This window comes from Pseudomonas sp. GL_093 (assembly GCF_057837605.1).
This window is the reverse complement of record NZ_CM174448.1, coordinates 1554892-1610495: the sequence shown is the minus strand read 5'-3', so window position 1 is coordinate 1610495 and position 55604 is coordinate 1554892. Positions and strand designations below refer to the sequence as shown.

Genomic DNA, 55604 nt, shown 5'->3' with positions numbered 1-55604 from the left:
CGGTTACCCGGTGATGCTCAAAAGCACCGCCGGCGGTGGCGGCATCGGCATGCGCGTGTGCCGCAGCGCTGCCGAATTGAGCGAGTCCTTTGAGGCCGTCAAACGCCTCGGCCAGAACAACTTCAGCGACGCCGGCGTGTTCATCGAGAAATACATCCAGCGCGCCCGTCATCTGGAAGTCCAGGTGTTCGGCGACGGCCGGGGCGAAGTGATTGCCCTCGGCGTGCGCGACTGCTCGGTGCAACGGCGCAACCAGAAAGTCCTCGAAGAAACCCCGGCGCCGAACCTCCCCGAGGGCATGGCCGAGGAGCTCTGTGCGGCGGCGATCAAACTGGCGAAAGCGGTGAATTACCGCAGCGCCGGCACCGTTGAATTCGTCTTCGACAGCGAGGCTCAGCGTTTCTACTTTCTCGAAGTGAACACCCGTTTGCAGGTGGAGCACGGCGTCACCGAGCAAGTCTGGGGCGTGGATCTGGTGCGCTGGATGGTGGAACTGGCAGCAGGTGATTTGCCGCCGTTGAGCGAGTTGAGCCGAGACTTGAAAGCCTGCGGCCATGCGATTCAGGCACGGCTTTACGCCGAAGATCCGGGCCGGGATTTTCAGCCAAGCCCAGGCTTGCTGACCGCCGTGAACTTCCCTGCCGCCGATGGCAAACACCTGCGTATCGACACCTGGGTCGAGGCCGGTTGCGAGATTCCACCGTACTTCGATCCCATGATTGCCAAGGTCATCAGCTGGGCGTCGACCCGCGAAGAAGCCGCTGCCGATCTGCATCAAGCGTTGGGCGACAGCTTGCTGTACGGGGTGGAAACCAACCGCGATTATTTGCGGCAGATTTTGCTCGATTTGCCCTTCGCCAGCGGCCAGCCGTGGACGCGCTGCCTGGAAGGTTTGGTGTATCAGGCCAACACGTTTGAAGTGCTCAGCGCCGGCACTCAGACCAGCGTTCAGGACTATCCCGGCCGCCTCGGTTACTGGGCCGTGGGCGTGCCGCCGTCGGGGCCGATGGACAGTCGCGCGTTGCGTTTGGGCAATCGTCTGCTGGGCAACGATGAAGGTGCCGCGGCGCTGGAAATCACCATGAGCGGACCGCTGCTGCGCTTCAATTGCGACGCGGTGGTGGCGGTGACCGGGGCAGTGATTCCACTGACCCTTAATGGTGAAGTGGTGCCGATGAACACCGCTTTGCTGGTAACGGCGGGCGCTACTTTGAGCCTTGGAACGATTGCCGGTGCGGGCGCCCGCAGCTATCTGTGCCTGCGCGGTGGTCTGCAAGTTCCGGATTATCTGGGCAGCAAAAGCACCTTCACTCTCGGCCAGTTTGGTGGGCATGGTGGGCGTGCATTGCGGGCTGGCGACGTGTTGCATCTCCCTGCTTTGAACGACCGCCGCGCCGGTCAACAACTGGCTGAAGAACAGCTCACCGAGTTGCCCGTTCTGCGGCAGATCCGGGTGATCTACGGCCCTCATGGCGCACCGGAATACTTCACCGAAAACTACATCGGCACCTTCTTCGCCACCCAGTGGGAAGTACATTTCAACTCCAGCCGAACCGGTGTGCGGTTGATCGGGCCGAAGCCTGAATGGGTGCGTGCGGATGGTGGTGAGGCGGGTCTGCATCCGTCGAATATTCATGACAATCCGTACGCCATTGGGGCGGTGGATTTTACCGGTGACATGCCGGTAATCCTCGGTCCCGACGGCCCTAGCCTCGGCGGATTTGTTTGCCCGGTGACGGTGATCGAGGCGGATCTTTGGCAGCTTGGGCAACTCAAGGCTGGGGATAAAGTTCAGTTCCTCCCAGTCGACCTGAAGACCGCCCGCAACCTCGCCCTGAAATGGAATACCCCCTGTGGGAGCGAGCCTGCTCGCGATGGGGGCAGTACAGCCAACGTTGATGTGACTGACACACCGCTATCGCGAGCAAGCTCGCTCCCACAGGGACTTGTGTCGCCTGTTGTGTTGGATTTGGGTCAGGGGGATACGCGGTTGGTGGCGAGATTGTCGGGGGACACTCACCTGCTGCTGGAAATCGGCGCCCCCGAACTTGATCTGGTCCTGCGCTTCCGCGCCCACGCCTTGATGCAGGCACTGGAAAGCCAAAACCTGCACGGCGTCATCGACCTGACACCTGGCATCCGCTCGCTGCAAGTGCACTACCAACCTGAACAACTGCCGCTGGCCGATCTGCTCGGCATCGTTGCCGGCGAATGGGACGCCGTGTGCGCCGCCAAGGACCTGCAAGTGCCCTCGCGCATCGTCCATCTGCCGCTGTCATGGGACGACCCGGCCTGCCAGTTGGCGATCGAAAAATACATGACCACCGTGCGCAAGGACGCCCCGTGGTGCCCAAGCAATCTGGAGTTCATCCGCCGCATCAACGACCTGCCAAACCTCGACGAAGTGCAGCGCACGGTGTTCGACGCCAGCTACCTGGTGATGGGCCTGGGCGACGTCTACCTCGGTGCGCCCGTCGCCACGCCACTCGATCCGCGTCATCGTTTGGTGACTACCAAATACAACCCGGCCCGCACCTGGACCGCGGAAAACTCGGTGGGCATCGGTGGTGCTTACATGTGCGTGTACGGCATGGAAGGCCCTGGCGGTTATCAGTTCGTCGGCCGCACGTTGCAGATGTGGAATCGCTATCGCGAGGTCGCCGCATTCGATGGCAAACCGTGGTTGCTGCGCTTCTTTGACCAGATCCGGTTCTACCCGGTCAGTGCCGATGAACTACTGCGCATTCGACGGGATTTCCCCCTCGGGCGCTTCGATCTGAACATCGAGCACAGTCAGCTGAATCTGGCGGAATACCAAGCCTTCCTGAGGAAGGAAGCCGAGAGCATTGCCGCGTTTCGCGATCAGCAAAAAGGTGCGTTCAACGCCGAGCGCGAGCGCTGGATCGCCAGCGGCCAGGCGCATTTCGACAGCGAAGAACTTGTCCCGGAATTGACCGAGGACGCACCGCTGGCCAGCGGTCAACAGAGCGTCGACAGCCACATCGCCGGCAACCTTTGGCAGGTTCAGGTTGAAACCGGCAGCCGGGTTGCCGCGGGTGATGTGCTGGTGATTCTGGAGTCGATGAAGATGGAAATCCCATTGCTCGCGCCCATGGCCGGGGTGGTCCGCGAGATTCGCGTGCAACCGGGTTCGGCGGTGCGCGCTGGACAGCGTGTCGTGGTGCTGGAACTTGAGTGAACACATTTTGAAAAGGATTAACGCCATGAACATCAATCTGCAACTCGACGCCCTGCGCAACGCTTATCGCATCGGCAACATCACGCCCCGTGAACTGCTGCTGAGCCTGCGCGATAAAGCCGCGGCGCTGAACCCGGACTATCACCTGTTCATCCACGTGCTCAGTGTTGAAGAACTGGAACCGTACCTCGCCGCACTCGACGGTCGCGATATCGAAAGCCTGCCTCTGTACGGCGTGCCGTTTGCAATCAAGGACAACATCGACCTGGCGGGCATTCCGACGACCGCGGCGTGCCCTGCATTTGCCTATGTGCCGGAGCGTTCGGCGACCATCGTCGAGCAGTTGCTGGCGCTGGGGGCGATTCCGTTGGGCAAGACCAATCTTGATCAATTCGCCACCGGGCTTAACGGCAGTCGCTCGCCGTATGGTGCGTGCCCGAACAGCGTGTTGCCGGAGTATCCATCGGGCGGTTCCAGCGCCGGGTCTTCACTGGCGGTGGCGCTGGGCGTGGCGAGTTTTTCCTTGGGCACGGACACGGCGGGCTCCGGGCGTGTGCCGGCGGCGCTGAATAATCTGGTCGGGTTGAAAGCCACCAAAGGGCTGATCTCCACGGCGGGTGTGGTTCCGGCCTGTCGCACCCTCGATTGCGTGACCACGTTCACCGCAACCGCTCGGGAAGCCAGTCAGTTGCTCGCGCTCACTGCGCACCTTGATCCCCGCGATGAATACAGCCGCCGCAATCCGTTGTGGAATGACGGCTCGGCGTTTGGTGCCCCTCGCCCCTTCCGCTTTGGCGTGCCGCGCGCTCAGGATCTGCAGTTCTTCGGCTGCCCTGAAGGCCCGCTGTTGTTTGGTGATGCCATCGATCAGCTCAAGGCTTTGGGTGGTGAAGCCGTGGAGCTGGATTTGTCGCCGTTCCTTGAAGCGGCGCGTTTGCTCTATGAAGGCCCGTGGGTGGCTGAGCGCTACAGCGTCGCCGGCGAATTGATGGAGCAAAATCCTGAAGCTGTACTGCCAGTGATTCGCGCTGTGCTGGCCAAGGCGCCAGCGGTCAACGGCGTGCAAACCTTCCGCGCCCAGTACCGCCTGCAAGCGCTGAAAGCCCTGTGCGACCAGGCGCTGGACGGCCTCGATTGCGTGCTGACACCCACCCTCGGCCGCCCCGTCACGCGGGCGGAACTGGACGCCGAACCGGTGCTGCGCAATTCGGAACTGGGCTACTACACCAACTTCATGAACCTGCTCGATTACGCCGCCGTCGCCGTGCCCAGCGGTTTCATGGGCAATGGTTTGCCTTGGGGTGTGACGTTGTTCGGACGGGCATTCACTGATCAGTATTTGTTGGGTGTGGCGGATGCGTTGCAGCGCCAGCAAGGTTTGCTCGCGCCTGCGCCGACGGCTACCGCGCGTAATGACCGGGCGCGGCTGGTGGTGTGTGGTGCGCATCTGGATGGGTTGGCGCTGAACTGGCAGCTCAAGCAGCGTGGGGCTCGACGGGTCGAGACGACGTTCAGCTCGCCGGATTATCAACTGTATGCCTTGGCCGGTGGCCCGCCGTTTCGCCCCGGGATGGTTCGCGTGAAGGACGGAGGTGTGGCTATTGCGGTGGAAGTTTGGGAACTGCCGAGCCGTGAGTTGGGTTCGTTTTTGACCGGGATACCGGCACCGCTGGGATTGGGCAAGGTGCAGTTAGCGGATGGGCGTTGGGAGAGTGGGTTTATTTGTGAGGCGTATGGGTTGGAGGGGGCAGCCGATATCAGCCATCTGGGCGGATGGCGTGCGTATCTGGAGACTCGTGTCTGATCTGGAATCCGCCCCTCACCCTAACCCTCTCCCTGAGGGAGAGGGGACTGACCGAGGTATTCTTTCGAGTTACATCGACCTGAGATATTGAGTCGAACGCAAGTTTTGAAAAGCGTGAAGTTCGGCTCCCTTTCCCCCTCTCCCCCGTGGGGAGAGGGCTGGGGTGAGGGGTGGCCCTACCTGACACCATTCCCCCCACAAATGCAGCAGTTATTTCCCCACAGTGCCATTAGAATGCCTGCCATCGGGTCACTGCCAACGGAATCGTCATGCCGCTTCGCTCGCCGCTGTATTCGCAACGTTCGTTGGTCCTCACGCTGATCGCGTTGCTGGGAGCAGGCTTTCTCGCCACATCCTTCCTCAGTTACTACGCCTCGCGAGCGTCGATACGCGACAGCATCGTCAACACCGAACTGCCGCTGACGTCGGACACGGTCTACTCGGAAATCCAGAAAGACCTCGTCAGACCGATCCTGATTTCCTCGATGATGTCCCGCGACACCTTCATGCGTGACTGGGTGGTAAACGGCGAGCAAGACCCCGAAAAAATGACCCGTTACCTCAACGAGGTCATGACCCACTACGGCGCCTACACCGCATTTTTCGTCTCGAACGCCAGCCTCACCTACTACCACGCCAAGGGCGTACTCAAACAGGTCAAAGTCACTGAACCCCGCGATGCGTGGTATTTCCGCGTACGAGACATGGCCGATCCCTACGAGATCAATGTCGACCCGGACCTTGCCAACAAGGACAACCTGACCTTCTTCATCAACTACAAGGTCTACGACTACAACAACCGTTTCATCGGCGCCGCGGGCGTCGGTCTGACAGTCGATGCGGTGATCAAGCTGATCGACAAGTATCAGCAGCGTTACCAGCGCAGCGTGTACTTCGTCGACAACTTCGGACGCCTGGTGCTCACCGGGGCCGAGGGTGGCCCGCAAGGCGCGAAGATCGGGCAGAGTCTCGGCGAACTCGACAGTATGAAAAGCCTCGTCAGCCAACTGCCCAAACCTCACAGCGGTAGCTACGAATATTCCGTCCAAGGTCAGGGACATTTCCTCAACGTACGGTTCATCCCGGAGCTGAACTGGTACCTGTTCGTCGACAAGCGTGAAGACGGCGCCCTCAGTGAAATCCGCCAGTCGCTGTACCTCAACCTGCTGATCTGCCTGATCGTCACGCTGATTGTGCTGGCCCTGCTCAACCGGGTGATCAAGCGCTACCAGGGCAAAATCCAGGCCCAGGCGATCCTCGACAGCCTGACCGAGTTGCCGAACCGCCGCGGTTTCGATCTGTTGGCGGCGCAAGCCATGCACGAAGCCCAGCGCGAGCCCAAACCGCTGACCGCGTTGCTGCTGGATCTGGACCATTTCAAAGTCTTGAACGACACCTACGGTCACCTTGCCGGCGATCAGGTACTGATCGGCTTTGCACGGGATCTGGAGAGTTGCCTGCGGCACTCAGACATCGTCTGCCGTTGGGGCGGGGAGGAATTTATCGTGTTGCTCAAGGACACTGATGGTGAGACCGGTCTGATGGTCGCCGAGAAAATTCGTCAGCATGTCGAGCAACAGCGTTATGCCTACAACGATAAGGCTTTGCAGCTGACCGTGAGCATCGGCCTGACCACCCTGCAGACCGATGACACCTTGCACACGCTGCTCTCGAGAGCGGATCATGCGATGTACCGGGCCAAGCAAGCCGGCCGTAACCGCACCTGCGTGGAAATGCCTCACTCCAGTTATGAATAACCCTACATGAATAAGCCAGATTTCTGCCCGGCCTGCGGCGCCTCCAACGACTGCACTCTGGCCGACCCGCGAACCGCTGATCGGGCCTGCTGGTGCTACGGCGTCAGCATCGACCCGGCGGTACTCGAAGCGCTGCCGCCCGAACTGCGCGACAAATCCTGTTTGTGCCCACGCTGCGCGCAAGTCGAGGCGCAGCTGTAAGCAACCGCACAACCAATCACGTAAGATACGCGCCCTTTTCCTACCGATCCCTCGTCATGCGCATTGACCGTTTCCTCAGCAACCTGCCGCGCTTCAACCGTAAGCAGGTGCGTCTGTTGCTGGTGGAAAAGCGCGTCAGGATCGACGGAAAAGTCGTCAGCGACTCTCACGCCGACGTACTGGAATTCAGCCGTGTGGAAGTCGACGATGAGCTGCTGCAAGTCGGCAAGCCTGCACGCTACTTCATGCTGCACAAACCGTCTGGCTGCGTCAGTGCCACCCGCGATCCGCAACACCCGACCGTGCTCGACCTGATCCATGAGCCGGACAAGGAGGACCTGCACATCGCCGGGCGCCTGGATTTCAACACCACTGGCCTGATGCTGATCACCAATGATGGCAGCTGGTCGCGACGCCTGACCCAGCCGCAAACCAAACTGCCCAAGGTCTACTACGTCGAGACAGAGCAAGAGATTGGCCCGGAATACGCATTGAAATTCACCGAAGGCCTGTACTTCGCCTTCGAAGACCTCACCACCCAACCCGCCGAGCTGGCCGTACTCGGACCAACATCCGCACGACTGAGCATCGTCGAGGGCCGTTATCATCAGGTGAAGCGGATGTTCGGCCATTTCGACAACAAGGTGCTGCACCTGCACCGCGAAAGCATGGGCCCGCTGGTGCTCGACAGTGCCCTGAAACCGGGCGAGTACCGCGCACTACGCACCGAAGAGATTCAATTGATCTAAGCAGGCGACCGCTCAGCAGAAGTTGTCGAACAATTTGCCAAAGATACTTGCGCGATGACGTGACCCCTGCTTGAATCAGGACGTCGGCCGAAATGTGACCGATGAGTCACAACATACTTCTAAGAAACTTTTTGCCGGTAGAGAACCCTCAGGTTCCGCCTTCCCCCGGCAGACTGCCCGCCAATAACAATACCCGTCGACCGGACTGCAATGGATCGACATGGGCCTCTCAAATTCCAGGCGTATGCCTACCTGTCACAAAGCTCGTGCAATCTGATTTGCACGCATACCCGCTTGCCAGGAGTCTTATGACATGAGGCCAGAAATCGCTGTGCTGGATATACAGGGTCAGTATCGGGTTTACACGGAGTTCTATCGCGCAGACGCCGCAGAGAAGACCATTATTTTGGTCAACGGCTCGATGGCCACGACTGCGTCGTTTGCACAAACCGTGAAAAACCTTCACCCGCAGTTCAATGTGGTCTGCTACGACCAGCCCTACGCGGGCAAGTCGAAAGCCCACAACCTGCACGAGAAATTGCTGACCAAGGAAATCGAAGGGCAGATCCTCCTGGAGCTGATCGACCACTTCGCCGCCGAACACGTGCTGTCGTTTTCCTGGGGTGGCGCCGCGACCCTGGTCGCCCTGGCCCACCAGCCACGACGCATCGAAAAAGCCGTGATCAGCTCGTTCTCTCCGGAGATCAACGCGCACATGCTCGACTACCTCGAGCGCGGCATTGATTACCTCGGCAGCCGGGACGGTGACCGGGTCGGCAACCTGGTGAACAGCACCATCGGCAAACACTTGCCGACACTGTTCAAGCGCTTCAATTATCGGCACGTCAGTTCCCTGGCCGAGCATGAATACGGGCAGATGCACTTCCACATCAGCGATCTGCTGCGCAGTGATCGCCAGTGCTTTTTCAAAGCCGCGGAGAAAATCAACGTGCCGGTGCTGTTCATGAACGGCGAATGGGACGAGTACACCGCTGCCGACGGCGCTCAACTGTTCGCCAACCACGTGCAACACGCTACGTTCACCACCCTGCAGGCCACCGGCCACTTTCTCGACATGGAACACAAAGCTGCCTGCCGAGATAGCCGCAATGCATTGCTGGGCTTTTTGAAACCTTCGCAACACGAAAATCGACCGCGTTATCACTACGTCCAGGACCAACATGCATTGGCCATCTGAAACAGTGTCATCGCGAGCAAGCTTCGCCCTACAGTGTTGAATGCATTCCTGTAGGAGCAAGGCTTGCCCGCGATAGACCGTCATGCGGTCTCTGCTTTGTTTCAGTTGCGCTAAAGCCGTCCCACGCAAAGAAAAACTTCATTTCCACGCCCACATCTGGTACAAAGTCAGCCGCTCTGAGCGGGTGTCGTATAATGGCATTACTCCAGCTTCCCAAGCTGATAACGAGGGTTCGATTCCCTTCACCCGCTCCAATCGAATTTTGGTCTCACGTCAGGAGGTTTTGACGGGAGACGCAGGAACACAAAAAACCGGTCCGTTGTGGCCGGTTTTTTTGTGCCCGGAATTTGGGGTGCCGGGGAACCTGCCGGGAGCATCAGACCGCATACTTCCCGTCCCCATGCCTGAATGATATGCAGTGCTATACTTTTTTATGGCTTGAATGAAGCGCCCAACGTGCCCACGGGTACTGATACCGACTGTAAATCTCGACTGGCAGCTGCAAGACAAAGGAGGTCTACGGCAAGCACGAGATGGGAGGTGTGGCATGAATAGACACTATTACATCAGCAACAATCTCGACGATCTTGAAGCCGTTGAAAATGAGCTGGAAGCCAGCGGTATCAATTCCGAACAAATTCATGTGTTCAGTGAACACGTTGCCGATGTTGAACAACATCACCTTCACGAAGTTAACTCGTTAATGGAACAGGATGTTGTCCACTCTGGCGAAATTGGTGCAGTGATCGGTGTGCCACTCGCGGCGCTGGTTCTTGGCGGCGCCTATTGGCTGGGCTGGACCGAATCCGCCGCAGGCTGGATGCCCTTTATCTTTCTTGCCATTGTTGTATGTGGCTTCTGCATCTGGGAAGGCGGTTTTTTTGGTATCCAAGTGCCTAACACTCACTTCCGCAGTTTTAAACAGGTGGTAGCAGAGGGAAAACACATTTTCTTCGTCGATGTCGAGCCGAATCAGGAGTCGGTATTGGACGGGGTTATCGAACATCATCCAATGCTGGAGATCGCCGGCACGGGAGCGGCCGCCCCCCACTGGACAGTCGCATGGCAGCACAAATGGCATCAGTTCAAGCGAGTGATATCGGGTTAGCGCCTGGAGACTGAGGCCATCCAGACGCTGCTTATTGGCCGAAGGAAATGACGCGGCTGAGGAAAACATAGTCCGCCTCGGTGGCCATCAGTCCGACGAGTACCAGCAAACACAACGGTGGCACCAATATGGCGTAGACCATGGCCAACCGCTCCCAGGCCATGTGCATGAAGATGGAGACAATTAGACCTGCCTTCAACAACATGAAAGTAATAATCAGGGCCCAACGAAGGTAACCATGGAAGTGAAAGTAGTCGACCAGATACGACATCGTGCTGAGGACGAATAACAGCCCCCAAATTTTAAGGTACAAGCTGATTGGATGTTGCTGACCTTGAGCATGTGCCATCACCCGTGCTCCTCTACCATAAATAGAAGAAAGCAAAAATAAACACCCACACCAAATCCACGAAGTGCCAGTACAGCCCGGCTATCTCGACGTTCTGATAGTTTCCGGAGCGCTCATAATCTCCCCGAAATACTTTCATCGCCACAATGCTGAGGTAGATGGCGCCGATTGACACATGCAGTCCGTGGAACCCGGTAATCATGAAAAAGCTGGCGCCAAACTGCGCCGCCCCCATAGGGTTCCCCCAGGGACGCACCCCTTCTGCAATGAGCTTGCTCCATTCAAATGCCTGCATGCCGACGAAGGTCACACCCAAGGCAGCGGTGGCCAGCATCAGGGCAGTGGTTTTCGCGCGATCACGGCGATAGGCGAAATTGACGGCCATGGCCATGGTGCCGCTGCTACTGATCAGCACAAAGGTCATGATGGCGATCAGAATAAGCGGGATTTCTCTACCGCCAATCGTCAATGCGAACACTTCACTGGGGTTCGGCCAGGCGGTGGTGATGGTCATGCGTACCGACATGTAGCCGGTTAAAAAACAGGTGAATATAAAAGTATCGCTGAGCAGGAATATCCACATCATCGCCTTGCCCCAAGGGACCTGCTTGAAGGCCTCCTTATCCGAGGACCAGTCGCTGGCGATGCCCTGCCATCCCTCTGGCGGCGGCAAGCTGGGTGGATTGGATGAACTGGACTCGCCTGGGGCAAGTGGGTGCGTTGCCATGGCTTTTCACCTCAGGCCGCAAAATCTGGCGATCGCTTCATAGGTTTGCGGCGTGCTGGTCAGCAAAGCGAATAGCACGAACCAAAGACCCAGTAAGTAATGCCAATAGATGGCACACAGCTCTACGCTGGCGCTGAGTTGCGGCAACGGCACGCGCTGCAGGAATTTAGCAACGATTATGCCCCAGGCTATCAGCCCGCCCAGCAGGTGGAGCGCATGCAGGCCGGTCAACAGGTAGAAGAAGCTGTTGGCCGGATTGCTGGCGAGAAAGTAGCCCCAGGCGACAAACTGCTGCCAGACCCAGAGCTGTCCCGCCAGAAAAGCAATGGCAAATACACCCCCCAACGCGAAACCAATCACAGTTGCACCCAGTCGCGCCTTTCGGGCGGCCATACGCGACCACTGCAGTGCGACGCAACTGAGTACCAGAAAAGCCGAATTCAGCCATAACTGCGAGAGATCGGCTAACGGCGCCAAAGGCTCTGTCAGGGGTAACCAGTCGGTCATTTGTGAACGGGCGATAAAGGCGAGCAAGAAGAGAAAGAACAACGAACTCACCACGGCCAGAAACAAGCGCAGGCCTGTTCTTGCGATTTGGTTTCGATCGGCACCCTCGCCGGCCTGAATACCCTCCGGGTCGCGATTCCAGCTGCCGCCGGGGTCAGCTCCGTCGGCGTTTCTCAATAGCAACCTGCTCATGTTTTAACGTCCGCTATCTTGGTTCCGGCACTCAGTTGCCGCATCTGCTCCAACTCCTCGGCGGAGACTGTTTGCGGAACGAAATCCTGTTCTATCCCCGGCACACTGTAGTCATAGGCCCAGCGATGCACGACCGGCAGCTTCGCGCCCCAGTTACCGTGTATCGGCGGGGTGTTCGGCGTTTGCCATTCCAGACTGGCCGCGCCCCAGGGATTACTGCCTGCGGGCTTGCCCTTGAAGACACTCCAGGCCAGGTTGAACAGGAACAGCAGCTGGGAAACGCCAACGGTCAATGCGACCACCGTAATGAAGGCATTCAATTCTTGCGCCGACTGCGGGATGAACGCGTAGTTTTCATAGGCGTAGTAACGGCGTGGCATGCCCTGGAAACCGAGGTAGTGCATGGGGAAGAAGATGGCGTAGGTGCCCAGAAAGGTAATCCAGAAATGCAGCTTGCCCAGGGTGTCGTTCAACATGCGCCCGGTGACTTTCGGGAACCAATGATAAATACCGCCGAACACCACCAGCACCGGCGCGACACCCATGACCATATGAAAATGGGCTACGACGAAATAGGTGTCCGAGAGCGGAATATCCACGATCACATTGCCCAGAAACAAGCCGGTCAGACCGCCGACCAGGAAAGTGACGATAAAGGCCAGGGCAAACAGCATCGGCACGGTCAGATGAATGTCGCCGCGCCACAGGGTCAGCACCCAGTTGTAGACTTTCAGTGCGGTCGGCACCGCGATGATCAAGGTGGTGACGGCGAAGAAAAAGCCAAAGTACGGGTTCATTCCACTGACATACATATGGTGCGCCCAGACCACAAAGCTGAGTACACCAATCGCAATAATGGCCCACACCATCATTCGGTAGCCGAAGATATTTTTACGCGCATGCGTGCTGATCAAGTCGGAGACCAGACCAAACGCCGGGAGAGCAACGATGTAGACCTCCGGGTGGCCGAAGAACCAGAACAAGTGCTGGAATAAGATCGGGCTGCCACCCTGGTGATCGAGCTGCTGCCCCAGCGAGACCATCGCCGGCATAAAGAAACTGGTACCCAACAGCTTGTCAAACAGCATCATGACCGCACTGACGAACAACGCCGGGAAGGCCAGCAAGGCCATAATCGAGGCCATGAAGATTCCCCATACGGAGAGCGGCATGCGAAACAATGTCATGCCGTGCGTGCGCGCCTGCAACACCGTGGTGACGTAGTTCAACCCGCCCATGGTGGCGGCGACAATAAAAATCGCCAGCGAGACGAGCATCAGGACGATGCCCCACTGGACCCCCGGTGTCCCCTGAGAAATGGACTGTGGCGGATAGAGCGTCCAGCCCGCACCGGTGGGGCCGCCCGGTACAAAGAAACTGGAGAGCAACACCACTACCGCTAGCAGGTAGAACCAGTAACTCAGCATGTTGACGTAGGGGAAGACCATGTCGCGGGCGCCCACCATCAGCGGGATCAGATAATTACCGAAGCCCCCCAGAAACAAGGCCGTCAGCAAGTAAATGACCATGATCATGCCGTGCATGGTCATCGCCTGATAGTAAGTACTGGCGTCCATGAACGCCAAAGTGCCGGGGAAGCCAATCTGTATGCGCATCAAGCCGGACAGCACCACGGCGATAACGCCCACGAACAAAGCCGTCAAGGAATACTGAATGGCGATGACCTTGTGGTCCTGACTCCAGACATATTTGGTCAGGAAGCTTTTGGGTTCGTGCAGTGCTTCTGTTTCGGCTTGCTCCGCATAGGCCATCACGTCATCCTCCTGTCGAAGTTTCGGTGCATTCCTGGCTGCTTTACGGCTACTTCCCTGGCTGTGCCTTGCTTGCATCAGCGTCGGCATTTGCTTTGGATTTGATAAAAGCGATCAGTGCGTTCAGGTCCTTGTCGCTCGGAGTAAAGGCCGGCATGACGGCTGCGTAGCCTTTGACGATTTTGGCTCCGGGATTAAGAACCGACTCTTTTATATAGCCCTCATCGGCCTTTATCGTCGAACCGTCGGCAAGGGTTACGGTCTCGCCATACAGGCCCTGCCAGCTGGGGCCGACGCCCTTGCTGCCATCGACACTGTGGCAGGCCAGACAGCCGAGCGACTGAGCCAGCTGCTGCCCCTGCGTCGCCAAGTCATCACTTGGGCCCGACGCTTCGCTGGCAGAAGGTTCATTGTCTTGCTGCGCGGCACCCAGTGATTTGATCAGGGCGACGAGTGCGCCCAGTTCATCGTCATTGAGAGTATAGGTCACCATGACCGGCGGGTAGCCCTGTACCAATCGGGCCTTCGGATCGAGGATCGACTCTTTCAGGTAGGCCTCATCGACCAGCACACTGGTGCCATCGGCAAGCTGTTCAGTGCGACCGTACAACCCCTTCCATCCCGGGCCGAGACTGGCGCTGCCATCCTGGCTATGGCAGGCACTGCAGCCGAGGTTTTCGGCCAGCAGGCGGCCTTTTTTCAGCACGCTGTCCCGACTGGGCTTGGCGGCTGTCGTTAATGTCTGCGCAAAAGTCGGTTGGCTGTTCAGCCATTGATCGAAGGCGTCCTGTTCCTCCACGATCATATGGCCGCGCATGTTGTAATGGCCTACGCCACAATATTCAGCGCAAAGGACTTCATACTTCCCGGTTTTAGTCGGTGTAAACCAAAAGTACGACACCATCCCTGGCACCATGTCCATCTTGCTGCGCATTTGTGGTACATAGAAATCGTGCAGCACATCTTTAGAGCGCAGTAAAACTTTTACCGGCTTATCGAGCGGAAGGCGAACTTCATTGTTTATTACAAGTACATCGTCTTGCCCAACAGGATCCTTGGGGTCAAGGCCAAAGGGATTGGTGGAATCAACAAACTTAATATCCGACTTGCCCAGTTTCCCGTCATGGCCGGGAAAACGAAAGGCCCACTGCCACTGCTGGGCGACCACTTCAAGTTCATAAGCATTATTCGGCACCCGGACAAAGTCACTGTAAACAACCAGACCTGGCGCCAACATCGCGGCAATACCTACCGAGGTCACGATAATCAACCAGGTTTCCAACTTTTTATTTTCTGGCTGGTAGGCCGCCCTGGCACCTTCCTTGTGACGGAAACGCATCACGGCCACCGCCATGAATACGGTGATGGCGATGAAAAATATTCCGCTGATGATCAGGGTGATGAACAGGGTGGTGTCTATCGACCCCCAGTTGGACGCTGGCGGTGCTGCATGCCAAGGCGCTAATAGATGGAACAGCACTGATGCAATAACGATTAGTACAAGAATAATTGCCATTGCCATTTTGCTTTCATCCTATTCCTGTTACTCATCGGTATGCCTAAGCATCGCCACAGAACAACATCGTCAAATCAATACTAATCTGACGCCAAAACAGGCTAGACAAATACCCTCTATCTTCGTGGCAAAGTCCGCAGGAAGTATAGTTCATGGCCGGAACAAGCGCCTTTCCTGAAAGGCCTTGCCACCTGGATATTCCAACTTCAACATCAACTTTGTTACTTGAAACCTATTCGCTATATATAACTGTAACAATTAAGCAACACATCCCGCCTGAACCACACGTCGAGCAAGCGAGGCCCGGTTGCCAGCTATAATTAAAGTCTGTTTACGCGGTCAGACAAGTGACGGCCAAGAGCGATAGCGTCCAGCCGTCCACAACGGAGATTTCGTCATGAGTGCCTTGACGATCGAAGGCTGGTGCAAAGTCAACGGACAACAAAAGTCGACCCCGATGGGTGAAATCCATTTTTACGTCGATGGCCCCCTCCATAAGGGGCTGGAGGACGCTGAAGAACGCCTGCAGAAGACCCATGAGCGTGAAGCCATGGTCGATGTCGACATGGACACACTGGAGTTGAAATTGCCAGAGGGATACGACCCTTTGTCCGACTGCCAGATGCGCGTCTATATACACAACGAGCGTGGTCAGTTCCATCTGGTCGGGCATCGAGCGAGTGATGGAAGCTTGGTCTATAGCAACGCGGTGTTGATAGATCAGTTGATTGATTAGCTACGACAGGATGCTCGGCCATCAGAACGCGAAAGGGACAGACGAAAAGAGCGGGATCTGTCCCTTTTTCATTAATGCATCAACGCGTCGCAACGATAAACAACCGTGGGAACGGCAGCAGCACTGAACCATCGGCCAACGTCGGATAAGCCAGCTCGATCGCCGCCTGATACTGCTTGAGATACTGCGCCCGCTCCGCCTCATCCAGCGGATCAAGAAACGGTCGCAATCCGCTGCCCTTGAACCACTCGACCACACCAGACGCGCCACCCGCAAGCGGGTGATGGTAGGTGGTGCGCCAGATATCGACACGGGAACAGTGGGCTCTCAGCATCGAGTAATAACCACTGGCATCTGCCATCTCCGTCCGCTGCCCGGCGGCGCCCGACAGTTTGCCAACCCATGGGCCATCGGCTGCAACTTCGCGCATCAAGCGATGCGAAGGTTCGTTGAGATTGTCCGGCATCTGGATCGCCAGGCTACCACCGGGCGCCAGTTTGCTCACCAGTGCAGGCAGCAACTTCGCGTGATCGGGTACCCACTGCAACACCGCGTTGGCGAAAATCACATCAAACGGGCCGTTTTCGTTCCAGGTATCAATATCAGCCATATCGAATTGCACCTGCGGCAAGCGCTTGCGGGCGGCGTCGATCATATCGGTCGAACTGTCCAAGCCACGCACCGTGGCATTGGCGAAGCGCTCAACCAGCAACTCGGTCGAATTACCGGGGCCGCAACCGATATCGATTGCCGAGCGCGCGTCCACAGCAGGGATCGCGGCCAGCAGGTCACGGGCGGGACGTGTACGTTCATCTTCAAAGGCGACGTATTGTTTGGCGGACCAACTCATTGCGTTCTCCTGTCGGTGCGTTGTCATGGGCAGGGCAGATAACGGTTCGCTACGATACGCCAACCGATGTGCTCTGCCCTATCCGACCTATGGCGCAGGATGTCAGTTGACCCAACCCCCTCGTTGCCAATACCAGCCATTATTACGCTGCTCCCAGTGGGGATGCACATAACGATAGCCCGGTCGTTCCGGCACCCAGTGGCCATGAACAGCGACATAACGCCCACCTTCCCAACGCCAGTATCCTCGGGACCAGACGTACCCCGGACGCGCCACAGGCTCTACTTCGATTACGCGTTCCGGTGGTGGCTGCGGTGCAATGACTTCAACGTACTCATGCTGCACCGGACGCCGCTCATGAACGACCCGCTCCTGCACACAGCCGGACGCTGCGAACATCACCGCCAATAACGCCATATAACGTAACCACATGCTGCCTCCTCAGGCTTGACCGCCGCATTGAGTGAATCAGCAAAAATCCCCCCTTTTCCAGCCACGCTCCTGCCTGGCTAATTGATCTTGTAGCAGGTCGTATCTGTCTATTACCTGAACTTGTATGACTTGGCACCGACATAACAACGAGAGTTTGAATGCGCGTTCTTTATCGCCAAATCTTCTGAAATCATAACTAAATCGACCGTTCGTCGAACTGACAGGAAAGCAATTTTGACAGCCTTGAAATGGCACCTATAGTCCTATCGCGGCCCGTCGGAAGGAACCCGAACCCGTTAGTTTGCACGCAAGGAGCAAGGCCAGCTCATGCCCGTGACAGGTGGGTTCCGCCCGTAGTGTGTTCGCAACGGCCGTAAGGCAAGCAAGCGTTGTTGTGCCTGGAAGATGCCAGGCATTCACTATGAACAAGGAGCTTTACTATGTCTCGAGTCACGGATGTTCTTGTTTCAATCGACACTGAAACCATTCTGAAAAACTACCCGAACATCAGCAAAAACCCTGCCTCGCCGACGTTAATCGACGTCAATCATGTGTACATGGTGACCAATCAGAACAACGTGGTCAGCGGCCAGGCCGGTGGCGAACTCAACTTGAAAGCCCAGGTAGGCGACTTGATTCGCTGGCGTGAAACCAGTCTGTCGCAGAGCTTCGAGACTGCAGTGATTTTCTACAAGTTCATTGGCAATGTCGGCAACGAGTTGATCTCCACACCCACGCCTCGCAAGGCTACAGCGTGCGTTGCCGTTCCCAACACCAGCAACCCGTCGGTTCCAAGCTGCCAGAAAGTCGATAACCATTACTGGTCTTCGGAAACACTTTCGTGCGGCAGCGTGACCTACCACTTCCATTTCCTGATCGTTGATCGCGACTGCAAGATCGTAGGTTGCTGCTCGTGGGATCCGTTCATTACCATCCGTAACTGACGATGACCAGGCCCCTTGGCAACGAGGGGCCTACCGAGTTCGTTGCCGCTTCGGCCGGGACGGGATGTCTTGCTTGAACTGATGCGGCTGCCGTCTTGAATCAACATCATGAAAGGAATCCATGATGACTTCCGAACCGATTGCCTCCCCCTCGACGAGTATCGCGCCAGCCAATAATGTGCTGCTGATCGTCGATGCCGAATCGCTGCTTTTACGTTATCCGCAACCCAGTCTTGAGCCGCAAAACCCGACCGGGATTGAGGAAGGTTTCATCTTTGCCATCAGCGGCAACAAAACAACACAAAGTACTACAAATGACAGCTTTATGACGTTTATCGCCAGTAACGGCGAGAACTTCCATATCCGTGGCAGGACCGTCAGCTTGCTCGCTGAACACAGCGTGGTGTTCTACGAGATGTCTGTCGGTGATGCCGGGGTACTTTCACCACCTGAACTGGTGATCCACACAAACCTGACAGTCCCCGCACCCAATCCCGAAAACCCGACCCAACCGGGCAGCCACACGGCCGATGATCATTACTGGCACTGCACGCAATTGGCGGCTGGTGTGGCGGCGTGCGAACTGAAATTCATGCTGATCAATAAAAGCTGCGAGGCATTGGGGTACTTCAGTTGGTCGGTGGACGTGAAGTTGGCGGAGTGAATTGACTCCTAAAAAACCGGCCTCAAGGGCTAATGCCAATCAGTTAAGCCAAAACGCGATCCGTAGCAGCTGGCGAAGCCTGCTGCTACGGATTGTGTCGCTCCTTAACTGATTGGCATTAGCCTCAAGGGCGGTTTTTTTATTGAATTGAATGAGAGGGCATATCTGTTCGCGCGTTGTTGATCAAATGCCCACAAAAAACCGGCCGCAATGGCCGGTTTTTTTTCGCGCCGAGCAAGCTCGGCTAGTCGTAATATCCAACAGTCTTCTTCAAGTGATCCGAGTATTCGTAGATATCGTCTATCGAGTTGATTGCGTGCCGGGTTTCATTTTTCTCTTCATCAAAAATCCCGATGTACTTCTGTGAACGATTGAAGTGCAGACGACAGATAGGTTTGCGGTTGTTGTCGTCGAGCAGAATGCCGAAGTAGCTTTGGGTGTCGCGTTGAACAATTCGTTTGGCATCGACAACAGACCGAACCACGGCGCGGACAATGTGATAACCCTCCAGTTCTTCCAAGGTGGTCAGAACCTTGTCCTCAGACTCGTCCCGCAAATCCGGCTGCTCGGTACCACTGGAAGAAACCGACAAAGAGGCCAACGCTGGTTGAATAGCACCGCTCATGGCCGACTTAAGCCTGTCGTTGATTTGGTCGTTGAGAAACTGCACCACGGCCTTTCTCGTTAGCTCATGGAACTGCTCACGGACCTTCTGAGTAATCACCCCGTCGTATACACGCGATGCGAACACCTTCACAAAGTCGTCATCAGGCTTGCTGACCTGCGAAGCAATGACCTTTTTGATTTGGCTGACGTACTTCAGCTCACCTGCGGCGCTGATGATCGAATCCACATCGAAGGCTGACTTGGTGAGCTTGACCAATTCGGGAACGGAATACTCGTCGATATCCAGAAGGTCGAGTTCAAGAAACGGCTTCTCATCCATCTTGTTTGGCGCGTCCAGGTCGGTGAAAAACTTGTAGACCTGACCGTTGGTAAGGATAGAAATTCGGGCGCTGGTGACGTGAAAATAACGAAACAACTGGGAGGCATGATTGATGTGCAGCGGCTCGCCTATTTTTTTGCACTCGATGAGGATTTGAACCTCTCCCCCCTTCATGATTGCGTAATCAATTTTTTCTCCCTTTTTCGTTCCAATATCACAAACGAATTCGGGAGTTACTTCCGTCGGATCGAAGACATCGTAGCCCAGCACCGTGCTGATAAACGGCATGACAAACGCGTTCTTGGTCGCTTCTTCCGTCTTAATGGCAGCGCCTTGCAAACGAACTTTGGCGGCTAAGCTTGCTAACTTTTCGAAGAATTCCATGAGTGGCCTCTTATCTGGTTCGATCCGTGTGTTTGCATGCTGGCAAATTGATTGCCTTTGATACTAGACACAAACCGGCACAAAGAAAGAATCCAACCAAGAATTGGGAACAACAGAGATTTCCTCCATCCATATCTGAGTCAATTCGACCTATAAGATCGCCAGGTCGCAGCCTTCCGTCAGCTACTCCGACCTACCGAGGTACGAGTTACCGGCTTTTCATTGAACCCAGAATTTAATCAGAATTTTCATCATGCCCGTGCTGTCTGAAAATCAGGCGCATCCCTATAAGGAACACGGCAATGAAATTCGCAAAAGTCGCTCAGAAACTTGCCCTGTGGGCCGGCAGCCCCAAAACGTTCATGGGGGCGATCATTCTGATTTTTCTGTGGGGGCTGAGTGGGCCGATTTTTCACTTCAACGACACCTGGCAACTGATCATCAATACGTCGACCACCATCATCACGTTCCTGATGGTGTTCCTGATCCAGAACACCCAGAACCGCGACACGGACATTTTGCATTTGAAGGTCGATGAGTTGCTGCGGGTGACGAAGGAGGCGCAGAACGCGATGCTGGGGCTCGAGGCGCTGGACCTCAAGCAGTTGGAAGCGCTGAGAAAGCAGTATCGGCAACTTGGCGAGGGCGAAACGATTTCCCTGGACGGCACCGTCGTCCAGGAAAAAGGTAAGCAGGATTTGAATGAATGCTGATCGGGACGTCGCGGGTGGCCCGAGGTCACCCGCGTACTTCGTGGGTTAGCGACTGGCTTGCAGCGCCTTGGCCATTTGCAGATGGCTCTGCAATTTTGGCAGGGTTTCTTCGGCGAAGGCTTTGATTTCAGGCACGTCGGTGGTCTGCGCTACCTGTTGAAGCTGTTCGATGGCTTCCTGGGTGGTTTTCACCTGACTGGCCGCGTAGGCCTGGTCGAAGCTCGCGCCGTCCTGCACTTGCGGCATCAAGGCTTTGGCTTTATCGACTACCTCTTCGCGCGGAGCCACCGGCAAATCCAGTTGCTTGGCGATTTTCGCCAGATGCTGGTTGGCGGTGGTGCGGTCGTTGATGACGACGATGGTGTAGTCCTTGACCTCTTTGGATTCGGTTTTCTGGTGCGCCAGGCGGCTGGCTTCGATGTCGGCCATGCCTTTGGCCGATGCATCGTTGATGAATTCGGCGGGGGACTGGGCAAAGGCACTGCTGGCGCACAGACCCAGCAACGTGGCAAAACTGGCATTGCGTAATCGGGTGGCCATCCGGCTCATGGTCGCGCCCTCCTCGTAAAAAATTCAAACGGGAGCTTACGCTCCCGCCTCTCAATCAAAACTACCTTCACCGCTACTTCGATTTCTGACCACCTTTACGGCCCATATCGGGTTTCGCAGGGTCTTTATCGACAGTCGTGGTGGTAGTTTTCCCACCTTTGCGACCGGCTTCAGACGCCTTCGTTCGATCGTTGGCGAAGTTTCCCGAGTTCGAGTTTCTTGAATTAGGCATGATTCTCTACCTCTTGGTGATGATCGCGGCGAGCAGGAGCCCGCATAGAATCAGAATTTCGATCACCGCAAAGGTTTAGAAAAGTTGAAATCGCCGCGACGAACGGTGGCAGATTTTTCAGGCCCCGAGGCGCTGATGATTTTGGCGCTTGGCGGCGTACATGGCCTCATCGGCATGCCGGAACAACTGCTTTTCTTCGGTTCCGTGGTCGGGGTATCGCGCAACGCCGATGCTCGTCTGGATGATCAGGCTGTGACCGTCCAGACGCAGGGGTTGAGCCAGGACCTGTCGGATTTTTCCCGCCACGCTGTCGGCGTCTTCCGAGGCGTGGATGCTGTGCAACAACACCACAAACTCATCGCCGCCGATGCGCGCCACCGTGTCGGTTTCGCGCACACAGCCCTTGAGCCGGTTGGCGACAGCTTGCAGCAGCATGTCGCCGACCGCATGGCCGTGGGTGTCGTTGACTTCCTTGAAACGGTCGAGGTCGACATACAGCAATGCCATATGCCCGGAATCCGCCCGCGCCAGCGTCAGTGAGTCTTTAAGCCGTTCACGCAGCAACTCTCGGTTGGGCAGTTGAGTCAGTTGGTCGTACTGGGCCATGCGCTGCAGCCTGGCATGCAATTGCTTGCGCTCAATCGCTGTGGCGACCTGGGCGCAAACGTATTGCAGCAGCTCCTTGTCCTGTTCGGTGTAGCGCTCACCACCGGGCACGCTTTTGACGATCAACGCACCGATGGTGCCGTTTTGTGAACTCAACGGCACGCCCAGCCAGCAAGGCGAATGCTGTCCCGCGACCAGCGCCTCAAACCCTTCCGGCAAATTGTCCTGATCCGGTGTCAGCAGAATCGGCTGGCCGCTGCGAATCACCTCGGCGCAGAGGCGCCCGGTGATCGTTCCGGGCTGCTCGGGTTGCGGCTCCAGATCGTCCACGTGATAAGGGAAATTCAGCTGCGCACAGTGTTCGTCATACAGCGCCACGGAGAAATTCAGCGCCGGCAGCCATTCTCCGATAATCAAATGGATGCGTTTGAACAGCGCCAGTAAATCTTCCGCCGCGTGGGCCGCTTCGGAGATCGCATACAACGCCGCTTGCCGGGATTCGGCCTGCTTGCGCTCAGTGATGTCGCGCGCCACGGCGATGCGCAGTTGGTCGACCTCCGACCAGCGCGCCGACCAGAGGATGTGCGCCACGCGGCCATCTTTGCGCAGGTAGCGGTTTTCGAAATTGAGCTTGGGGTCGCCGCCCATGATCTCCCGCGCGGCATCGAGGGTGCGCTGACGATCAGCGGGGTGCACCAGGTCGATCATCGGCTGGCCGATCAGCTCTTCGGGGGTATAACCGAAGATACGCTCGCAGGCCGCGCTGACAAATACGAAGCGACCTTGTTTGTCGACCGCACAGACGGCGTCCAGCAAGAGATCGATGAAACTCGCCAACGGCGCGGAATTTCTGGTTGCCATAGTGCGGTGAGCGTGTCCGGACAATGCAGCAATAAAGAACCCTCCCTGCCCCATCAATACAACTGACGCCTCCTTGCGATCAGCCTCACGCCTTGTTCGTCACCAGCCCCGGCAATGCATGCGCCAGGGCGTTGATGGCAAACCCGATAAACATCACCCCACACAACCGGGTGATCAACAGCTCATGGCGCTGGTACAAGCTGCGCACCTGCCGCGCCCCGACAATGCCAATGAGGATAGCGTAGGCCATGAGGCCGCCAACGAAGCTCAGGACAATCAGCCACGGCAGCATCGACCAGTGCAGCAATTCGGCACGGCTGGACAGCAGCGCCGTAAAAGTCGCTACCGCCACCGGGTAAGCCTTCGGATTGGTCAGGCCAAATAGAATGCCGTGCCAGAACGGCTGCCGCGCCGGGCCCTGTGGCGCTTCGACACTGCTGCGACGGGCACGAACCGCGCGCAGACCGAGCCAGAACAGATACAGCCCGCTGAGCACGCCCAGCACATCGAACGCAGTACTGCCGATTTCCCGCGCACCGACAATCGCGATCAGCGCGGTGCTGCACCAGACCACATCCCCCAGCAAATGCCCGCAGAGAAACCCCGCCCCGGCCCGCCGACCACGCGCCGCACCGATGCCGAACACCGCCAACACACCCGGCCCCGGCGTGATGCCGTAAATAAAGCCCGAGGCGAGAACAGCCATTAGCAGCGATGGGGTCATTGGAAGTCCTATTGAACCGGGGTGAATGCACGCAAGTCTATCTCAGGTTCCCGGAACCCGACTTACAGATCGTCGAAGAACTTCAACCGCGCAAAGGGCTGCTGTCGACCGATTAACCGCTAAGTGCTTCTGGTACGACGTATTGCTTACCGTCATAACGGAGAGTGACTTGGGTTGCCTTCAATTTTTGGATTCGCCATCGCACAGTTCGCCCCAACAACTCCAGATCGACATTCCCACCGTCATTACCTGCATCTACGAAGTCCGGGGTAACCGTCGACGTGGCAACAATCGTCAGGTCGTCATAAGCCGGCCAAACCTTGCATAGCGTGAATGAACGCTGACCGAATGGCGCCTCATCTTCGCAACCCGCTTGAGCCGAAGTCGTCACTCAACGGCGGTGACGCACATTCGGCGAACACCTGGGGCGTCATTATCAGGCTGCACGCAGCCAAACTCCCCATCAACCCAGACTTCAATGTCATGCCCTGCTCCTTGTTTACTTCAAAAAACCAGACGATTTCAGCCGCGCACTATCCTCGGCTCGGTAGGTCTGTTCAATCATTTGTTACCGCAGACGAACGGGGGTGGCCTCCCCCCCCGCATGACGCGGTAGTATGTTGTATTACAAACCACTACATCGAGACCGTCATGTCCGTCATGTCTTTGCGCTTGCCAGACGAACTAGCCGATACGCTCGCCAACCTTGCCAAGGCCACGGGTCGCAGTAAGTCATTTCTCGCAGTGGATGCTCTGCGTGAATATCTCGCGAGGGAAGCCTGGCAAATTGAAGAAATTCAGAAAGCGCTGAAAGAAGCCGATGCCGGTGACTTCGCAACGCCGGAAGAAGTGAATGCAATCGCCGACAAGTGGACAGCCAATGCGCGTTGAGTGGCTGCGTACTGCATTAAAGAATCTCGATGACGAAGCCGCGTACATCGCGATGGAAAACCCAAAGGCGGCGGCAGATTTCGTTCAAGCAATTCTCGCCAGCGTTGATCACCTTGCTCGATTTCCCTCGACAGGCCGAGAAGGTCGCTTGCCCGGGACTCGTGAATGGGTTTTGCCCGACCGGCCGTATCTGATTCCCTATCGAGTTCGCCAAGGTCGCTTGCAAGTGCTTAGGATCTTCCATACTCGGCGACTTCCCCCCACCAATTGGTAGATTTCAGCGTGCGCCACCCTGAAGATCAATCCCGCCTGATCCCCTCCCCAATCCGCCCATTCAACCAGTTCAACGCCTGATCCCCGCCCCGCCGCTTGTGCCAAACCAACACAAACGTAAACGACGGAATGTGAAACGGCGGCGGGACCACGATCAACGACTGCTCATCGATATTGAGCAACCCTCGGGAAGCGACGGTGAGGATCAGGTCGGTGCCACTGATGAATTCCGGAGCGACGCTCCAGTGCGGCAGGCTGATCGCCACGCGACGGCGCTCACGCAGGGCTGTCAGGGCTCGTTCTATTTCCGGGGTGCCGCTGCCGCGCATTTCCAGCAGGACGTGGGGTCGGGCGAGGTAGGTTGGCAGGTCAAGTACGCCATCGGCGGGCAGGCTGTTGCGGTCGACCAGACAGGCGTAGTGCTCTTCAAACAGCGGCGTGCTGCGCAACTCGTTCGGCAACTCTGGAAAGACGCCTGCCGCCACGTCGATGTCGCCGTTGAGCACCCCCTCGAGCATGCCTTCGCGGCTGGCATGGCTGATTTGCAGATCGATGCCCGGAGCTTCCCGGCGCAAGGTCCGGATCAACCCCGGCAGAACGATTGCAGCGCCATAGTCGGACATCGCCAGTCGGAACGTGCGCTTGGCGGTGGCCGGATCGAAGGTATTCGGCGCCAGCAGCGATTGCACCTGAGCCAGGGTTTCGGTCAAAGGCGCCATCAACTCCAGGGCTCGCGGGGTTGGCACGAGGTTGGCGCCCGCCCGGACCAGCAAAGGATCGCCGAGCAGATCACGCAACCGCGCCAAGGCATGACTGACGGCCGGCTGACTCAGGTGCAGGCGCTCGGCGGCACGGGTCACGTGTTGCTCGCTGAGCAAGGCGTCGAGGATCACCAGCAAATTGAGGTCGACGCGCCGAAGATCATTCATCTGATGCATGTTCTGAATAGCTATTTGGAATTTAAATCTGCGCGACGAATACTCTAGAGTCCAGCAAAACCTGTTGGAGATTCATCATGAGTACGTTGCATTGGGCCGGGCTGTTGCTGCTGGCCGTGATAGCCGGAGCGGTGGTGCCTTTTCAAAGCGCGATCAACGCCAACCTCGGGCGTGGTTTGGGCCATCCGTTGTGGGCGACCCTCGCGTCGTTGTTGGTGAGTATTGTGGTGTTGTTGCCGGTTATGTTGGCGCTGCGTTTGCCGTTGCCATCGCTGGCGTTCATCAGCAAGGCGCCGCTGTGGATGTGGACCGGTGGCGCGTTTGGGGTGTGCTTTATTTCGTTGGCGCTGATGCTGCTGCCCAAGCTTGGGGCTTCGGGGTTTATTGCTTTGGCGCTGGCGGGACAGGTGGTTGCTTCGCTGGTGCTGGATCACTTTGGGTGGTTTGGGTTGGTGGAGCGGCAGATGACGTTGCCGCGGGTGTTTGGGGCGATTTTGTTGATGGCTGGAGTGGTATTGATTCAGTTCGGTGGCACATTGGAAAAAGCGATAACAGCAACGTCTTGATCGTTCCCACGCTCTGCGTGGGAATGTAGCCCGTGACGCTCCGCGTCACTGGACGCGGAGCGTCCCTTGAGGCATTCCCACGCAGAGCGTGGGAACGATCATCATCTTGTGATCGCAGCCTTCGCCAGCGCCTGCAGTGATGCGTGGTCGATGCAGGAACCGGCGTAGCCTGCGAAACTTTTAAAACTTGTCGAGCGTACGCAGCTTCTGCGGCAATCCCCACATCAGCAGCGCAACAGCGATCAGCGCAGCCACGCCGATGACATACAGTGCCGGCGTGGTGCTGCCCGTCAGGTCTTTGATCCGCCCCACCATCACCGGGCTGACAATGCCGCCGAACTGGCCGAGGGTGTTGATCACTGCGATCCCGCCCGCGGCCCCTGCGCCAGCACCGGCCAGCAGTTTGGGCGGCAGGGTCCAGAAGCTCGGGATGGACGCGATGATCCCGGCACCGAGCAAGCCCAGCGCGACAATCAGGAAGGTCGTGTGGTTAGCGAAAATCCCTGCACAGAAGAACCCCACCGCGCCCACCGCGACCAGACCTGCGACAAACTTGCGCCGTTCACCGGTCGAGTCGGACAACCGCCCGATCACCACCATGCTGATCGCACCGCAGATGTAAGGGATGGCGGTCAGCAAACCGATCATCACCGGGCTCTCGGTGCCCGCGCTGCGGATCAGTTGCGGGGCCCAGAAGTTCAAGCCGTAGGACGCCACCTGAATCAGGAAGTAGATCAGCCCAAGGGTCAGGAAACCCGGAATCCGCAGTGCGGCGAGCAACGAGCCGCCGCTCTTGTGCGGTTCATGGTGAGCGATACGGCTGGCCAGCAGCGTCTTCTCTGACGACGTCAGCCAATGGGCGTCTTCGATGCGGTCCTTGAGCAACGTCAGCACCAGCAAGCCGAGGCCAATGCAAGGCACGCCGCCCAGCAGAAATAGCCAGTGCCAGCCGCGCATATCCATAAAGCCGTCGAGGTGTTGCAACACCAGCCCGGAGAACGGTGCGCCGACCAGACCGGCAAACGCCGACGACAGAAACAGCATCGAAGTGATGCGCCCGCGATAGTGCTGCGGGAACCACAGCGTCAGGTAATACAGGACTCCCGGCGCAAAACCGGCCTCCATCGCGCCAATCACAAAGCGCAGCGCGTAGAACTGCCATTCGCTATTGACGAAGACCATGGCCGCAGTGGCGAGGCCCCAGGACATCATGATCCGGGCGATCCAGCGCCGGGCGCCGACCTTGTACAGCATCATGTTGCTCGGCACTTCGAAGATCACGTAACCGACCACGAACAACCCGGCACCGAGGCCATAAGCGGTGTCGCTCAGGCTCAGGTCGGTCTGCAACTGGAACTTGGCGAAGCTGATGTTGATGCGGTCGAAAAACGCGAACAGGTAGCAGACCATGATCAACGGCATCAGGCGCCAGGCGACTTTGCTGACCAGGGCTTTTTCTTCGTCGTGGCTAACGGACGGGCTCGCGCCCGCCTCCAGTACATTAAGGCTCATGATGGTTCTCCAGGCGGACTGCCCGTGGGTGTCCGATTGTTTTTGTTGTCTGGTTGAGAGGCTCTGTTTACAAGCTTTTAGTTGGGTCAGGACGGCGTCGGATGCAGATCGCAATTGCGTCCGGCCTTGGCCAGCTGACCGGGCACTTCGTGGCCCAGCAGCGCGGGTAACCCTCGCGACAATTGCAGCAACAGCGGCAGATCGATGCCGGTATGAATGCCGATCTCATCGCACAGGTTGACCAAATCTTCGGTGCAAATATTGCCCGAGGCACCCGGCGCGAAGGGGCAACCGCCGAGCCCGCCCAGTGCCGCGTCGAAGCGTCGGGCACCGGCCTCGTAGGCGGCCAGCACGTTGCACAGACCGAGGCCGCGAGTGTTGTGGAAATGCAGGGTCAAATCAGCTGGCGAAACCCGCTGCAAGACCCGCCGCACCAGACGATCAACCTGCCGCGGATTGGCCATGCCGGTGGTGTCAGCCAGGGTAATGCCCTGGATCCCGAGCTCCTGATAAGCCTCGACGATTTGCAGCACGCGATCCTCATCGATCTTGCCTTCAAACGGGCAGCCGAAGGTGGTGGCGATGCTGGCGTTGAGTCGCACCGTCGTCCCGCGAACGTATTGCACGATCTCGCCGAACGCGGCCAATGAGGCTTCGCAACGCATGCGCATGTTGGCCAGGTTGTGGGTCTGGCTGGCAGACATCACCAGATTCAGCTCGTCAGCCCTCGTCGCCAGCGCCCGTTGCGCGCCTTTCAGGTTGGGGATCAACGCGACATAAATCACCCCCGGTTGCCGGGTGATGCCCTTGAACACCAGCTCACCATCGCGCAGCGCCGGTATCGCCTTGGGCGAAACGAACGAGCCGGCTTCGATGCGGCTGAAACCAGCCAGCGATAGCTGATCAATCAAGGCAATCTTGTCGACGGTTTCGACCCAGGTTGGCTCGATCTGCAAGCCGTCGCGGGGGGAGACTTCCTGAACAATCAGGGTCTCGGAAAAATCAGTGATCATTGCACCACCCCTGCAGCTTTCAGCCGTTCGATGTCCGAACCGGTAAGGCCCAGTCCCGCGAGGATGCCGTCGGTGTGCTGGCCCAGCGTTGGTCCGGACCAGTTAACGCCACCGGGCGTCTCGGACATTTTCGGCACAATGCCAGGCATCTTCACCGTGGCGCCGCCGGGCAGGTCGGCGTTGAGCAGCATGTCCCGCGCCTGATAGTGCGGATCGGCGACGATGTCGGCGACTGAATAGATGCGCCCGGCAGGGACTTCGGCCGCTTCCAGTGCCGACAACACGTCGTCGATCGGCAGGCTGCTGGTCCAGTGAGTGATCGCCGCATCGAGCACGTTGCTCTTGGCGGCACGCCCGTCGTTATGGGCAAACTCCGGCGCATCGGCCAGATCACGGCGACCGATGACGTCCATCAAGCGCTTGTAGATCGGGTCGCTGTTACCGGCGATCACCACGTAGGCGCCATCGGCCGTCAGGTAAGTATTGGACGGCGCAATGCCCGGCAAGGCCCCGCCGCTGCGCTCACGAACATGGCCGAGCATGTCGTATTCCGGCACCAGGCTTTCCATGACGTTGAACACACTTTCAGCCAGCGACACATCAACCACTTGTCCACCGCCCTGCCCGGTCTTGACCCGCAGCAGCGACATCAAGGCACCGATCACCGCGTGCAGCGAAGCCAGGGAATCGCCGAGGCTGACGCCCACCCGGGCCGGGGGTGAACCGGGGGTGCCGGTGGTGTAGCGGATCCCGCCCATGGCCTCGCCGATCGCACCGAACCCTGGGCGGTCGCGGTATGGGCCGGTCTGGCCATAACCGGATATACGCACCAGCGTCAGGTTAGGGTTGAGGGCGTGCAACACGTCCCAGCCCAGACCGAGTTTCTCCAGGGCGCCGGGACGCAGGTTTTCGATCAGCACGTCGGCGCTGGTCGCCAGTTGCTTGACCAGTTCAATGCCTTCGGGGGATTTCAGATTCAGCGCCAGGGACTTCTTGTTTCGCGATTGCAGGTACCACCACAGCGACGTGCCTTCGTGCAGCTTGCGCCATTTGCGCAGCGGGTCGCCCTGACCCATGGCTTCGATCTTGATCACGTCGGCGCCGAACTCGGCGAGCATACGCGCGGCGAACGGCGCGGCGATCAGCGTGCCGATCTCGATCACTTTGATTGCACTTAAGGGGGCAGTCATCGCGGGGTACCTCATGTTGTTCTTGGAATATGAGCCAAGGCTAGAGGACCACGGGGGTTGGAATCCAACCTTCAGTTGGCAACGAGCGTTCGCGAAACGCGAACGCCCGGCAAGATTTATCGCGACCTCAGGTCAGCCTTCGCGAGCAGGCTCGCTCCCACAAGGGACTTATGAACGCCACAGATCAACTGTGGGAGCGAGCCTGCTCGCGAAGAGGCCGGCCATCCAATAGAGAACTGTCAGACCTGGCCGCGCAACTGCTCGAACAACATCCGGCTCACCGGCGACAGCGCCGCTTCATCGCGCACCACCAGAACCAACGCGCGATCCGACCAGTCATCCGTCAACGGCACCGCGTGCAAGCCCAACGCCCGGCCAAACAGTTCATAGGCCTTTTGCGGCAGGATGCCGATGCCCATGTTGGCCTGGACCATCCGGCACATGGCATCGAAACCCGGTACATGAATCCGTAGACGCAACACTTTACCGGCCTGGCGCGCGGCCGCGTGGGTGCGCATATTGATCGAACTGGCGGAATGCAGACCGACGTAATCGCTGTCCAGCGTATCGGCGAAGGCCAGGCTGGAACGACTCGCCAGCGGATGATCGGGCAGCATCAACACCATCAGTTTGTCCTGTCGATAAAGCACGCTGTGCAGCCCCTTGACGTCGCTGTCACTGGAGCAGATCCCAAGGTCGGCCACGCCATCCAGCACACCCTGAATCACCCCGCTGCTGGGGCGTTCTTCGAGGTCGGTCTTGACCTGAGGATGACGCTCGGAAAAGTCCCGCAGGTCTTCGGGCAGAAACTGAATGATCGCCGACAGGTTGGCGAGCATCCGCACATAGCCGCGAATACCGTGGCTGTGCTCGCCCAGTTCGAGTCCCATTTTCTCGACGTTGAACAGCATTTGCCGGGCATGGTGCAACAAGGTTTCACCGGCCGGCGTCAGGGTCATGCCCTTGGCCTGGCGTACGAACAAACTGATGCCCAGCGCTTCTTCCAACTCCATCAGCCGCTTGCTGGCCGCCGACACGGCGATGGCTTCACGCGCGGCGGCACGGGTCAGCGTGCCCTCCTCATGAACGGCGACAAACAGTTGGAGAGTGATCAGGTCGAGGCGGCGGATCAGGCTTTTTTGCAGCATGGAGGGCTCGATGACTTCTGTTCGACTGAGTCGGCAGGATAGCCCGGTTTCTACACGACTCGGCAAAGCAAATTGCCCACAACATCACGAGGCATCGCCCTACACATAAATCTCTTGTAACACTCAGCCGTACCGGAAACAGCCGATTCAAAGCCTCCGCTGCGCTCTGTAAAGTCTGGAAACACACACGAACTGCAACAACCCCATGGATCGTTTCACTCAAGGAAAGTCATTTTCATATGGACCAGACAGCACAGGCAGCAAACCGCTACACCAACTACCGCAAAGTCATCGCGTTGGCCGATCACGATTGGGAGAGCGCTGAAGCCGGGAAAATTTCGGGGCTTAACGTCGAAATCAAAAGTGCCAACCGGATGCTCGATCAGCACGGGCGCGCGTTTCATCATTTCTGCACGACGTCGTACCTGGGCCTGGATCACCATCCCGACATTCTCGACGGTGCCATGAATACCCTGTGGGAAACCGGCACCCTGCGCGTCGCCAACTCAAAGAACCGCTGCAAGCTGGCCATTCTGGAACAGTACGAAACCGAACTGTCCGAGTTATTCGGCGCCAGTTGCCTGAGCACCTTGTCGTGCAGTGCCGCGAGTGCCGGAATCCTGCCGTTGCTGGCCAGCGGCGTGTTCACGGAAAACCGCCCTCCCGTAATGGTCTTCGACCGGTTGGCGCACTACTCGATGAATCACCTCAAAGCCGCCTGCGCCGATGAAACCACGGTCGTGACCTGTCCTCATAACGACATGGATTTTCTCGAGAAGCAGTGCCAGCAACACCGCACCGTCGCGTATGTCGCCGACGGTGCCTACAGCATGGGCGGGGTCGCAGACCTGGACAGTCTTTTGTATCTCAAGGACCGCTATGGGTTGTTTCTCTATCTGGACGATTCCCACGCGCTGTCCGCCGTCGGAACATTCGGCGCTGGCCTCGTGCGCCCCAGGTTGCACACCCTGGGGGATGACTGCCTGATCGTCGCCTCGCTGGCCAAGTCGTTTGGCGCCAGCGGTGGTCTGGTGATGCTGGGCAATGAACGGCAGAAGAGGCTCATTGCCCGTTACGGCGGCCCCAACAATTGGTCGCAAAGCCTGAACAGTGCCGCCATTGGCGCGGGCAGAGCGTCCATCCAGCTTCATCGCACGCCAGAATTTGCCGCGTTACAGGAAAAACTTCAGGGTAATATCCAGCTCTTCGACAGCCTCATCCGCACCGATCAACACAACAGCAACATGGCCATTCGATTGGTCAACTGCGGCGAAGCAGCGCTGGCCAACAGCATCGCCATGGAACTGGCCAATCACGGTTTCTTCACCTCGGCCGTGTTTTTCCCGGTGGTCGCACAAGGCAAGGCGGCCATCAGAATCACCCTGCGCGCCGACATGGAACCGACGCTGATCCGACACTTTTGTGAACTCATTACCGAGCTTTTACGCACTCAAGGCCGGGACATCGGCTGTTGAACTGAAATCAGGGAAGATTCAATGAAGAGCAGCACCACCCTCCTCGTCACCTGCTGCACGGTTTTCCTCGCCCAGTTGGGCATGAGCATTTACCTGCCGGCGCTGCCGGACATGGCCCGGGATCTGTCCGCCGACGCCTCGCAGGTTTCCTGGGGGCTGGCGGTGTATCTGATCGGCATGGCGTTGCCGATGTTGTTCTGGGGCAGCCTGGGCCAGCGCATCGGCCGCAAACCGGTGCTGCTCGCCGCGCTGGGCATCTACGGGTTGGGCAATCTGGCCCTGCCCCTGAGCCAGACGCTTGAATCGTTCCTGGCGTTTCGACTGGTTCAGGGCATTGGCGCCAGCGGCATTTCGGTCATGGCCCGGGTGCTGATCCGCGACAGTTTCCGCGGTGATCTTCTGGCCAAGGCGTTGTCCTGGATTTCGATTTCCTTTGTGGTGGCGCTGGGGATCGGCCAATACCTGGGGTCGATCATCCAGATAGCGCTGGGCTGGCCAGCGATTTTCTATCTGTTGGGGGGTGTGAGTCTGATGATGGGGTTGGTCGTGGCCCGGGTTACGTTCCCGGTGCTGGTCGAGGAGAATGCCCCGTCATCCGCCTGGCCGAGTTACTGGCGCATTTTGCGTCATCGAGCCTTTCTGTTGCCGGCCCTCACCGGCGGCCTTGGGTACGGGGTGATTGTGGCGTTCAACACCGCAGCGCCGCTGATTCTGCAAGGACCGTTCAACTGGTCGGCCGTGGAATACGGGTTGTTGGGCTGGCCGATCAGCGCGGCCTATTTTCTGGGGGCTTTGGCGGTCAATGGCTTTGTACTTCGCACCGGTCAACGCGGGTTGATGACGGCGGGCGTAGGGCTGGTGCTGACCGGCAGCGCGGTGATGTTGCTGGGGAGTACTTCAGTGGCGCTGCTGTTCTGGTTGCCCTATTGCGTTGCGGTGTTCGGCCAGTCTTTGACTTATCCGGTCAGCCTGTCCCTGGCCAATGACGGTTCGCCGGTCGGCGGTGCGTATGCGATGGCGTTGAGCGGTTTCATTCATCAACTGATGGCTGCCGTTATTGGCGGGATCGCCAGTTTGATCGCGAGCCCGCAAGCATGGCCGCTTTCTCTGTTGTGTACCTTGCTGGCGTTGGGCGCGATGCTTTGCGTCATGCTCGCGCCCGGTCGCAAAACGGCCTAGAAGGCGCTGCGGAAAATCTCCTCGATCTGGCGCTGATCCGCCACGCGAGGATTGGTCAGGCCACACGCGTCTTTCAAGGCATTGGTGGCGAGGATCGGGATGTCGTTGAGCTTGGCGCCGAGCTCACGCAAACCGGCGGGAATTTCCACGTCTTTGGACAGGCTGCGGATCGCCACGATGGCCGCCTGGGCGCCCGCTTCCGGGGTGAAACCGTGAACATCGGCGCCCATCGCAAGGGCGACATCGGTGAGGCGATCGGCGCAAACCAGCGCGTTAAAGCTTTGTACGTGAGGCAGCAGGACCGCGTTGCACACACCATGAGGCAAGTCGTAGAACCCGCCCAACTGGTGAGCCATGGCGTGGACATAACCCAGCGATGCGTTATTGAACGCCATGCCGGCGAGGAACTGCGCGTACGCCATGTTTTCCCGCGCGGCCATGTCACTGCCGTCGCGGACGACCAGGCGAAGGTTGTTGCTGATCAACGTGATCGCCTTCAGTGCGCAGGCATCGGTGATCGGATTGGCCGCCGTGGAAACGTAGGCTTCGATCGCGTGGGTCAGTGCGTCCATACCCGTGGCAGCCGTCAGGCCCTTGGGCATGGCGACCATCAGCGCCGGGTCGTTGACCGACAGCAGCGGCGTGACGTTGCGATCGACAATGGCCATTTTCACGTGACGGGATTCGTCGGTGATGATGCAGAAACGGGTCATCTCGCTGGCGGTGCCGGCGGTGGTGTTGATGGCGATCAGTGGCAGTTGCGGTTGGGTGGATTGATCGACGCCTTCGTAATCGCGAATCTGCCCGCCGTTGGTTGCGCATAACGCGATGCCTTTGGCGCAGTCATGGGGCGAACCGCCGCCCAGGGACACCACAAAGTCACAGCGGGTCTCCTTCAGCAGACCCAGACCGCTCTCGACGTTGGCGATGCTCGGGTTAGGCTTGGCGCCGTCGAAAATCACCGAATCGATGTCCTTCATTGCCAGCTTCTCGGCAATCATCTTCGCGACACCCGCCTTGGCCAGCCCGGCGTCGGTGACGATCAGCGCCTTGCGAAAACCGTACTTGCTAATGGCGTCCATGGCTTCGTCGAGGCAACCGATGCCCATGATGTTCACGGAGGGGATGAAAAACGTGCTGCTCATGAGCGAGTCTCCTGGCTGAGGCCGAATCGGCAGCGCCGATCCAGCGGGTACCCACAGGATCGACCTATCGGTCATTAAGTAACTTGATCTGGCTCAAGTCTTGGTCGTGATAAAGTCGCCGCCCACCAGACCTTTTGCTTTGAGACTTTGACCGCAATGACCGATTTCCAGGATGTTGATGCCCAACTTGAAGACTGGAACGCCTTGCGCGTCACCGCCTCGTTCAGCGGCCTGCTGGTGGGCAACGGCGCCAGCCGCGCCGTGTGGGACGACTTCGGCTACGACTCGCTGTTCGAAAACGCCCGTACCGTCGAAGAAAAACCCTTGAGCCAGTCCGAGCTGAGCGTGTTCGACGCCCTGCAGACGCGCAGCTTCGAGCAGGTGCTCAGCGCACTGAAAACCACCAGCCGGGTCAACAAGGCCCTGGCCGTGAGTTCTGCCGCACCGCGCAATCGTTACTACGCAATCAAGGAAGCGCTGATCAACACCGTGCACGCGGTGCACATCCCGTGGCGGCTGGTGGTGCCTTCAACACTGGCGACGATCAATCAGGAACTGGGCCGCTACCGGACGGTGTTCACCACCAACTACGACTTGCTCAACTACTGGGCGACTCAGCACCAGCCTGATGCGATCAGCGACCTGTTTCAGGGGGCAGAATCAAGCTTTGATCTAAGCGCCACGGCGACCGATAAAACCCGGCTGCTTTACCTGCATGGCGGGTTGCATCTGGTGCGGAATCAGGACGGCACGGCGCGCAAACTGATATCGACCGAGGGCACGTTGCTCGGCAGTTTCGCGATCAACAACACGATCAAGACCCTCGACGACGTGCCGCTGTTCGTCAATGAAGGTCCGGCGCAGGACAAACTCAAAACCATTCGCAGCTCGGACTATCTGTCGTTCTGCTACGACCAGTTACTTTGCCATGGCGACGGGTTGTGCCTGTTCGGTCATGCCCTGGGTGAGCAGGACAGCCACATCATCCACGCCTTGCGCCAGGCGAAACCGCAGGTGGTGGCGATCTCGATTTATCCGCGCAGCAAGGCGTTCATTCAGCACCAGAAGCGGCATTACGCGAAGGTGTTTGAAGGGACCGGGAGTGAGTTGCGGTTTTTTGATTCGAAGACGCATGCTCTCGGCAGCCCGAAGCTGACGGTGCCGGTCGAGGTTTAGCGGCGACGCGGCTGACGCCATCGCGAGCAGGCTCGCTCCCACAGGGGGAATGCATTCCAATGTGGGAGCGAGCCTGCTCGCGATGAGGCCATAACATTCAACAGAGATGTTGATCGTCAGACCGCCACCCGGAGCAAGCTCGCTCCCACAGGGGATGTGTATTGGACTTGAATGGTGGATTTAGAGCACCGGCAAGGTCTTGTCCTTGATCACCGTGGTCGGCCCGTTGACCTTTACGCTGGCGATGCCTTTCTCCAGCGCGGCAGCTGAGGTGTAAGCCTCGCTGCTACCGATGATCTCGTGGTTACCAGCCTTGAGGTTGAAGTAAGGATGGCCATCCTTGGTGGTTTTCTTCTCGTAGCGTTCATCCTTCGGGCTGTTGCTCTGAACCGACACGATGCCTTTCTCAGCGGCAGCGCGGGTGGTGTACAGCTCGCTGGTCAGAATGGTTTCCGCGTTGGCGGCCTTCAGTACAAATTTGAACTGACCATTGCTGCTTTTGCTCACTTCATACCATCCAGACATGCTCTTTCTCCTTGGCAATTGAGAGGTTTCGCGCTTCAGAGTAAAGACCAACCTGCCCTACTTCACCACCGCGCGCACCACTGATAATTCCGGTGTCTGCACCCGTCGCTGACTCAGGTACCGCGTACAGCTGACCCGTAAAAACGAAGCGAAATTCACCACCTCGCCGCGGTAGTCCATCACCTCTTCATACAGCTTGGCGATCAACTGGTTGGTGGTCATGCCGTCAACCTCGGCAATTTCGCTGAGGATGTCCCAGAACTGATTCTCCAGCCGCAGGGTGGTGACCACCCCGCAGATGCGCAGCGAGCGGGAGCGCGATTCGTAGAGAATCGGATCGGCTTTGACGTAGAGCTCGCACATGGAAAGGTCCCTCGTTACAGCGTGATTTTGGTGCCCAGCAACCCGAGAAAACCGGCGAGCCAGCTCGGGTGCGCCGGCCAGGCTGGCGCAGTGGCCAGATTGCCTTGTACGTGACCTTCCGTCACCGGGATATCGATGAACGTACCGCCCGCCAGGCGCACTTCCGGGGCACAGGCCGGGTAGGCGCTGCACTCGCGACCTTCGAGAATTCCCGCGGCCGCCAACAATTGTGCGCCGTGACACACGGCGGCGATCGGTTTGCCGGCCTTGTCGAACGCTCGCACCAGTTCCAGGACTTTTTCGTTCAGGCGCAGGTACTCCGGCGCACGACCGCCCGGCACCAGCAGGGCGTCATAGTCCTCGGACTTGACCTTGGCGAAGTCGAAGTTCAGGGCAAACAGGTGACCGGGTTTTTCGCTGTAGGTCTGGTCGCCTTCGAAGTCATGGATCGCCGTGCGTACAGTCTGACCGGCGGTTTTGTCCGGGCAAACGGCGTGCACCGTGTGGCCAACCATCAGCAGCGCCTGAAACGGCACCATCACTTCGTAGTCTTCAACGTAATCGCCGACCAGCATCAGAATTTTTTTAGCCGCCATGGGGAGGACTCCTCTGGGAAATACGTGGGCCTGCAGGAGTATTCAAAGTAGTCCTTATCTGCGGGGTCGGGTAATAACCAGCTACTACGGCGTTATCGTTCATCGTCGGATCGCCGCCCGGAGCAAGCTCGCTCCCACATTGGAATGCGTTCCCCTGTGGGAGCGAGCCTGCTCGCGAAGGCGTCCTCAAACTGTACGGATAACTCTACGCCTAGCTGTAACAGAGCGATTCCTGCGGTTTATGGCTAGATGAAGGTCTTCCCGCCACCCACGATTCTGGTTGCCATCATGTCCTCGCGCGAAAACACCGGCATGGCCCTCGGCCTGCTCGGCGTTGTGATCTTCAGCCTCACCCTGCCCTTCACACGGATCGTCGTGCAGGAACTCCATCCGCTGCTCAACGGCCTGGGCCGTGCGCTGTTCGCGGCAGTTCCGGCGGCGATGTTGTTGCTGTGGCGCCGGGAAAAGTGGCCGACCTGGAAACAGGTCAAAGGCCTGACCCTGGTGATTGCCGGGGTGATCCTCGGCTTCCCGGTGTTGTCCGCCTGGGCGATGCAAACCTTGCCGGCGTCTCACGGAGCACTGGTCAACGGCTTACAGCCGTTGTGCGTGGCGCTGTACGCCGCGTGGTTGTCCCACGAACGACCGTCGAAAGCCTTCTGGGCCTGCGCCGCGCTGGGCAGCGCGCTGGTGCTGGGTTATGCGCTGATCAGCGGGGCCGGCAGCATTCAGGCCGGTGATTTGCTGATGCTCGGGGCGATTGCCGTGGGCGGTTTGGGGTACGCCGAGGGCGGCCGATTGGCCAAGGAGATGGGCGGTTGGCAGGTGATCTGCTGGGCGTTGGTGTTGTCGACTCCGTTGCTGATCGGGCCAGTGGTGTACCTGGCGCTGCAACATCAGGGCGAAATTTCGGCCAAGACCTGGTGGGCCTTCGGTTACGTCTCGCTGTTCTCGCAGTTCATTGGTTTCTTCGCCTGGTACGCCGGGCTGGCGATGGGCGGTATTGCCCGGGTCAGTCAGATCCAGCTGTTGCAGATCTTCTTCACCATCGCTTTTTCGGCGCTGTTCTTCGGCGAACACATCGAGCCGATCACCTGGCTGTTTGCCGCCGGGGTGATCGTGACCGTGATGTTGGGACGCAAGACGGCCATCAAGCCCCATGTGGGAGCGAGCCTGCTCGCGAAGGGGCCCTGACATTCAACATCTCTATTGACTGCCAGTCCGCCATCGCGAGCAAGCTCGCTCCCACAGGATCACAGGTAACCGTCGGAACGCAGCAGGGTTTCCAGGCAATGTTCGCTGATGTGGTAGAAATCCTTCAGCTCCTGAATCTTCACCAACAGCTGGGCCGGATCAATCGGCTCGGCACGTTTGACCGCCAGGATCATCTTGTTCTTGTTGGTGTGGTCCAGTGAAATGAACTCGAACACCTTGGTCTCGTAACCGCAGGCTTCCAGGAACAACGCACGCAAACTGTCGGTGACCATTTCCGCTTGCTGGCCCAAATGCAGACCGTATTGCAGCATCGGCTTGAGCAGCGCCGGGCTCTGGATCTGCAGACGGATCTGCTTGTGGCAGCACGGCGAGCACATGATGATCGAGGCGCCGGAACGAATACCGGTGTGAATCGCATAGTCGGTGGCGATGTCGCAGGCATGCAGCGCGATCATCACGTCCAGCTCACTCGGCGCCACACTGCGCACATCACCGCACTTGAACACCAGCCCCGGATGTTCGAGCTTTGCGGCTGCGGCGTTGCACAGATCCACCATCTCTTCGCGCAACTCGACGCCGGTCACAACACCTTCGGCTTTCAAGGTGTTGCGCAGATAGTCGTGGATCGCGAACGTCAGGTAACCCTTGCCCGAGCCGAAATCCGCCACCTGAACAGGCTTGTCTAGCGCCAGCGGTGAGGTGGTCAGCGCATGGCTGAAGACCTCGATGAACTTGTTGATCTGCTTCCACTTGCGTGACATCGCCGGGATCAGCTCGTGTTGCTTGTTGGTCACGCCGAGGTCGGCGAGGAACGGCCGGCTCAGGTCGAGGAAGCGGTTCTTCTCGCGATTGTGCTCGGCGGATGGCACTTCACGCAATTGCTGAGGTTTGCTCTTGAACAGCGAAGACTTGCCCTTTTTGCTGTATTCCAGCTGAGCTTCATCCGTCAACGACAGCAAATGCGCATTTTTGAACGATGCCGGCAAGAGTGCGGCGATGGTCGCTACGCCCTCGGCAATCGGCAAATTCTTGGTGATGTCGCGCGTCTTGTAGCGGTAAACGAAGGACAGGCAGGGCTGATCCTTGACCGTCAGCTGCTTGATGATCAACCGCTGCAAGTCCACTTCAGTGCCGACGTACTTGGCCAGCACCAGTTTGATGAAGGCGTTCTGGTCAAGGCTGGACTGCAGCAAGTCGATGAACTGGGCATGGTGATCCGGCGCGAGGCTGGCGGGAGTGGCGGTGACAGACATGGGACAAACGGCCTCGGGCGGTGCGAATCGGGGAATGGCGGGTATTTTAGGGGGGATAGGGAGTGAGGGCACGGGTAATTTCCCGAACGGTGCGATCCGTAGCAGCTGGCGAAGCCTGCGTTCGGCGGCGCAGCCGTCGTAAAACCGGTATGCATGGTTTGCCTGAATAACCGCAGCGCCTGAATTCACGACTGCTACGCAGCCGAACGCAGGCTTCGCCAGCTGCTACAAGGGATGTGTCGCTGCTGAGATCAGCCTAGAACCACCAACCGATTCGGCAACTCATTCCTCACATGCGTCACCGGCACATGCACCTTGAGCAACTCGCCACACGCCTCCACACACGTCACAAACCCCTGCAACGTCTGCCCCTGCTTCACCTGCTGAGTGAACGCCGCAACAATTCCATCCCAGTTCTTGTTGTCCAACCGTTTCGAAATCCCTTCATCCACCAGAATTTCCACATAGCGTTCAGCCTCGCAGACGAAAATCAGCATCCCGGTGCTGCCCACCGTGTGGTGCAGGTTCTGTTCCAGAAACTGCCGGCGCGCCAGGTTCGAGGCGCGCCAGTGACGCACCGAACGCGGGATCAGGTGCGTGGTGATTTTCGGAATCCGGAACACCACGCACAGCACGATGAACGTGATCCATTGCACCAGCAGCAAGCTGTGCAGGGTCAGCCAGCCGGTCAGGTAATGCACGACACCCGGCACCACCAGCGCCAGCAGGCTGGCCCAGAGTAGCGGGATGTACGCGTAGTCGTCGGCACGGGCCGCGAGCACGGTCACCAGTTCGGCGTCGGTGTCGCGCTCGACCCGGGCAATCGCCTCGGCGACTTTGCGTTGTTCGTGTTCGGTCAGTAATGCCATGTTTAAGAATGCCCACTCGCTATTGTTGTGTGATCACCAGCCGCCCGAGGAACCGCCTCCCCCGAAACTGCCCCCGCCGCCGCTGAAGCCCCCGCCTCCACCGCCGCCACCAAAACCTCCACCGCCGAACCCGCCGCTCGAACCGCCTCGGCCACCGCCGCCGCTGGGCAGGATCCCGAGCATCTGGCAGACGAAAATCGTCAGGATGAACAGCATCACCAGAAACACGAAGATCCCCGGATGCCGTGAGACGAAGTCGCTTTCCTGATTGCCGCCGGAGTCATACACCGTGGACGGTTCATCCAGCGGATTGCCGCCCAGTACCACGAGCATCGCCGCGACCCCGTCGCTGATGCCCTTGCTGAAGTTGCCGGTCTTGAACGCCGGGGTGATCACCTGATTGATGATCACCGAGCTCTGCGCATCGGTCAGCCGATCTTCCAGGCCATAACCGACTTCAATCCGCAGCTTGCGATCGTCACGCGCAACGATCAGCAGTGCGCCAGTGTTCTTGTCCTTCTGGCCAATGCCCCAATAGCGCCCCAGTTGATAACCGAAGTCCGCAATGTTGGTGCCCTGCAAATCCGGCAAGGTGACCACCACCAGCTGCTCGCCGGTGGCTTTTTCATGGGCCTGAAGCTGTTGCGTCAGTTGCTCACGCACCGCAGGTTCGATCATCTGGGCGTTATCGACCACCCGCCCGGTCAGTTCCGGAAACTTCAACGCAGCCTGGGCCGTCAGGGCAAATACCCAGAACAACAGCACCAGGCCAACTTTCAACACACGCATTGGCAACCTCATCCTTGGTGATGCTTCAAGCCCCTTGCGGCGCTTACTGGAACTTCACTTGAGGCGCTTTTTCCGCATCGGGGCTGGTGGCCTCGAAGGTTTCGCGGATCGGCAAATCGCTGTACATCACGCTGTGCCACAGGCGACCGGGGAAGGTACGGATTTCCGTGTTGTATTTCTGCACGGCGAGGATGAAGTCACGACGCGCCACGGCAATGCGGTTCTCGGTGCCTTCAAGTTGCGATTGCAACGCCAGGAAGTTCTGGTTGGCCTTGAGGTCCGGGTAACGCTCGGACACCACCATCAAACGGCTCAAGGCGCCGGTCAACTGATCCTGGGCCTGCTGAAACTGTTTGAGTTTTTCCGGGTTATCCAGGGTCCTGGCATCGACCTGGATCGAAGTAGCCTTGGCCCGGGCTTCAATCACGGCGGTCAGGGTTTCTTCTTCGTGCTTGGCATAGCCCTTGACGGTTTCCACCAGGTTGGGAATCAGGTCGGCGCGGCGCTGGTACTGGTTCTGCACCTGGCCCCAGGCGGCCTTGGCCTGTTCGTCGAGGGTCGGGATCGTGTTGATGCCGCAGCCGGCCAGCAGCGTGGTCAGCAACATCAAGGCTGCAACCTGCAGGCTCGACCGATAGTGGTGTCGTACATTCATCTGGTTGACGCTCCCTTGCACATTCCGTTGAAAAACAACCTACGAACTTTGAACCCGGCTCTTGGGGCATAATCTGCGGCCACCACTGGATTGCATCGAGCCAATGGGCTAAAAGATGCCCCAGCGCGAAAACACGCAGAAGTGTGCTGCATTTACCTGAACAACAATAGTCGCTCCCTAAATTTTGGCTGACCGGCGCGTATTCACTGCCGTTTAGGCTTTTGAGAAAACTATTCATGAAGAAGCTGTGTTTGCTGGGCCTGTTCGTCAGCCTGGCCAGTCATAACGTATTGGCCGCCACGACGCCCGCACCTCTGGAAAACAAGGACGCGTTCATCAGCAACCTGATGAAGCAGATGACCCTCGATGAAAAGATCGGCCAGTTGCGCCTGATCAGCATCGGCCCGGAAATGCCTCGGGAGCTGATCCGCAAGGAAATCGCCGCCGGCAACATCGGTGGCACGTTCAACTCGATCACCCGCCCGGAAAACCGTCCTATGCAGGACGCGGCCATGCGCAGCCGGCTGAAGATCCCGATGTTCTTCGCCTATGACGTGATCCACGGCCATCGCACCATTTTCCCGATTCCGATAGCCCTGGCCTCAAGCTGGGACATGGACGCCATCGGCCTGTCCGGGCGCATCGCCGCCAAGGAAGCTGCGGCGGACAGCCTCGACATCACCTTCGCACCGATGGTCGACATCTCCCGCGATCCGCGTTGGGGCCGGACTTCCGAAGGCTTCGGTGAAGACACGTATCTGGTGTCGCGCATCGCCGGCGTGATGGTCAAAGCCTTCCAGGGCACGGGCGCGAACGCGGCCGACAGCATCATGGCCAGCGTCAAGCACTTTGCCCTGTACGGCGCGGTCGAGGGCGGTCGCGACTACAACGTCGTCGACATGAGCCCGGTCAAGATGTTCCAGGACTACCTGCCACCGTACCGTGCGGCTATCGACGCCGGTGCTGGTGGGGTGATGGTCGCGCTGAACTCGATCAACGGCGTGCCGGCCACCGCCAACACCTGGCTGATGAACGACCTGTTGCGCAAGCAATGGGGCTTCAAGGGCCTGGCCGTCAGCGACCACGGGGCGATTTTCGAGCTGATCAAACACGGCGTCGCCCGTGACGGTCGCGAAGCCGCGAAGCTGGCGATCAAGGCCGGCATCGACATGAGCATGAACGACACCCTCTACGGCAAAGAGCTGCCGGGGCTGTTGAAGGCGGGTGAGATCCAGCAAAGCGACATCGACAACGCCGTGCGTGAAGTGCTCGCCGCCAAGTACGACATGGGCCTGTTCAAGGACCCGTACCTGCGCATCGGCAAGGCTGAGGATGACCCGGTCGACACTTATGCCGAAAACCGCCTGCACCGCACCGAGGCCCGTGATGTCGCGCGTCGCAGCATGGTGTTGCTGAAGAACCAGGGCGAAACCCTGCCGTTGAAGAAAACCGCGAAAATCGCCCTGGTCGGCCCGCTGGCCAAGGCGCCGATCGACATGATGGGCAGTTGGGCCGCTGCGGGTAAACCCGCGCAATCGGTGACCCTGTTCGACGGCATGACCACTGCACTGGGCGCGCAATCGACGCTGATCTACGCTCGTGGCGCCAACATCACCAGTGACAAGAAGGTCCTGGATTACCTGAACTTCCTCAATTTCGACGCACCGGAAGTGGTGGACGATCCGCGTTCGGCCCAAGTGCTGATCGACGAAGCCGTGAAAGCCGCCAAGGATGCCGATGTGGTGGTGGCAGCGGTGGGCGAGTCCCGTGGCATGTCCCACGAGTCGTCGAGCCGCACCGACCTGAACATCCCGGCCAACCAGCGCGATTTGATCAAGGCCCTGAAGGCCACCGGCAAACCGCTGGTGCTGGTGTTGATGAACGGCCGTCCGCTGTCGATTCTCGAAGAGAAGGAACAGGCTGACGCGATTCTGGAAACCTGGTTCAGCGGCACCGAAGGCGGCAACGCCATCGCCGACGTGCTGTTCGGCGACTACAACCCGTCGGGCAAATTGCCGATCACCTTCCCGCGTTCGGTAGGCCAGATTCCGACCTACTACAACCACCTGAGCATTGGCCGGCCGTTCACGCCGGGCAAACCGGGCAACTACACCTCACAGTATTTCGATGACACCACAGGTCCGCTGTTTCCGTTCGGCTTCGGTCTGAGCTACACCGATTTCAGCCTGAGCGACATGGCGCTGTCGTCGACCACGCTGAACAAAACCGGCAAGCTCGACGCCAGCGTCACGGTGAAAAACACCGGCAAGCGTGACGGCGAAACCGTGGTGCAGTTGTACATCCAGGACGTGACCGGCTCGATGATCCGCCCGATCAAGGAACTGAAGAACTTCCAGAAAATCACGCTGAAGGCCGGCGAACAGAAAGTCGTGCGCTTCACCATCACCGAGGATGACCTGAAGTTCTTCAATACCCAGCTCAAGTTCGCTGCCGAGCCGGGCAAGTTCAATGTGGAGATCGGCCTGGATTCCCAGGACGTGACGCAGCAGAGCTTTGAACTGCTGTAATCCCTGCGCGGACTGATCGTTCCCACGCTCCGCGTGGGAATGCAGCCCGTGACGCTCCGCGTCACTGGACGCGGAGCGTCCCTAGAGGCGTTCCCACGCAGAGCGTGGGAACGATCTGGACGACGACTATCCCCGTCGATCCAGCAGATTCACCACCAGCCGATCCACCCATCCCCAAATCCTTTGCTTCACCCGCCGCCACAGCGGCCGGCGTTGCCATGCCTCCAGGCTGACTTCCTGGCTCTGCGCAAAGTCCCTCTCGAAACTCGCCGCCACCGCACGCGTCAGCCCAGGGTCCAGCGCCTCAAGGTTGGCTTCCAGGTTGAAGCGCAAATTCCAGTGATCGAAATTGCACGAGCCGATGCTCACCCAGTCGTCGATCAGGACCATTTTCAAGTGCAGGAAACACGGCTGGTATTCGAAGATCGTCACCCCGGCCTTGAGCAATCGCGGGTAGTAGCGATGCCCCGCATAACGCACCGACGGGTGATCGGTGCGCGGCCCGGTCAGCAGCAGGCGCACATCGACACCGCGGGCGGCAGCCCGGCGCAGTGAGCGGCGGACTTTCCAGGTCGGCAGGAAATACGGCGTGGCCAGCCAGATCCGTCGCTGGCCGCTGTTCAACGCGCGAACCAACGATTGCAGGATGTCCCGGTGCTGACGGGCGTCAGCATAGGCGACCCGGCCCATGCCCTCGCCCATGGACGGCACGCGTGGCAGGCGTGGCAAGCCAAAATGCGAAGCGGGTTTCCAGGCACGCCGATGGCGGTTGGCGATCCATTGGCGGTCGAACAGCAATTGCCAGTCGATAACCAAGGGACCGGTGATTTCCACCATCACTTCGTGCCATTCGCTGGTGTCTTCGCCCGGCGTCCAGAATTCATCGGTCACCCCGGTGCCGCCCACCACGGCCATGCTCTGATCGACCAGCAACAGCTTGCGGTGATCGCGGTAGAAGTTGCCCACCCAACGCCGCCAGCTCAGGCGATTGTAGAAACGCAGCTCCACGCCCGCGGCCATCAAACGCTGACGCAAGTTCAGGGTGAACGCGAGGCTGCCGTAATCATCGAACAGGCAGCGCACGCGCACGCCACGTTCGGCAGCCTGGACCAACGCCTGAACCATCGCCTCGGCACAGGCACCCGCCTCCACCAGGTACAGCTCCAGTTCGACCTGCTCTTCGGCGCGGGCAATCGCCACCAACATCCGTGGAAAAAACTGCGGACCGTCGATCAACAGTTCAAAACGGTTGCCTTCGCGCCAGGGAAAAATCGCGCCGGCCATGTCAGCGCGCCGTGAAAATCAGTACCGCACTCACCGGCACTGACAAGCTGATGGCCGACAAACCGGCGACCTTGCGCAAACTTTCCAGGCCGGGGGCCAGGTCGAAATCCGCGGCATTGATCACCAACGGCTCGAGGGTCACCACCTGGAAGCGCCGGTCATCGAGACGGGTTGCCAGCAGTTCGGCGTTGTATTCGTGTTGTTTGCCATGGAGGTTGACGGTCAGCGGCAGGCGCAATTCAAGTTGCGCGCCGGGCGCCAGATCGTTGATCGGCCGCAGATCGATCTGCGCGGTGATCAGCGCTTCGGGGAAGGTCTGGATTTCAAACAGGTCCTTGCGCATGCGTTCATCGCGCAACGGAATGCCGCTGTTGACCGAGTCCAGCTCGACTTCCACCTCGGCCAGGCCTTTGGGATCGACCTTGCCGTGCAGCACCAGAAAGCGTTGCACTTCGGAAATGTTGGTGTTTTTGGTGCTGATGAACGACAGCCGCGAGGACTCGCCATCCAGATACCAATCGGCGTGGGCCGACAGCGTGGCACCGGCCAGCAGCAGGAAGGCGAGGGTTTTGCAGAGGAAGCGGTTGAACATAGAGACTCGTGGGGCAGATAAACCTGCAGGAACCTTAACCGCCCGTGAGCGCATTGCAAACCGCGAAGATCAAAAGATCGCAGCCTGCGGCAGCTCCTACATGGGATTGCATTGCGGCCATGCAATCGCGCGCCCACGAATGGAACCCGATCCTGTAGGAGCTGCCGCAGGCTGCGATCTTTTAAGAGTCAGGCCAACGCGTGCTGCACATCGCCGATGGTGGCGGCCAGGCTGTTCAGGTGCAGACTCAACACCCGTTCCACCGGCGCCTGATCCATCGGCCAGTGCAGCGCCATGCTGCCGACCAGTCGGCCGTCGGCATGGAGCGGCAAGGCCACCGCCCGTATCAGAAACGGCAGGCGCACCGGGTATTCCCAGTAACCTTCGGTGCGCTGGCCGAAGCCCTGATGCAACGCCTGCTCGCTGGCGCTGAAGAGGCTCTCATCGGTCAGCCGCTCACGACCGGCCAGTCGTTCCACTTCTTGGGTATCCAGTTCGCCCAGGCATGCCCGGCCCATGGCCGAATGAAACAGGCTGGCGTGCTGGCCGACGATCTGGCAGTTGTTCGGGTAACGCTTGCGCAGCACCGTGGGGATCGCGCTTTCCATGACTTCCACCCGCTCGCCATCGAAGCTCGACAGGTCCGCCACCAGCCCGGTGCGCTCGCACAATTCCAGCAACAGCGGCGCGGCGCTTTCCACCAGTCGCCGTTTGAAACGCTGCTGACTGTCGCCAAACAGGCGCTTGGCGCACAGCCGGTAACGCCGGTCGCTCAAACCGCGATAAATCCAGCCTTGCTCCTGCAAGGTCAGCAACATCCGCGACACCGTGGCCTTGGGCAGGGTCGTCAGGTAGTGCAACTCCTCCAGACCCAACGCCTGATGCTCGCCCAGTAGTTCGACGATGGCCAGGGCCCGTTCAACGGAACGCACGCTGCCGGTTTCTGCCTTGCTGTCCATGGTTTCGATCTCCCTTAGCCCGGATGGATGATCGCTTTTTGCAGCAAAATGCGGGCCCGCTCGGTGAACTCAGGCGTCGTGCAGACAACCCGGCGGCCGGCGCTTGACCCATTGCGTCAGTTGCTCATGGGCGTAAGCCAGTTGCAGCACCGCCCGATCGGCCTGGGCCGGGCCGATGATTTGCAGGCCCATGGGTAACCCGGCCGGGCTGAATCCCACCGGCACACTCATGCTTGGCAAACCGGCCAGAGTCGGCCCGATCACCACCTCCATCCAGCGGTGATAGGTGTCCATGGACTGCCCGCCGACGACGCGCGGCCAAGGGGTTTGTGCATCAAAAGGGAACACTTGCGCGGTGGGCAACAGCAGAAAATCGTAACGTTCGAACAACTCGCTCAAGGCCCGATACCAATCACTGCGACTGACTGACGCCTGGTAAACATCCGCCGCCGTCAGGCGCAGGCCACCCTCGATCTCCCATTGAGCTTCGGGTTTGAGTTTTTCGCGTTTCTGCGGATCGGCATACAGCGCGCCGAGGCTGCCCTGCACCAGCCAGTGTCGGTGCACCAGCCAGGTCTGCCACAGGCGCGCCATGGAAAAGTCCGGTTGGCAGGCCTGGACCCGGCAACCCAGTGCTTCGAAGTCCGCGAGTGCCGATTCGCACAGGCTCAACACGCCGTCGTCCATCGGCAGATAGCCGTTGTAGTCCCCCAGCCAACCCAGCCTCACATCACGAAAATCCGCCACCAGCGTTTCACCAAAAATATCCGGACTCTGCATGAGCGACAGCGGCACGCGCGGGTCATAGCCGGCCTGGGTGCCGAGCAAGCGGGCGACATCGGTCACGCTGCGGCCCATCGGTCCTTCGGTGGCCAGTTGCTGGACGAACACCTCCGGCGCAGGCCCGTGAGGCACGCGGCCTTGTGACGGACGAAAGCCAAATACGTTGTTGAACGCCGCCGGGTTACGCAGCGAGCCCATCATATCGCTGCCGTCGGCCACCGGCAGCATGCGCAACGCCAGCGCCACCGCCGCCCCGCCGCTGCTGCCGCCGGCGACCAACGTCGGGTTGTAGGCGTTGGTGGTGGTGCCGAACACGCTGTTGTAGGTCTGCGAGCCGAGGCCGAATTCCGGGACGTTGGTCTTGCCGATGATGATCGCCCCGCAGTCGCGAACCCGCGCCACGCTGATGGCGTCGTGTTGCGGGATCTGCTCGGCGAACAGCGGCGAGCCCATGGTCGTGCGCAAACCGGCAGTCGCCGCCAGATCCTTGATGGCTTGCGGCATGCCGTGCATCCAGCCGCGGGACTGGCCCTGATCCAACTGCCGGTCGCAGGCGTCGGCCTCTGCCAGCAACGCCTCGGCCGGGCGCAGCGAGACCAGCGCGTTGACCTGCGGATTGAAGCGTTCGATCTGCGCCAGGTAGGCCTGCATCACTTCTCGGCAGGATACCCGGCGGGCATGAATCGCCCGGGACAACGCATCGGCGTCCATTTCAACAATCGGATTGATGCTCAAGGCTTCACCTCAAGATTAAGTGCTTCGGATTTTTTAGCGCGTGGCGCTTCGTGCATGCAGTAAGTGCCCATCAGCGTCAGCACGCAAGCGAACAGGACATAGAAGGCCGGCGCCACGGGGGTCGCCAGCGCCTTGCTGAGCCAGGTGACGATTAGCGGCGCGAAACCGCCGAAGACCATGACCGCAACGTTGTACGCCACCGACACCCCGGTGGAGCGCACTTCGATCGGGAACTGCTCGGCCAGTGCGGTCGGCGCCGGGCCGAAAAAGCCGCCGATGGCGCTGCACAGCAACAGTTGCATCACCAGCAAACGTTCCACCGATGGTGCCGCCGCGACCCACACGTACAGCGGATACACCATCACGAAAAACGCCAACGTGAACGCCATCAAAACCGGGCGCCGCCCGAGTCGGTCCGACAGCGCGCCGGACAGTGGAATGATCACGGTCATCACGGCAACGGCGAGCATCTGCACCAACAGCACCTGATCCAGCGGCAGGCCGAGGTTTTTATGGGCGAAGGTCGGCATGTTCACCAGCACCACGTAAAACGACACTGTTGCGCCGCACGCCAGGCCCATCGACACCAGAATGCTGCGCCGATGTTCGCGGATCACTTGCAGCAGGCTCGGGCTCGCGCCTTTGGCCTGTTTGCGTGCCTCAAGAAACTCTTCCGGCTCCTCCATGTGCTTGCGAATCCACAGCCCGACCGGGCCGATCAACAAACCGATCATGAACGGAATCCGCCAGCCCCAGCTATCCAGCGCCTCGGGGGAAAGCAGATGAGTGAACAACGCCACCATCCCCGCCCCGGAAAACACCGCCAGGCATTGCCCGACCAATTGCCAGGAACCGTACAAACCCTTTTTGTGCGCGGGGGCACTTTCCACCAGAAACGCCGTGGCGCTGGCGTATTCGCCGCCCGTGGCGAAGCCCTGGAGCATCCGCGCGACCACGATCAACAACGGCGCGCCCATGCCGATGGCGGCGTAGTTGGGCGCGAACGCGATCAGCGCGATGGACACCGTCATCAGGCGGATGATCATCTGCATCGCGGCCTTGCGGCCTTTGCGGTCGGAGTACATGCCCAACAGAATGCCACCCACCGGGCGCATGAAAAACCCGACGCCAAAGGTCGCCAGCGCCATCAACAGCGACGCGTATTCGTCCTCGGACGGGAAGAATTGCCGGGCGATGATGCTCGCCAGAAAGCCGTAAACGATGAAGTCATACCATTCCAGGGCGTTGCCGATAACGGCGGCGACCACCTGCCGGGTGCGCGAAACGCCTGTGCTCGAAGTCTGCATGGGGAACTCTCCAGAAACCTGTTGGGCGATAACGGGCGCGGCGATGCGCGCCCGATCCAGCGGCAGTAGAAAGTGAGCTCGTCAGGCGGGCTTCAGCCAGCTCTCGGTCAGCGCGCCCCAATACGCCGCGCCGGTCAGCAGGATGTCGTCGTTGAAGTCGTAAGCGGGGTTGTGGACCATCGGCCGCGAAACGCCATTGCCGATGAACAGGTAGGCGCCGGGGCAGCGTTGCAGCATCCAGGCGAAGTCTTCGCTGCCCATGAGTTTGGGCGTGTTGCCGTCCACCGCGTCGGCACCGAGCAGCTCGATGCCGACCTGCCGGGCGAACTCGGTTTCAGCGGCGTGGTTGACCAGCACCGGGTAGGCCGGGCGATGTTCGATCTGCGAACTGCAACCGAAACTGCGGGCCTGGGATTCGATGATCGCGCGCACCCGGTCGAGGGTTTTCTCGCGGACTTCGGCGTTCAGTGCACGCAGGCTCAGGCGCAAGATGGCTTGTTGCGGAATGACGTTGGCGGCCTCACCGGCCTGCAAGGCACCGACGGTCACCACAGCGGCCTGCTGCGCGTCGATGTTGCGCGCAACCACGGTTTGCAGGGCCATGACCACACTGGCCGCCGCCACCAGCGGGTCCACCGCCAGATGCGGCATCGAGCCGTGTCCGCCCACGCCTTCGATGACCACCGTGAGCAAATCCTGGGACGCCATCATCGGCCCTTCACGGAAGCCCAGATGCCCGGCCGGCAAGCCCGGCATGTTGTGCATGCCGAACAGCGCGTCGCAGGGAAACCGTTCCAGCAGGCCATCGGCGAGCATCGCTTCGGCGCCGCCCTGACCTTCTTCGGCGGGCTGGAAAATCAGGGTCAGGGTGCCGTCGAACTGACGAGTCGCGGCGAGGTAGCGCGCGGCGCCCAACAACATTGTGGTGTGGCCGTCATGACCACAGGCGTGCATGCAGCCCTGATGCCGACTGCTGTAAGCCGCGCCGGTATTCTCGAGGATCGGCAAGGCGTCCATGTCCGCCCGCAGCCCGAGTTTGCGTGAACTGTTGCCGTTGCGCAGGACGCCGACGACGCCGGTCTTGCCGATCCCGGTATGAACTTCATAACCCCACGCTTCGAGGGATTTGGCCACTAGCGCCGAGGTGCGGTTTTCCTCGAAGCCAAGTTCCGGGTGGGCGTGGATGTCCTGGCGCGTCGCGTGCAGGTCGCTGGCCACGTCGTTGAGCCAGGCAAGAATGTGCTGATGTCGGGTCATGACGATTGTCCTCGGGCCGGGTGTATTCCCGTTCTTTTTGTTCGCAGTGATTTCGCGACACATCAAGGCAGGTCGCGCTCACCGCCAGATAACCGCGAGTTCGGCGCGAGGACAATCGAATGTGGTTCCACCACGTGGAACCTGAGGAGCGCAGCAACCCGTGTAGCAGCTGGCGAAGCCTGCGTTCGACGGCGAAGCCGTCGTAAAACCTGACACTGCGGTGTTTCAGGTAAACCGAGGTGGCAGGATTGGCGACTGCTGCGCAGCCGAACGCAGGCTTCGCCAGCTGCTACAAGAACTGTGGTGTTCAGGGATTCAGGCGGCAGCCTTGGCGTTCGCTGATCCATTGCGCGCTGTTGCTGCGGCCCATGCCGCTGACGGTGACGCGCTTGCTGGCAGTGTCATCGGTAAAGCCACGGGTCGGCAGCCACTGCTTCACATAGCTGTGGCAGTACTCGACCGGGTTGTTCATCACGTAACGGCACGAACAATATTCCTTGGCGGTGTAGGCGCTGATGATGTCCGGGAATGCCCACAGCGCCACGCGCTCCTGCCAGATCCAGCCAAGCAAGGCGATCAGCAGGATCAACAACAGCGTGCTGAACGGTCGGCGACGAACAAAGATGCGACGGCTCATGGCTGCACCTTCGCGGCAAATGCCTTGAGCGCGAGTTTGAGCAAATCGTTGTGCCGGTAGCTGCCGTCGCGGTCATCGCCGTAGCGCACGATCACCAGGTTTTCGCTGGGAATCACGTACATCGCCTGACCCCAATGGCCCAGCGCGGCGAAGGTGTCGTCGGGTGCATCGGGCCAGGGTTTTGCCGCGCCATCCGCTGCTCGATTGAGCCACCAATGGCCGCCGGGTACGGCGTCGTCTTGATGGGCTTGATAATGGGCGAACGGTTCGCGATTGAAGGCGACCCAGTCCTTGGGCAGCAGTTGCCGCTCGCCCCAACGGCCGTCGCGGGCCATCAACAGACCGACTCGGGCCAAATCCCTGGCGGTGAGGTAGGCATAGGATGAAGCGACGAAGGTTCCCGTGGCATCGCTTTCCCAGACTGCGTGGCGAATCCCCAAGGGCTCGAACAGAGCCGTCCATGGATAGTCCGGATAGCGGGTCGGGCCGACGATATTTTTCAGCGCGGCGGACAACAGATTGCTGTCGCCACTGGAGTAACGGAATGCCTCACCGGGTTTGGCGTATTCAGCGTGATCGGCGGTGAACGCGGCCATTTCCGGGTGACCGCGGGTGTAGAGCATCGCGACCACCGAGGATTTCAACGGCGCGTATTCATAGTCTTCCTGCCAGTCCAGCCCCGAGGCCCAATGCAGCAGGTCGGCCATGGTCATCGTCGGGTGTTTTTCCAGCGGTGGATAAAATTTCTGCACCGGGTCCGGGAGCTTGAACAGACCTTCGCCATAGGCCACGCCGAGGACCGTGGCCATCAGGCTTTTGCTGATGGACCAGGTCAGGTGCGGGGTGTCGGCCGTGGTCGGGCCGGCGTAGCGTTCGTAGATCAACTGGCCGTCGCGGATCACCAGCAAGGCGTCAGTGCGGATGCCTTTTCGGGTGGCCTCATCACGGGGTGGGAAGGCGTAAGTCTCCAGGGCTTGAAGCGCCGGCCCGGTGACGGTCGGGGCGGTCGGCCATTGCTCGGCAGGCCAGTATTCGGCGTGGGCGGTGAGGCTGAGCAGGAGCATAAAAACCAGGGACAAGCCTTTGGACATGGTGGGGGCTCGGAGGGATGGACCTGCTGAGCCTAGTCGCGGTTGATGACAGTTTTGAAATTTGTATCGCCCGTCAGGCCGCCTTCGCGAGCAAGCCCGCTCCCACAGGGTCTGTACAACGCAGATCCAATGTGGGAGCGAGCTTGCTCGCGATGAGGCCCGTCAGATCGCCGCCAACGCCTTGGCCAACCGCGTCCCCCGCGCACCCGCCGCCAAATCCAACACGCCCTGATCGCGTTGCCACATCGCCGCCCAATGCTGCGGGCCATCGGCCAGTGCCTGAGCCACCTCGGCCTTCAACCCATCGAACTGCGCAAACAAGCCACCGAGCAACACATGCCCGGACGGATTATTCGGCGCCTGCCGGCTGACTTCCGCACACCCGGCCAGCAGCGCCAGCAACCGCAGTTGCAAGGCTTGCGGCCAGTCACTGTCCTGGGCAATGCCGTACAGCCAGGCAGTCATGGCGCTCAGAACGTAGATGTCTTCAAGGGTGCGGAACGGTTTGATGTAAGCATCCCAGCCATCCCCCGCCAACAGTTCGCACTGAGCGTTATCGAGAAACAGCCGGCCATGGCTGATGTCTGGCATCAACGGGATCGCCGGTAACTTTTCCAGACGCACGCCGGGTTCATCGGGATAGACCACCGCCAGACTCAGGCGCGGTTTTTCGTCGGGAGCTTCACTGCGGGCCGCGATCAGCAACCAATCGGCGGCATCGCCTGCGGTGACAAAATCCTTGCGCCCGCTCAGACGCAAATCGTGCAGACGGGTCTGCATGTCCGTCACCCGCAGGCTGCGCTGTTCGGTCGCGCACAAGGCGCCGAGGCTCAGCGGCGCGCTCGGCCAAAGCATGCGCAACGCGGCCTGATAGCCCACCAGAAACGCCAGGCCCGGCGTCGACATCAAACGCCCGCCGGCCACCGCCAATTCGAACGGTGTGACGTTGCCCAACTGGTGCAACAAGGTCGCGAACCCCTCGCCCAGGTCCGGGTTGGCGGGCAGACGATCGCGGCGGCGCAGCAGGTTTTGCCAGGGCATAAGAGGCTCCTCGTGGGCTGTCATATAAGCATCACCAAAGCTTCATGGCGATGACACCGGGGCTACATAGCCTGACTTTGCACAACACGGCTGCATAAAGAAAGTCGATCGGCTGCAACCCACGACGGGTGAACGGCCCGTACGGAGATTCGCAATGACTCAGATCGCCCGCATCAGCGACACCGGCAATGAACGCCGCCTGCAAGCCGAACGCCTGGTGGGCGCCGAGGCCTTGCAGGAAGCCCAGGCCCTGCGCTTCAACGTGTTCAGCGGCGAATTCAACGCCAAGCTGAAAGGCGCGGAGCTGGGTCTGGACATGGATGACTATGATGTTCACTGCGCCCACATCGGCGTGCGTGACTTGAACTCCGGGCGTCTGGTGGCGACCACCCGTTTGCTCGACCACACGGCCGCCAGCAGCCTGGGCAAGTTCTACAGCGAAGAAGAATTCAGCCTGCATGGCCTGGTCCATCTGAAAGGCCCGATCCTGGAAATCGGCCGCACTTGCGTCGACCCGGCCTACCGCAATGGCGGCACCATCGCCGTACTCTGGGGCGAGCTGGCCGAAGTGCTGAACCAGGGCGGCTACAGCTATTTGATGGGTTGCGCGAGCATCCCGATGCAGGACGGCGGCATTCAGGCCCACGCGATCATGCAGCGCCTGCGCGAACGCTACCTGTGCACTGAACACCTGCGGGCCGAACCGAAAAAGCCGCTGCCGAGCCTCGACATCCCGTCCAACGTCATCGCCGAAATGCCACCGTTGCTTAAGGCTTACATGCGTCTTGGCGCGAAGATCTGCGGCGAGCCGTGCTGGGATGAAGACTTCCAGGTCGCCGACGTATTCATCCTGCTAAAGCGCGACGAACTCTGCCCGCGTTATGCCAAGCACTTCAAGG

The 55604-nt window shown here is 59.3% G+C and carries 54 protein-coding genes and 1 tRNA gene (2 of these 55 only partly in view); 21 read left to right on the top strand and 34 right to left on the bottom strand.

Annotation, left to right across the window (positions count from 1 at the left end):
- The 8 genes from uca to AC3IUE_RS07245 all read left to right on the top strand — a co-directional run.
- On the top strand, positions 1-3199 hold the 3' portion of the coding sequence (gene uca / locus AC3IUE_RS07280; protein WP_489266470.1) for an urea carboxylase. 449 nt of this gene lie to the left of the window's left edge; 3199 of the gene's 3648 nt are visible here — the last part of the coding sequence; its start codon lies off the left edge, out of view; it ends in the stop codon at positions 3197-3199.
- 25 nt (positions 3200-3224) lie between these two features.
- Positions 3225-5003, top strand: coding sequence for an allophanate hydrolase (gene atzF / locus AC3IUE_RS07275; RefSeq protein ID WP_489266468.1), 1779 nt, complete (start codon positions 3225-3227; stop codon positions 5001-5003).
- A gap of 269 nt (positions 5004-5272) precedes the next feature.
- Positions 5273-6760: a sensor domain-containing diguanylate cyclase gene (locus AC3IUE_RS07270; protein ID WP_489266466.1), complete on the top strand. Its 1488-nt coding sequence runs from the start codon at positions 5273-5275 to the stop codon at positions 6758-6760.
- 6 nt (positions 6761-6766) lie between these two features.
- Positions 6767-6961, top strand: a complete 195-nt coding sequence (locus tag AC3IUE_RS07265; RefSeq protein WP_008153014.1) for a cysteine-rich CWC family protein — start codon at positions 6767-6769, stop codon at positions 6959-6961.
- 56 nt (positions 6962-7017) lie between these two features.
- The gene (locus AC3IUE_RS07260; RefSeq protein WP_489266464.1) at positions 7018-7710 is read left to right on the top strand and encodes a pseudouridine synthase; all 693 of its coding nucleotides are present in this window, start codon (positions 7018-7020) and stop codon (positions 7708-7710) included.
- 313 nt (positions 7711-8023) lie between these two features.
- Positions 8024-8908: an alpha/beta fold hydrolase gene (locus tag AC3IUE_RS07255; protein ID WP_489266462.1), complete on the top strand. Its 885-nt coding sequence runs from the start codon at positions 8024-8026 to the stop codon at positions 8906-8908.
- A gap of 180 nt (positions 8909-9088) precedes the next feature.
- Positions 9089-9162, top strand: a tRNA-Gly gene (locus tag AC3IUE_RS07250).
- A gap of 293 nt (positions 9163-9455) precedes the next feature.
- Entirely contained in the window at positions 9456-10016 is a 561-nt protein-coding gene (locus AC3IUE_RS07245) for a magnesium transporter (protein ID WP_489266460.1), read from the top strand.
- Between the two features lie 31 nt (positions 10017-10047).
- Here the strand turns inward: AC3IUE_RS07245 and AC3IUE_RS07240 are convergent, their stop codons facing one another.
- Genes AC3IUE_RS07240 through AC3IUE_RS07220 form a run of 5 tightly spaced genes read right to left on the bottom strand, consistent with a single transcriptional unit; the run spans position 10048 to position 15085 of the window.
- Entirely contained in the window at positions 10048-10365 is a 318-nt protein-coding gene (locus AC3IUE_RS07240; protein ID WP_033061398.1) for a cytochrome C oxidase subunit IV family protein, read from the bottom strand.
- Between the two features lie 13 nt (positions 10366-10378).
- Complete coding sequence (locus AC3IUE_RS07235) at positions 10379-11092, bottom strand: heme-copper oxidase subunit III family protein (protein WP_056742591.1); 714 nt, start codon at positions 11090-11092, stop codon at positions 10379-10381.
- Positions 11093-11098: 6 nt separating this feature from the next.
- Positions 11099-11791 (bottom strand): cytochrome c oxidase subunit 3, encoded by a 693-nt coding sequence (locus AC3IUE_RS07230; RefSeq protein ID WP_489266457.1) that lies wholly within the window; start codon positions 11789-11791, stop codon positions 11099-11101.
- A complete protein-coding gene (gene ctaD / locus AC3IUE_RS07225) occupies positions 11788-13563 on the bottom strand; it encodes a cytochrome c oxidase subunit I (RefSeq protein WP_046046158.1) in 1776 nt (591 codons plus the stop codon). Before ctaD ends, AC3IUE_RS07230 begins: the two co-directional genes overlap by 4 nt.
- 49 nt (positions 13564-13612) lie before the next feature.
- A complete protein-coding gene (locus tag AC3IUE_RS07220; protein WP_489266455.1) occupies positions 13613-15085 on the bottom strand; it encodes a cytochrome c oxidase subunit II in 1473 nt (490 codons plus the stop codon).
- Positions 15086-15476: 391 nt separating this feature from the next.
- Here AC3IUE_RS07220 and AC3IUE_RS07215 point away from each other — a divergent pair, with 391 nt between their 5' ends.
- The gene (locus AC3IUE_RS07215; RefSeq protein ID WP_056742598.1) at positions 15477-15815 is read left to right on the top strand and encodes a hypothetical protein; all 339 of its coding nucleotides are present in this window, start codon (positions 15477-15479) and stop codon (positions 15813-15815) included.
- A 79-nt stretch (positions 15816-15894) separates the two neighbouring features.
- Here the strand turns inward: AC3IUE_RS07215 and tam are convergent, their stop codons facing one another.
- A complete protein-coding gene (tam, locus tag AC3IUE_RS07210; RefSeq protein WP_489266453.1) occupies positions 15895-16665 on the bottom strand; it encodes a trans-aconitate 2-methyltransferase in 771 nt (256 codons plus the stop codon).
- A gap of 102 nt (positions 16666-16767) precedes the next feature.
- Entirely contained in the window at positions 16768-17097 is a 330-nt protein-coding gene (locus tag AC3IUE_RS07205) for a YXWGXW repeat-containing protein (RefSeq protein WP_082555838.1), read from the bottom strand.
- Between the two features lie 440 nt (positions 17098-17537).
- On the opposite strand from AC3IUE_RS07205, the gene AC3IUE_RS07200 reads away from it, so the two are divergent.
- Complete coding sequence (locus AC3IUE_RS07200) at positions 17538-18041, top strand: inclusion body family protein (protein WP_046046162.1); 504 nt, start codon at positions 17538-17540, stop codon at positions 18039-18041.
- A gap of 124 nt (positions 18042-18165) precedes the next feature.
- The gene (locus tag AC3IUE_RS07195; protein ID WP_056742604.1) at positions 18166-18705 is read left to right on the top strand and encodes an AidA/PixA family protein; all 540 of its coding nucleotides are present in this window, start codon (positions 18166-18168) and stop codon (positions 18703-18705) included.
- A 244-nt stretch (positions 18706-18949) separates the two neighbouring features.
- On the opposite strand, the gene AC3IUE_RS07190 is transcribed toward AC3IUE_RS07195, so the two are convergent.
- Positions 18950-20035 carry a type I restriction endonuclease gene (locus AC3IUE_RS07190; RefSeq protein WP_489266450.1) on the bottom strand — a complete coding sequence of 362 codons (1086 nt, stop codon included), beginning with the start codon at positions 20033-20035 and terminating at the stop codon, positions 18950-18952.
- A 302-nt stretch (positions 20036-20337) separates the two neighbouring features.
- Between AC3IUE_RS07190 and AC3IUE_RS07185 the strand changes: the two genes are divergently transcribed.
- On the top strand, positions 20338-20748 hold the full coding sequence (locus AC3IUE_RS07185; RefSeq protein WP_008152989.1) for a low affinity iron permease family protein: 411 nt from the start codon (positions 20338-20340) through the stop codon (positions 20746-20748).
- A gap of 45 nt (positions 20749-20793) precedes the next feature.
- On the opposite strand, the gene AC3IUE_RS07180 is transcribed toward AC3IUE_RS07185, so the two are convergent.
- The 4 genes from AC3IUE_RS07180 to AC3IUE_RS07165 all read right to left on the bottom strand — a co-directional run bounded on the left by AC3IUE_RS07180 (position 20794) and on the right by AC3IUE_RS07165 (position 23720).
- The gene (locus AC3IUE_RS07180) at positions 20794-21297 is read right to left on the bottom strand and encodes a DUF4142 domain-containing protein (protein WP_046046166.1); all 504 of its coding nucleotides are present in this window, start codon (positions 21295-21297) and stop codon (positions 20794-20796) included.
- A gap of 73 nt (positions 21298-21370) precedes the next feature.
- Positions 21371-21529, bottom strand: coding sequence for a KGG domain-containing protein (locus AC3IUE_RS07175; RefSeq protein WP_010462447.1), 159 nt, complete (start codon positions 21527-21529; stop codon positions 21371-21373).
- Between the two features lie 117 nt (positions 21530-21646).
- On the bottom strand, positions 21647-22996 hold the full coding sequence (locus AC3IUE_RS07170) for a sensor domain-containing protein (RefSeq protein WP_461997271.1): 1350 nt from the start codon (positions 22994-22996) through the stop codon (positions 21647-21649).
- A gap of 85 nt (positions 22997-23081) precedes the next feature.
- Complete coding sequence (locus AC3IUE_RS07165; protein ID WP_033061380.1) at positions 23082-23720, bottom strand: LysE family translocator; 639 nt, start codon at positions 23718-23720, stop codon at positions 23082-23084.
- A 651-nt stretch (positions 23721-24371) separates the two neighbouring features.
- Here AC3IUE_RS07165 and relB point away from each other — a divergent pair.
- Together relB and AC3IUE_RS07155 are read left to right on the top strand one after the other, a co-directional pair.
- The gene (gene relB, locus AC3IUE_RS07160) at positions 24372-24611 is read left to right on the top strand and encodes a type II toxin-antitoxin system RelB family antitoxin (RefSeq protein ID WP_489266446.1); all 240 of its coding nucleotides are present in this window, start codon (positions 24372-24374) and stop codon (positions 24609-24611) included.
- On the top strand, positions 24601-24885 hold the full coding sequence (locus AC3IUE_RS07155) for a type II toxin-antitoxin system RelE/ParE family toxin (protein WP_489266444.1): 285 nt from the start codon (positions 24601-24603) through the stop codon (positions 24883-24885). Before relB ends, AC3IUE_RS07155 begins: the two co-directional genes overlap by 11 nt.
- Before the next feature lie 25 nt (positions 24886-24910).
- Here the strand turns inward: AC3IUE_RS07155 and AC3IUE_RS07150 are convergent, their stop codons facing one another.
- Positions 24911-25822 (bottom strand): LysR substrate-binding domain-containing protein, encoded by a 912-nt coding sequence (locus AC3IUE_RS07150; RefSeq protein WP_489266442.1) that lies wholly within the window; start codon positions 25820-25822, stop codon positions 24911-24913.
- Between the two features lie 77 nt (positions 25823-25899).
- Between AC3IUE_RS07150 and AC3IUE_RS07145 the strand changes: the two genes are divergently transcribed.
- On the top strand, positions 25900-26388 hold the full coding sequence (locus AC3IUE_RS07145) for a DMT family transporter (RefSeq protein ID WP_489266440.1): 489 nt from the start codon (positions 25900-25902) through the stop codon (positions 26386-26388).
- 180 nt (positions 26389-26568) lie between these two features.
- Here AC3IUE_RS07145 and AC3IUE_RS07140 read toward each other — a convergent pair whose 3' ends face one another.
- The 4 genes from AC3IUE_RS07140 to AC3IUE_RS07125 form a co-directional block, all read right to left on the bottom strand.
- Positions 26569-27900, bottom strand: coding sequence for an MFS transporter (locus tag AC3IUE_RS07140; RefSeq protein ID WP_489266439.1), 1332 nt, complete (start codon positions 27898-27900; stop codon positions 26569-26571).
- An 86-nt stretch (positions 27901-27986) separates the two neighbouring features.
- Positions 27987-28913 (bottom strand): hydroxymethylglutaryl-CoA lyase, encoded by a 927-nt coding sequence (locus AC3IUE_RS07135; protein WP_489266437.1) that lies wholly within the window; start codon positions 28911-28913, stop codon positions 27987-27989.
- Positions 28910-30103, bottom strand: a complete 1194-nt coding sequence (locus tag AC3IUE_RS07130; RefSeq protein WP_489266435.1) for a CaiB/BaiF CoA transferase family protein — start codon at positions 30101-30103, stop codon at positions 28910-28912. Before AC3IUE_RS07130 ends, AC3IUE_RS07135 begins: the two co-directional genes overlap by 4 nt.
- Positions 30104-30342: 239 nt before the next feature.
- Positions 30343-31251, bottom strand: coding sequence for a LysR family transcriptional regulator (locus AC3IUE_RS07125; RefSeq protein ID WP_489266433.1), 909 nt, complete (start codon positions 31249-31251; stop codon positions 30343-30345).
- 239 nt (positions 31252-31490) lie between these two features.
- On the opposite strand from AC3IUE_RS07125, the gene AC3IUE_RS07120 reads away from it, so the two are divergent.
- Both AC3IUE_RS07120 and AC3IUE_RS07115 read left to right on the top strand, forming a co-directional pair.
- Entirely contained in the window at positions 31491-32726 is a 1236-nt protein-coding gene (locus AC3IUE_RS07120) for an aminotransferase class I/II-fold pyridoxal phosphate-dependent enzyme (RefSeq protein ID WP_489266431.1), read from the top strand.
- A gap of 21 nt (positions 32727-32747) precedes the next feature.
- Positions 32748-33905: an MFS transporter gene (locus AC3IUE_RS07115; protein WP_489266429.1), complete on the top strand. Its 1158-nt coding sequence runs from the start codon at positions 32748-32750 to the stop codon at positions 33903-33905.
- Here AC3IUE_RS07115 and yiaY read toward each other — a convergent pair.
- Positions 33902-35050: an L-threonine dehydrogenase gene (gene yiaY, locus AC3IUE_RS07110; RefSeq protein WP_489266427.1), complete on the bottom strand. Its 1149-nt coding sequence runs from the start codon at positions 35048-35050 to the stop codon at positions 33902-33904. The two genes, AC3IUE_RS07115 and yiaY, sit on opposite strands and share 4 nt — an antisense overlap.
- Before the next feature lie 156 nt (positions 35051-35206).
- On the opposite strand from yiaY, the gene AC3IUE_RS07105 reads away from it, so the two are divergent.
- The gene (locus AC3IUE_RS07105; protein ID WP_489266425.1) at positions 35207-36226 is read left to right on the top strand and encodes a DUF4917 family protein; all 1020 of its coding nucleotides are present in this window, start codon (positions 35207-35209) and stop codon (positions 36224-36226) included.
- Between the two features lie 180 nt (positions 36227-36406).
- Here the strand turns inward: AC3IUE_RS07105 and AC3IUE_RS07100 are convergent, their stop codons facing one another.
- From AC3IUE_RS07100 to AC3IUE_RS07090, 3 genes are read right to left on the bottom strand one after another with little or no spacing between them, the layout of a single operon-like run.
- Positions 36407-36751 (bottom strand): YegP family protein, encoded by a 345-nt coding sequence (locus AC3IUE_RS07100; RefSeq protein ID WP_489266423.1) that lies wholly within the window; start codon positions 36749-36751, stop codon positions 36407-36409.
- Between the two features lie 57 nt (positions 36752-36808).
- Positions 36809-37114: a ribbon-helix-helix domain-containing protein gene (locus tag AC3IUE_RS07095; RefSeq protein ID WP_223449613.1), complete on the bottom strand. Its 306-nt coding sequence runs from the start codon at positions 37112-37114 to the stop codon at positions 36809-36811.
- Between the two features lie 14 nt (positions 37115-37128).
- Complete coding sequence (locus AC3IUE_RS07090) at positions 37129-37710, bottom strand: DJ-1/PfpI family protein (RefSeq protein WP_008152949.1); 582 nt, start codon at positions 37708-37710, stop codon at positions 37129-37131.
- A gap of 288 nt (positions 37711-37998) precedes the next feature.
- On the opposite strand from AC3IUE_RS07090, the gene AC3IUE_RS07085 reads away from it, so the two are divergent.
- On the top strand, positions 37999-38904 hold the full coding sequence (locus AC3IUE_RS07085) for a DMT family transporter (protein ID WP_489266420.1): 906 nt from the start codon (positions 37999-38001) through the stop codon (positions 38902-38904).
- A gap of 59 nt (positions 38905-38963) precedes the next feature.
- Here the strand turns inward: AC3IUE_RS07085 and AC3IUE_RS07080 are convergent, their stop codons facing one another.
- From AC3IUE_RS07080 to AC3IUE_RS07065, 4 genes are all read right to left on the bottom strand, one after another.
- Positions 38964-40178: a class I SAM-dependent methyltransferase gene (locus AC3IUE_RS07080; protein ID WP_489266418.1), complete on the bottom strand. Its 1215-nt coding sequence runs from the start codon at positions 40176-40178 to the stop codon at positions 38964-38966.
- A 251-nt stretch (positions 40179-40429) separates the two neighbouring features.
- Entirely contained in the window at positions 40430-41047 is a 618-nt protein-coding gene (locus tag AC3IUE_RS07075; protein ID WP_489266416.1) for a TPM domain-containing protein, read from the bottom strand.
- Positions 41048-41080: 33 nt separating this feature from the next.
- Positions 41081-41836 carry a TPM domain-containing protein gene (locus AC3IUE_RS07070; protein WP_489266414.1) on the bottom strand — a complete coding sequence of 252 codons (756 nt, stop codon included), beginning with the start codon at positions 41834-41836 and terminating at the stop codon, positions 41081-41083.
- Positions 41837-41879: 43 nt separating this feature from the next.
- Entirely contained in the window at positions 41880-42491 is a 612-nt protein-coding gene (locus tag AC3IUE_RS07065) for a LemA family protein (RefSeq protein ID WP_046055770.1), read from the bottom strand.
- 236 nt (positions 42492-42727) lie between these two features.
- Here AC3IUE_RS07065 and bglX point away from each other — a divergent pair, with 236 nt between their 5' ends.
- Positions 42728-45019, top strand: coding sequence for a beta-glucosidase BglX (gene bglX / locus AC3IUE_RS07060; RefSeq protein WP_489266411.1), 2292 nt, complete (start codon positions 42728-42730; stop codon positions 45017-45019).
- A gap of 126 nt (positions 45020-45145) precedes the next feature.
- Here bglX and AC3IUE_RS07055 read toward each other — a convergent pair whose 3' ends face one another.
- From AC3IUE_RS07055 to AC3IUE_RS07015, 9 genes are all read right to left on the bottom strand, one after another.
- Complete coding sequence (locus tag AC3IUE_RS07055) at positions 45146-46303, bottom strand: phospholipase D-like domain-containing protein (protein WP_056739374.1); 1158 nt, start codon at positions 46301-46303, stop codon at positions 45146-45148.
- Between the two features lies 1 nt (position 46304).
- Entirely contained in the window at positions 46305-46895 is a 591-nt protein-coding gene (locus AC3IUE_RS07050) for a YceI family protein (RefSeq protein WP_461997248.1), read from the bottom strand.
- Between the two features lie 188 nt (positions 46896-47083).
- Complete coding sequence (locus AC3IUE_RS07045) at positions 47084-47854, bottom strand: IclR family transcriptional regulator (protein ID WP_489266408.1); 771 nt, start codon at positions 47852-47854, stop codon at positions 47084-47086.
- 69 nt (positions 47855-47923) lie between these two features.
- On the bottom strand, positions 47924-49372 hold the full coding sequence (locus AC3IUE_RS07040) for an amidase (RefSeq protein ID WP_489266406.1): 1449 nt from the start codon (positions 49370-49372) through the stop codon (positions 47924-47926).
- Positions 49369-50679 carry a citrate-proton symporter gene (locus tag AC3IUE_RS07035; RefSeq protein WP_056739368.1) on the bottom strand — a complete coding sequence of 437 codons (1311 nt, stop codon included), beginning with the start codon at positions 50677-50679 and terminating at the stop codon, positions 49369-49371. Before AC3IUE_RS07035 ends, AC3IUE_RS07040 begins: the two co-directional genes overlap by 4 nt.
- Before the next feature lie 81 nt (positions 50680-50760).
- The gene (locus AC3IUE_RS07030) at positions 50761-51936 is read right to left on the bottom strand and encodes a M20 aminoacylase family protein (protein WP_489266404.1); all 1176 of its coding nucleotides are present in this window, start codon (positions 51934-51936) and stop codon (positions 50761-50763) included.
- A 307-nt stretch (positions 51937-52243) separates the two neighbouring features.
- Entirely contained in the window at positions 52244-52573 is a 330-nt protein-coding gene (locus AC3IUE_RS07025) for an amidase (RefSeq protein ID WP_489266402.1), read from the bottom strand.
- A complete protein-coding gene (locus AC3IUE_RS07020) occupies positions 52570-53664 on the bottom strand; it encodes a serine hydrolase domain-containing protein (RefSeq protein ID WP_489266400.1) in 1095 nt (364 codons plus the stop codon). The genes AC3IUE_RS07025 and AC3IUE_RS07020 overlap by 4 nt, the downstream gene beginning before the upstream one ends.
- Positions 53665-53826: 162 nt before the next feature.
- Positions 53827-54705 carry an acyl-CoA dehydrogenase middle domain-containing protein gene (locus AC3IUE_RS07015; protein WP_489266398.1) on the bottom strand — a complete coding sequence of 293 codons (879 nt, stop codon included), beginning with the start codon at positions 54703-54705 and terminating at the stop codon, positions 53827-53829.
- Between the two features lie 154 nt (positions 54706-54859).
- Here AC3IUE_RS07015 and olsB point away from each other — a divergent pair, with 154 nt between their 5' ends.
- Positions 54860-55604, top strand: partial view of an L-ornithine N(alpha)-acyltransferase gene (olsB, locus tag AC3IUE_RS07010; protein ID WP_056739359.1) — the 5' portion only. Its footprint extends 11 nt past the window's final position; only the first 745 of its 756 coding nucleotides appear in the window; its start codon is at positions 54860-54862; the stop codon falls past the right edge of the window.

What these genes read in the sequence shown, in the direction of transcription:
- AC3IUE_RS07260 (WP_489266464.1), top strand. Translation starts at nt 7,018, where the DNA reads ATGCGCATTGACCGTTTCCTCAGCAACCTGCCGCGCTTCAACCGTAAG.
- AC3IUE_RS07215 (WP_056742598.1), top strand. Translation starts at nt 15,477, where the DNA reads ATGAGTGCCTTGACGATCGAAGGCTGGTGCAAAGTCAACGGACAACAA.
- AC3IUE_RS07035 (WP_056739368.1), bottom strand. Translation starts at nt 50,679, where the DNA reads ATGCAGACTTCGAGCACAGGCGTTTCGCGCACCCGGCAGGTGGTCGCC.
- AC3IUE_RS07185 (WP_008152989.1), top strand. Translation starts at nt 20,338, where the DNA reads ATGAAATTCGCAAAAGTCGCTCAGAAACTTGCCCTGTGGGCCGGCAGC.
- AC3IUE_RS07180 (WP_046046166.1), bottom strand. Translation starts at nt 21,297, where the DNA reads ATGAGCCGGATGGCCACCCGATTACGCAATGCCAGTTTTGCCACGTTG.
- AC3IUE_RS07125 (WP_489266433.1), bottom strand. Translation starts at nt 31,251, where the DNA reads ATGCTGCAAAAAAGCCTGATCCGCCGCCTCGACCTGATCACTCTCCAA.
- AC3IUE_RS07170 (WP_461997271.1), bottom strand. Translation starts at nt 22,996, where the DNA reads ATGGCAACCAGAAATTCCGCGCCGTTGGCGAGTTTCATCGATCTCTTG.
- AC3IUE_RS07230 (WP_489266457.1), bottom strand. Translation starts at nt 11,791, where the DNA reads ATGAGCAGGTTGCTATTGAGAAACGCCGACGGAGCTGACCCCGGCGGC.
- AC3IUE_RS07255 (WP_489266462.1), top strand. Translation starts at nt 8,024, where the DNA reads ATGAGGCCAGAAATCGCTGTGCTGGATATACAGGGTCAGTATCGGGTT.
- AC3IUE_RS07150 (WP_489266442.1), bottom strand. Translation starts at nt 25,822, where the DNA reads ATGCATCAGATGAATGATCTTCGGCGCGTCGACCTCAATTTGCTGGTG.
- AC3IUE_RS07270 (WP_489266466.1), top strand. Translation starts at nt 5,273, where the DNA reads ATGCCGCTTCGCTCGCCGCTGTATTCGCAACGTTCGTTGGTCCTCACG.
- AC3IUE_RS07090 (WP_008152949.1), bottom strand. Translation starts at nt 37,710, where the DNA reads ATGGCGGCTAAAAAAATTCTGATGCTGGTCGGCGATTACGTTGAAGAC.
- AC3IUE_RS07115 (WP_489266429.1), top strand. Translation starts at nt 32,748, where the DNA reads ATGAAGAGCAGCACCACCCTCCTCGTCACCTGCTGCACGGTTTTCCTC.
- tam (WP_489266453.1), bottom strand. Translation starts at nt 16,665, where the DNA reads ATGAGTTGGTCCGCCAAACAATACGTCGCCTTTGAAGATGAACGTACA.
- ctaD (WP_046046158.1), bottom strand. Translation starts at nt 13,563, where the DNA reads ATGGCCTATGCGGAGCAAGCCGAAACAGAAGCACTGCACGAACCCAAA.
- AC3IUE_RS07030 (WP_489266404.1), bottom strand. Translation starts at nt 51,936, where the DNA reads ATGACCCGACATCAGCACATTCTTGCCTGGCTCAACGACGTGGCCAGC.
- AC3IUE_RS07190 (WP_489266450.1), bottom strand. Translation starts at nt 20,035, where the DNA reads ATGGAATTCTTCGAAAAGTTAGCAAGCTTAGCCGCCAAAGTTCGTTTG.
- AC3IUE_RS07020 (WP_489266400.1), bottom strand. Translation starts at nt 53,664, where the DNA reads ATGTCCAAAGGCTTGTCCCTGGTTTTTATGCTCCTGCTCAGCCTCACC.
- AC3IUE_RS07265 (WP_008153014.1), top strand. Translation starts at nt 6,767, where the DNA reads ATGAATAAGCCAGATTTCTGCCCGGCCTGCGGCGCCTCCAACGACTGC.
- AC3IUE_RS07095 (WP_223449613.1), bottom strand. Translation starts at nt 37,114, where the DNA reads ATGTGCGAGCTCTACGTCAAAGCCGATCCGATTCTCTACGAATCGCGC.
- AC3IUE_RS07025 (WP_489266402.1), bottom strand. Translation starts at nt 52,573, where the DNA reads ATGAGCCGTCGCATCTTTGTTCGTCGCCGACCGTTCAGCACGCTGTTG.
- AC3IUE_RS07105 (WP_489266425.1), top strand. Translation starts at nt 35,207, where the DNA reads ATGACCGATTTCCAGGATGTTGATGCCCAACTTGAAGACTGGAACGCC.
- AC3IUE_RS07120 (WP_489266431.1), top strand. Translation starts at nt 31,491, where the DNA reads ATGGACCAGACAGCACAGGCAGCAAACCGCTACACCAACTACCGCAAA.
- AC3IUE_RS07240 (WP_033061398.1), bottom strand. Translation starts at nt 10,365, where the DNA reads ATGGCACATGCTCAAGGTCAGCAACATCCAATCAGCTTGTACCTTAAA.
- bglX (WP_489266411.1), top strand. Translation starts at nt 42,728, where the DNA reads ATGAAGAAGCTGTGTTTGCTGGGCCTGTTCGTCAGCCTGGCCAGTCAT.
- AC3IUE_RS07155 (WP_489266444.1), top strand. Translation starts at nt 24,601, where the DNA reads ATGCGCGTTGAGTGGCTGCGTACTGCATTAAAGAATCTCGATGACGAA.
- AC3IUE_RS07145 (WP_489266440.1), top strand. Translation starts at nt 25,900, where the DNA reads ATGAGTACGTTGCATTGGGCCGGGCTGTTGCTGCTGGCCGTGATAGCC.
- AC3IUE_RS07235 (WP_056742591.1), bottom strand. Translation starts at nt 11,092, where the DNA reads ATGGCAACGCACCCACTTGCCCCAGGCGAGTCCAGTTCATCCAATCCA.
- AC3IUE_RS07075 (WP_489266416.1), bottom strand. Translation starts at nt 41,047, where the DNA reads ATGGCATTACTGACCGAACACGAACAACGCAAAGTCGCCGAGGCGATT.
- AC3IUE_RS07200 (WP_046046162.1), top strand. Translation starts at nt 17,538, where the DNA reads ATGTCTCGAGTCACGGATGTTCTTGTTTCAATCGACACTGAAACCATT.
- relB (WP_489266446.1), top strand. Translation starts at nt 24,372, where the DNA reads ATGTCCGTCATGTCTTTGCGCTTGCCAGACGAACTAGCCGATACGCTC.
- AC3IUE_RS07195 (WP_056742604.1), top strand. Translation starts at nt 18,166, where the DNA reads ATGACTTCCGAACCGATTGCCTCCCCCTCGACGAGTATCGCGCCAGCC.
- AC3IUE_RS07165 (WP_033061380.1), bottom strand. Translation starts at nt 23,720, where the DNA reads ATGACCCCATCGCTGCTAATGGCTGTTCTCGCCTCGGGCTTTATTTAC.
- yiaY (WP_489266427.1), bottom strand. Translation starts at nt 35,050, where the DNA reads ATGAGCAGCACGTTTTTCATCCCCTCCGTGAACATCATGGGCATCGGT.
- AC3IUE_RS07140 (WP_489266439.1), bottom strand. Translation starts at nt 27,900, where the DNA reads ATGAGCCTTAATGTACTGGAGGCGGGCGCGAGCCCGTCCGTTAGCCAC.
- AC3IUE_RS07085 (WP_489266420.1), top strand. Translation starts at nt 37,999, where the DNA reads ATGTCCTCGCGCGAAAACACCGGCATGGCCCTCGGCCTGCTCGGCGTT.
- AC3IUE_RS07050 (WP_461997248.1), bottom strand. Translation starts at nt 46,895, where the DNA reads ATGTTCAACCGCTTCCTCTGCAAAACCCTCGCCTTCCTGCTGCTGGCC.
- AC3IUE_RS07070 (WP_489266414.1), bottom strand. Translation starts at nt 41,836, where the DNA reads ATGCGTGTGTTGAAAGTTGGCCTGGTGCTGTTGTTCTGGGTATTTGCC.
- AC3IUE_RS07135 (WP_489266437.1), bottom strand. Translation starts at nt 28,913, where the DNA reads ATGATCACTGATTTTTCCGAGACCCTGATTGTTCAGGAAGTCTCCCCC.
- AC3IUE_RS07100 (WP_489266423.1), bottom strand. Translation starts at nt 36,751, where the DNA reads ATGTCTGGATGGTATGAAGTGAGCAAAAGCAGCAATGGTCAGTTCAAA.
- AC3IUE_RS07015 (WP_489266398.1), bottom strand. Translation starts at nt 54,705, where the DNA reads ATGCCCTGGCAAAACCTGCTGCGCCGCCGCGATCGTCTGCCCGCCAAC.
- AC3IUE_RS07080 (WP_489266418.1), bottom strand. Translation starts at nt 40,178, where the DNA reads ATGTCTGTCACCGCCACTCCCGCCAGCCTCGCGCCGGATCACCATGCC.
- atzF (WP_489266468.1), top strand. Translation starts at nt 3,225, where the DNA reads ATGAACATCAATCTGCAACTCGACGCCCTGCGCAACGCTTATCGCATC.
- AC3IUE_RS07205 (WP_082555838.1), bottom strand. Translation starts at nt 17,097, where the DNA reads ATGTGGTTACGTTATATGGCGTTATTGGCGGTGATGTTCGCAGCGTCC.
- AC3IUE_RS07055 (WP_056739374.1), bottom strand. Translation starts at nt 46,303, where the DNA reads ATGGCCGGCGCGATTTTTCCCTGGCGCGAAGGCAACCGTTTTGAACTG.
- AC3IUE_RS07245 (WP_489266460.1), top strand. Translation starts at nt 9,456, where the DNA reads ATGAATAGACACTATTACATCAGCAACAATCTCGACGATCTTGAAGCC.
- AC3IUE_RS07175 (WP_010462447.1), bottom strand. Translation starts at nt 21,529, where the DNA reads ATGCCTAATTCAAGAAACTCGAACTCGGGAAACTTCGCCAACGATCGA.
- AC3IUE_RS07045 (WP_489266408.1), bottom strand. Translation starts at nt 47,854, where the DNA reads ATGGACAGCAAGGCAGAAACCGGCAGCGTGCGTTCCGTTGAACGGGCC.
- AC3IUE_RS07220 (WP_489266455.1), bottom strand. Translation starts at nt 15,085, where the DNA reads ATGGCAATGGCAATTATTCTTGTACTAATCGTTATTGCATCAGTGCTG.
- AC3IUE_RS07065 (WP_046055770.1), bottom strand. Translation starts at nt 42,491, where the DNA reads ATGAATGTACGACACCACTATCGGTCGAGCCTGCAGGTTGCAGCCTTG.
- AC3IUE_RS07130 (WP_489266435.1), bottom strand. Translation starts at nt 30,103, where the DNA reads ATGACTGCCCCCTTAAGTGCAATCAAAGTGATCGAGATCGGCACGCTG.